This window comes from Mycolicibacterium lutetiense (genome assembly GCF_017876775.1).
GTDB lineage: Bacteria > Actinomycetota > Actinomycetes > Mycobacteriales > Mycobacteriaceae > Mycobacterium > Mycobacterium lutetiense.
Genome location: NZ_JAGIOP010000002.1, coordinates 4,169,282 through 4,225,026 on the forward strand (window position 1 = coordinate 4,169,282; position 55,745 = coordinate 4,225,026).

The window sequence follows — 55,745 nt, forward strand, 5'->3', positions numbered from 1 at the left end:
GTGGCCCGTCTGGTGTCCAACGCCGCCTTCACGCAGTACCCGCAGCATGTCGACGTGCCCATCGAGCGGCCGATCTTCGTCACCGGCCTGCCGCGCACCGGGACCACGGTGATCCACCGGTTGCTCACCGCCGACCCGACACATCAGGGTTTGGAGATGTGGCTGGCGGAGTTCCCGCAGCCGCGGCCGCCGCGCGAAACCTGGCCGGACAACCCGGTTTTCAGTGCGCTCGACGCCCGGTTCAAACAGGCGCACGAGGAGAACCCGGATTACACCGGGCTGCACTTCATGACCGCCGACGAGGTCGAGGAATGCTGGCAGTTGCTGCGCCAGTCGTTGCACTCGGTGTCCTACGAGACGCTGGCCCATGTACCGACCTACTCGCAGTGGCTGGCCCGTCAGGACTGGTCCAAGTCTTACCGACGGCACCGGAAGAATCTGCAGCTGATCGGCCTCAACGAGCCCGAGAAGCGTTGGGTACTCAAGAACCCCAGCCATCTGTTCGCCCTCGATGCGCTGTTCGAGGCGTACCCGGATGCGCTCGTCGTCCAGTGCCACCGCCCGGCGGAGACCATCATGGCTTCGATGTGCTCGCTGGCGCAGCAGACCACCGACGGCTGGTCCAACACGTTCACCGGGAACGTGATCGGCGAAGATGCCATGGAAACCTGGTCGCGTGGCCTGGAGCTGTTCAATACCGAGCGGGCCAAGCACGATCCGGCCCAGTTCTGCGATGTGGACTACTTCGATTTCGTCAAGGATCCGGTGGGCGCTGTCGAAGGTATCTACCGCACCTTCGGCCTGGAGTTCACCGACGCCGCGCGGCAGGCGATGGTCGCCAGTCATACCGCCAGCCAGCAGGGACCCCGCGCACCGAAGCACACCTACTCACTGGCCGACTACGGGTTGACCCCCGAGGCAGTCAAGGAGCGGTTCAAGGGGCTGTGACTTTGTCCGCGAGCAGACGGAGAATCGCATTGCCCGGCGGGGTCTTGTGCGATTCTGTGTCTGCTCGCGGGGGAGAATCCTCGATATGAAGGTCTATGTGGCGTTGGACCCGGGCAGGCCGCTGACCGCAACCGCGGATTACGCGCGGCGGGTCGAACGGATGGGCTGCGACGGGCTGCACGTCGCCGAGACCGTGCACGACTCCCTGGCGGTCGCGCTGCTGGCCCTTGAGCACACGTCGCGCATCACCGTCCGCACCGCGGTCACGCTGGCGTTCGTACGGAGCCCCACGCTGACGGCGTACACGGCCTGGGACCTGTCGGTGCTCTCCGGTGGGCGGTTCGAACTGGGCCTGGGCACGCAGATCAAGCAGAACATCGAGGACCGCTACGGCATGCCGTGGAGCGATCCGATTGCCCGGATCCGGGATTACGTCGGCGCGTTGGGTGCCTTGTTCGATGCCTTCCGCACCGGGGACGCCGTGTGTTTCGAGAGTGACAACTACCGGCTCACCCGGATGCAGCCGTACTTCAATCCCGGTCCGAGCGATGCGGTCCGCCCCCCGATCTGGCTGGGGGCGGTGAACCGCGGAATGTGCGAGCTCGCAGGCCAACTCGCTCACGGAATCGTCACGCATTCGACCAACTCCGACCCGGACTACCTGCGCGACGTGGTCCGCCCGGCGATGACACGTGGCGCCGAAGCGACGGGCCGGGCCGACATCCCGCTCCTCATCGCCTCGACGGCGATCGCGACCGGCCGCACCGATGAGGCCATCGCCGTAGAACGCGAACGGCAACGCCGAATGTTGGCATTTCTGTATTCGACGCCTGCGTACGCGGCGGGTCTGACCCGCCGCGGCCTCGCTGACCTGCCGGAGCGGCTCCGGTCGCTGGTGCGCACCGAGTTGTGGGACGAATTACCTTCGGTGCTGCCCGATTCCATTCTGGATGAGCTGGTGGTGTGCGGGCGCCATGATGAGCTACCCGGCAAGCTGGCGGCCAAATTCGGCGATCTCGCCGACGGCATCGTCCTACCGCCTCTGGGCGACGGAGACGATGACGCGTCGCTGGCCGCCTGCGTGGCCGAATTGCGAACCGCGGACTAGCCGGGGGATCGAACCGCCGCCGCGGGGACCGGGTCGACGTGCGGGATCGCGAGTCGCGGGTTTGCGCCGGCGGCGACCACGCGCATCACGAATCCAGCGGCTTCTTCTGCTTGTCGGGCGGCGTCGATGCCTCCCACGGTCACGGGTCGCGCCCCGAGGTCGGCGATCAGCGCTTCAGCGTGGTGCAGTGCGCCGGGGTCGTCGCCGCAGACCGCGACCACCGGTGCGGTGGCGGGACTGCCGGTGAATGGCCATGATGCGCCGGCGAAGAGGTGCAGGGCCTTCACCACCCCGGCGCCGACCGCGAGGCTCGCGACGTACTCGGCGGCGGATCCGGTTGCGGGGATCAGGCGCCCGGTCGTGAAGTCGACCGGGTTGGTGCAGTCGATCACGGCCTTGCCCGACAGTGCGCCGCTCGGACCGCCGACCAGATTCAACGCGTGATCCAGTCCGTCCCATGGGATGGCGACCACCACGACGTCCACCGCGTCTGCGAACTCGCTCGGGTCGATCGGCGCTGCGGCGGAACCGATCTGCTGTGCAGCGGTCCGGGCATGGGCGGGGTTGCGGCCCGTCACCACGACGGAATGACCGGCACCGGCCCAGGCCTTGCCGAGCATCACCGCGAGATTGCCGGTCCCGAGTAGTCCGATCTTCACCTTTGGTCTCCTTCGTCGAGTGCGAGCTGCCAGGACGACGTTAGGAGGCGCGTTCCTACCGATCGGAAGGAATGGCATTGGACAATGTAGAAGTGAATGAAGCGGGATGTGAGACCTTCGTCTCGGACTGCCGTATCCGCGCCGCGGCCGAACTGATCAGGCACACCTGGGACCCGGTCGTCCTCTCGGCGCTACGCATCGGGCCGACCCGGCGCAGCGTTCTGCTGGATCGCATCGCCGGGGTCAGCGACAAGGTACTGACCGGTGCCCTGAGCCGCCTGGTGCTGCGCGGTCTCGTCAGGAAGGTGAAGGACGACCTGCGACGTGATGCCGCCGTCTACGAACTCACCGAGTTGGGTACGTCATTCGCCGAAGGTCCGCTGCTCGAACTCGGCCGATGGGCGGCAGACAATCAGGCCGACCTGTCGGCGACGTGCTGACCGGCGATGTCTAGCCGTCGCCGGGGGAGGGCGCAGAGGACACTTCCTCCAGGCACCCTTCGGCGACCGCATGCCTGATGCTGTCGGTCAGCCGCGGGCAGGACCGGGCCCGGGCCGGATCCCCTCCGGTGGAACGGATCTCGTCAAACGTGGCACAGCGCTGCACCGCGTCGGTCGTCCACTGCACGGAGGTGTGTTCGGTGCTGAGCTTCTTCACCTGTACCGACACATGGCAGAACCGGCAGTCCACCGACACCAGGCCCGAAGTCAGATAACGCTCGCGGTCGCGCGCGCTGGCCTCTCGGACCGCGGCGGCCCGTTGCGGGTCGGACGCGAAATCTGGTGCCTTGGACCATGAACCGGAGGGCGTGCCCGCCCCGGCGCCGCTGCCGTGATGATGATCGTCGTCGTCGTGTGCACCGTGCAGGAGCAGCATCGAGCGGGCCAGGTCGTCAACATCTGGCGCCTGGCTCCGCTCGTTGCTTGTCGTCATCAGTTGGACTGCAGTGATTCCGTCTGGGCCGACTTCTCGGCCGCCTTGCTCTCCTGCGACCGCAGATTTTCCTGAACTTCGACGGTCCACTTCTCGTTGGCGGCGGTGGTGTCGATTTCCATCTCGAAACGGTCGGTCATGTCGGGGGTGATGTCCGCGACGTCGACGTAGAACTGCTGGTACCAGCGGCGCATCTGGTAGACGGCACCGTCCTCTTCGACCAGCAAGGGGTTGTCGATACGGGTCTTGTGCTTCCAGATCTCGACATCCTGCATGAAGCCCTTGCTGACGCCGTCGGTCATCGCGTCGGCGAGCTTCTGGGTGGTCTTCTCGTCCATGCCCTTGGGCTTTTCGACGATGACGCCCCACTGCAGCATGAAGGCGTCCTGGCTGACCGGGTAGTGGCAGTTGATCAGGATCGACTCGGCCTTGTAACCGGCATAGTTGTTGTGCAGCCAGTTGATCATGAACGACGGTCCGAAGTAGGAGGCTTCGGAATCCAGGTGCGACTCGCCGTACTGGGTGCCCATGCCGCCGATGTCCTGACGGCCCACGTTGTGCAGGTACTGCGAGGCGATGTGGCCCTCGAAGACGTTCTTGAAGTACGTCGGCAGCCCGTAGTGGATGTAGAAGAAGTGCGCCATGTCGGTGACGTTGTCGATGATCTCGCGGCAGTTGCTGCCCTCGATCAACAGCGAGTTCCACTGCCACTCGGTCCAGTCGTCGCTGGCGGCTTCCGGGATCTCGGGGATCTGGACCTCGGGCTGCGGGTCATTGCCCTCATGGTCGTGCCAGACGAACAGCAGGCCGCCGCGCACGTCGGTGTGCCAGGCCCGGGTGCGGGCCAACCGCGGGGTGCGCTTGGCGTAGGGGACGAGCTTGCACTTGCCGTCGCCGCCCCAACGCCAGTCGTGGAACGGGCACGCCACGGTGTCGCCCTTGATGGTTCCCTGCGACAGGTCGCCGCCCATGTGTCGGCAGTAGCCGTCAAGGACCTTGAGGGCCCCTTCCGAGTCCGCAAACACGACCAGCTTGGTGCCGAATGCCTCGACGGAGTGGGGCTGTCCGTCGCGGAAATTCGAGACCGGTCCAAGGCAGTGCCAACCCCGCGCGTAGCGGTCAGGCAGGGCGCCGGTGTCGATCTCTCTGATGCCGGCATGTTCGGTAGTCACGGTGGGCCTCCCGTATAGGTGCTCTTAACTAGAACACGTTACAGTTTTTTGCGCCCTTGTGGCAAGAATTGAGGCATGACCTGGGGAATACCCAGCTTGAACGGCTGTTACTCACGCTCCGGAAGACCGATTCGCAGAGCAATCTGTTGCATTCGTCCCACGCTGGCCACCGTTTCCGGTGACACCGGGTCATCCGTGGTGCTGCCGAACTCCAGGCGAACCAGTGCGCGCCCCTGGGTGAACATGAGCAGCGTCACGGCTTTCGAGCCATCGGGTGCGGTCCCCGAGATGACGGTGCCGTTCGAGCCCACGGGCACCGGTTGCGGTTGCCCGCCGGTCACCATCGTGCTGACGGCCGCCGACGCCTGCTTGAGCGTCGCCGACGCGGTCGCGGCATTGGGGTAGATCAGGATCGTGTCGGCGATCGCCCTGGTGTCGTCGGCGTTGACGAACAACGCGCTGGCTCCTGGCTGACCGTCGGGATTTACGTTGCTCGACCGAGAGGTGAACGTGTCTGGCGGAATGCTGACGTCCTCGGCCTGCACCATCAGGTGGCTGTAGTCGGATGCCTCCGATGTCGGTGTCTTCGACGCGGCCGTCGACGATGCGGAGGGCGGCTGGGCAACCCAGGGGGTAGCCCCCGAATCGTCGGGCGGGGAGCACGCTGCGGCCGTGCCGATGACGGCCGTGGCCAGACCGATGGTGAGCAAGGACTTCGGGAAATTGGTTGTCGTGAGCGACATAGTTACTGTTCAGGGTACGCGTCGCCGCGCTGACGCCCGTTTCCTGCGGTATATGTGAACGATGCCGCTGTATTCGTTCGAGGGCCGCGTGCCCGTGGTCGACCCAGGTGCGTTCGTGGCCCCGACGGCGACGTTGATCGGCAACGTGACCGTCCAGGCGGGGGCCTCGGTGTGGTTCAACACCGTGCTGCGAGGCGACTTCGCCCCGATCGTCATTCGTTCGGGCGCCAACGTCCAGGACGGGTCGGTGCTGCACGCGCCACCGGGAATCCCCGTCGATATCGGGCCCGGCGCGACCGTCGCCCACATGTGCGTGGTGCACGGCGCGCACGTGGGCGAGGAGGCGCTGATCGCCAACCACTGCACTGTCCTCGACGGGGCGGTGATCGGCCGGCGGAGCCTGATCGCGGCACATTCCCTGGTCGTCGGTGGCACCAAGATTCCCGATGAGGTGTTGGTCACCGGTGCGCCCGCGAAGATCCGAGGACCCATCGCGGGCACCGGCGCACACATGTGGGTGCAGAGCAACCCGGCGGCCTACCAGGAATTGGCCCAGCGCTACCTGGCCGGGCTTGCCGAGCTCTAGCCGTCGATCTTCTCGGCGCTCGCGCGGTCCACTTCCCAGAAGGCCCGCAGTGCGACCATCTGGCCTTCGTCGTTCACGCGGTAGGTGAACACACCGGGGGTGGTGATCCGGTGCCCGCCCATGGTGGTGACGATGCTGCCGACGTTGGCTTCCTCGTTGCCGCACTGGAACGTGTCGACGAACCTGAACTCCAGGTTGTCGGTCGGGGCGATGGCCTTGTCCCAGAACGCCGCGATGGCTTCCTTACCCTGGTGGCCCAAGCCTGCGGGATCGAAGAACGACGGCCCGATGGGATCCTGCACGATCGCGTCGTCGGCGAAATTGTCCAGCCAGGTTTGCTTGTCCCGGGCGGCAACCGCATCCCGGGAGCGCTTGCCCGCCAGATGGGCGGGGTGTTCGGGGTTGGTGACGGCCATGTCAGTCCTGCCAGCCGGAGTGGATGTAGGTGTCGGCGAACCGCTTGAGCGAATCCTGTTTCTTTTCCAGCGGGGCGTCGAAGCCGAGTCCCTCCAGCATCCAGGGGATGACGATGTTGTCGGTGATGCCGGCCGCGGCGAGCTCACGGTGCCCGTCGAGATCGAACTTGTCGATGCACACCGCCTGGAACTCGAAAGGCTGTTCTTCCCGGCCGTATTCGGCCCGCAGCTGGTTGATCGCCGTCACGGTCTCGCCGAGCTGTGCGCACGTCATCATCGCGCTGGTCCAGCCGTCACCGACCCGGGCCGCCCGCTTGAGCGCCACCGAGGTGTGCCCGCCGACGTAGAACGGCACCGGCTCCGAAGGGGCCGGGCTCATCTGCAGGCGCTCGAAATCGTAGAACTGGCCGTGGAACTCGACCATGCCGCCGCCGAGAACCAGCTTGAGCACCTCGATCATCTCGTCGACGCGCGCGCCCCGCTTGGCGAACGGTACCCCGCACCATTCGAATTCTTCTGGTGCCCAACCGATTCCGACGCCGAAACCGAACCGGTTGTTGGTCAGGTTGGCAACTGAACCGACCTGGCGCGCCAGTAGCAGCGGGTTGCGTGAGCCGAGCTTCATGACGTTGGTGTAGAACCGCAGCGTCGAGGTCGCCGCACCCATCGAGGCTGCGGCGATCAGCGGGTCCACCCACGGGGTCTCGGCATTCCACATCCGCGACCCGTCGGGGGTGTACGGATAGTCTGCGGCCTGCTTCTCCATGTAGAACAGCGAGTCGGGCAGCGCGATCGAATCGAACCCGACTTCCTCTGCGGTGCGGGCCAATCCGGTCAGATGCTCGAGCGGCCCCATGGCCACACTCAGGGTGTACTTCATGGTTATGCCGTGGCCGCAGGTTTGTCGCTGGAAACCACCCACATCGAGTAGTACTGCGCCCCACCGCCGTAGGCGTGGCCCAGTGCCTTACGCGCACCCTCGACCTGGTGGTCGCCGGCCTTGCCCATGACCTGGATGGCCGATTCGGCGAAGCGGATCATGCCGGATGCACCGATCGGGTTCGAGCTGAGCACACCGCCGGAGGCGTTGAACGGGATCTTGCCGCCGATCGCGGTCTCGCCGGCCTCGGTGAGCTTCCAGCCCTCGCCCTCCGCGGCAAAACCGAGGTTCTCCAACCACATCGGTTCGAACCAGGAGAACGGTACGTACACCTCGGCCACGTCGATCTCGTCGATCGGGCTGGTGATACCGGCATCGCGCCACAGAGCCGCCGCGGCATCACGACCGGCCTGCGGGTTGACCTGATCGCGACCTGAGTAGGCCAGCGGCTCGGTGCGCAGTGCGGTGGCGTGGATCCAGGCCACCGGATGTCCCTCCGCGACCCGGGCGTCGGCCGCGGCCTCGTCGCCGATCACCATGGCGGCCGCACCGTCGGAGGACGGGCAGGTCTCATCGAATCGGATCGGGTCCCACAGCATCTGCGAGGCCATCACCTTCTCCAAGGTGATGTCGGGCTGGTGCAGGTGAGCCAAGGGATTCTTGGCACCGTTGAGCCGGTCCTTGACGGCGACCATGGCGCCGATGTGATCGGGGGCGCCGGAGCGGCGGATGTAGGCGCGCACGTGCGGGGCGAAGTAGCCGCCCGCACCCGCACCGACCGGCTTGGTGAAGGGCACCGGAATGCTCAACGCCCACATGGCATTCGATTCCGACTGCTTCTCCCACGACATGGTCAGCACCCGGCGGTATTTACCCGACTTCACCAGGCTGGACGCCACGATCGCGGTGGATCCGCCCACCGAGCCCGCGGTGTGCACCCGGATCAGTGGCTTGTTGGTCGCACCGGTGGCGTCGGCCATGAACAGCTCCGGCATCATCACGCCCTCGAAGAAGTCGGGCGCCTTGCCGACCACTACGGCGTCGATGTCGGCCATCGTCGAACCGGAATCGACCAGGGCCCGGTCGATGGCCTCGCGGACCAGCCCGTTCATCGACACGTCGTGGCGCTTGGCCACGTACTTGGTCTGCCCGGTGCCCAGGACCGCGGCGAGATTCTTAGCCATTATTTGCCCTCCAGGACCGCGACCAGATTCTGTTGCAACGCAGCACCACTGGTGGCGTGCGCGAGCACGCGCCCGGCCGAGCCGTCGAAGATGTGCTGCGCGGCGAAGCCGATGCGCTCCAGGCCGGCCGAGAACATCGGGTTGGCGGCCAGCGCGCCGCCGGACGGGTTGACCTTCGTGTTCTCGCCCAGCCCGATCGCCTCGGAGAGGATCAGCTGCTGGTGAGTAAATGGGGCGTAGATCTCGGCCACCTCGATCGAGCTGACGTCGCCGACGGTGGCGGCCTGAGCCGATGCGGCGGTGGATGTCGAGACGGTCAGATCGCGGGCGCCCAGAACGGGGGTCTCGATCCGATGCTCGAATCCGGTGATCCAGGCTGGGTTTTCGCGCAGCTCGCGGGCGCGGTCGCCGGCGGCCAAGATGATCACCGAGGCACCGTCGGTGATGGGTGCGATGTCGTGACGGCGCAGTGGATCGGCGAAGAACGGGCGGTCCAGCAGCTCGGCGACGGTGGAAGCGGATTCCACCGAGTCGACCCGGTCGGTCGCGGCGAACGAATCCAGGGCCACCTGGGCCATCTGCTCGGCAGTCCACTTGCCCGAATCCAGGCCGAACCGGGCCTGAAGGCCGGCCATCGACACTGCATCCGGCCACAGCGGCGCGACGGTGTACGGGTCGGTCTGCAGGGACAGCACCCGGCGCAGGACGCCGGCGCTGGACTTGCCGAAGCCGTACGCCAGCGCGGTGTCCACCTCGCCGGTGAGGATCTTGATGTAGGCCTCGTAGAGCGCCCAGGCAGCATCCATCTCGACGTGCGACTCGTTGATCGGCGGCACCGCGCCGATCGAGTCGATCGCGGAGATGAACGAGAATGCCCGGCCGGCAAGGTAATCGGAGGAACCCGAGCACCAGAAACCGATATCGGTCTGCTGCAGCCCGAGCTCTTCGTAGAGGCTTGCGAAACACGGCATCAGCATTTCGACGCCGTTGGTGGTGCCGTCAGTGCGGCGCACATGCGGGGCATGTGCGAAACCGACGACGGCTACGTCACGGAATGTCATCAGTTCCCTTTACAGGTGGTGCTTGTAGCTGTCGTATTCGGCGTCGGGCTCACCCGTCGGCCGGAAATGCGAGATGTTGTCGATGCCGAGGCCCCATTCCTCCTGCGGCTTCCATACGGCTTCGACCCGCATGCCCATCCGGACTTCGGAAGCGTCGATGTCGGTCACCAGATGAAGGAACGGGATGTCAGCACCGTCGAGCAGCACGTAGCCCGCGACATACGGCGGCTTGATGCGCTGGCCGGCGAACGGGATGTTGATGATCGCGAACGTGGTGACGGTGCCCTTGTCGACCAGCTCCACGAACTCGGTGAGTTCCTGGCCGGTGGCCGGGTCGGCCTCCTTCGGCGGGAAGTACACCTTGCCTTTCTCGCCGTTCGCACCGGACGTGCGCGCGCCGAGCAGCTTGCCGTCGCGCAGACCGCGCAGGTAGGTGCTCTCCGGCCGAGAAGCGGTGTGCTGGATCTCGATGTTCGACGGGGCCACCTGCATGGTGACCGGATCGCGTTCGTCGGCCGGCACCGCCGGGACGTCTTCGGGGGTCTCGCCGGGAACGAAGTAGGCGATGTCGGTGATCGCGCCCACCGGTTCGTCGACCCAGTGCACGTGGACCCGGTCACCGCTGGCCAGCTCGCCCTCCTTGGCGTCCACGGCATGCAGCAGCGGGGTGTCGGCGCCGTCGAGCTTGATCAACGCCCAGGCGAACGGACGGTCCAGCGGCTGGCCTTCGAGCGGCGCGGGCTGCCAGGTCCAGGACACCACGGTCCCGACGCTGGACACCGGCACGACCTCGGTCAGGGCCTCGTAGGTGACGGGGTCATACTCAGCAGGTGGCACGTGCACGCGTCCGTCAGAACCGCGCACGCCGACGATCCGGCGCTCACGCAGGGCAGTGAAGAACTGGCTGAGCAGTGGGCCCACTGAACGGGTGTAGTCAAAAGACAGTTTCAGTGGCGCGGAAAGTGGCGGCTCACGGTGATCTGTCGAGGCCGGGCGGCTTTGGCTGGCTGTCACCCATCGAGTAGAACAGGTTCTAACAATCGTGGCAAGGACACGTGGGAAGGCAATCTAAATGAAGCTGGGTCTGCAACTCGGATACTGGGGCGCGCAGCCGCCGACCAACCATGCCGAACTCGTCGAGGCCGCGGAGGCGGAAGGCTTCGACACCGTGTTCACCGCGGAGGCGTGGGGGTCGGACGCCTACACGCCGCTGGCCTGGTGGGGCCGCGAAACCACCCGTATGCGGCTGGGCACCTCGGTCATCCAGATGTCGGCCCGTACCCCGACCGCGTGCGCGATGGCCGCGCTGACACTGGATCACCTGTCCGGTGGCCGCCACATCCTCGGCCTGGGCGTGTCCGGGCCGCAGGTGGTGGAGGGGTGGTACGGCGCGAAGTTCCCGAAGCCGCTGGCCCGCACCCGCGAGTACGTCGACATCCTGCGGCAGGTCTGGGCGCGGGAGTCCCCGGTGCGCAGCGACGGCCCGCACTACCCCCTGCCGCTGACGGGGGAGGGCACCACCGGCCTGGGCAAGAACCTCAAGCCGATCACCCACCCGTTGCGCGCCGACATCCCGGTGATGCTGGGCGCCGAGGGGCCCAAGAACATTGCGATGGCCGCCGAGATCGCCGACGGCTGGCTGCCGATCTTCTACTCGCCGCGCATCGCCGGCATGTACAACGAGTGGCTCGATGAGGGATTCGACCGGCCCGGCGCCCGGCAGACCCGCGAGACTTTCGAGATTTGTGCGACGGCGCAGGTCGTGGTCACCGACGACCGACCGGCGATCATGGAGCTGATGAAGCCGCATCTGGCGCTGTACATGGGTGGAATGGGCTCTGAGGACACCAACTTCCACGCCGAGGTCTACCGCCGGATGGGGTACGCGGAGGTCGTCGACGACGTCACTCGCCTTTTCCGCAGCGACCGCAAGGACGAAGCGGCCAAGATTATTCCCGACGAATTGGTCGACGACTCCGCGATCGTCGGTAACCGCGACTACGTCAAGGAGCAGATCAAGGCCTGGGAGGCCTCCGGCGTCACGATGATGGTGGTGGCTCCCCGCTCGGTCGGGGAGATCAAGGACCTCGTGGCTCTGGCTCAGGCCTGAGGCGGCACTTTCGTGCGGCCTGTCTAGCCGAAGTCCAGCCGGGTCGTCACCGGTAGGGCCGAACTCAGCAACGGAAGCCGCTGCGCCGTCCGCATCAACCCGTTGAGGATGCGCCCCCGGCCCTCGGACATCGGCAGGTTGTGCACCGCCTTGACGCCCGGCACGGAGTTGACGAGATCGGCTGCCTGCGACGGGGTCATGCTGAAGGGCATCGGCGGCATCCGATAGTCCCGTGAGGTCCGCAGGCCCTTGCGCGCCCAGCCGGCGAGCCAGGCCGGCGGCAGGTCGAACAGCATCTGCCCGCCGGCGAAACGTTGTGCGCACGCGCGAATCAGCCCCATGGCTTCTTCGGGCTGCAGGTACATCAGCAGTCCCTCGGCGGTGATGAATACGCCGTCGGCCGGGTCTACCTCGTCCATCCAGCTGAAGTCCAGCGCCGAGCAGGCGGACACCGCCACCCGGTCCGAGGCCGGCAGCAGCTTGTGGCGTGCCTCGATCACCGGCGGCAGGTCGACTGTCAGCCAGCGGAAGTCATGGCCGACGCCGGCAGCGTCGAGCCGATGGAAGCTGGTCTGTAAACCCTCCGCCAGTGCCACCACGGTGGCCTTCGGGTGGTCGCCCAGATAGGCGCTGGTGGACTTGTCGAAGCGCAGCGAGCGCAGCGCCACATCCTGGCGCCGGCCGGATCCGAACTTGGCGAAATCGAAATCGATCGAGTCGAACAGTCGCACCGCCATGGGATCGTCGATGATGCCGTCCCGACGGCGTGCCTCATACGCACGCATCTGCAGCGTCAGCAGCGCGGTCTCCGACACGCCAGACAGGTCAACTGTGGTGCGTGGGGCTGATGACGGGTTCTGGGTCACCGGCGAGAATCTACCTCAACGGGAGATCCATGACCTCGCCGTTCTGGCCTCGCGTAGACACTTCTTGAAATCTGTCTACAAGGGGGTCTAGATTCAACGGTGTGAGTGACGCCACATCCGCCTCGCGGCACAATGTGCTCGGCACCGTCATGACGATGCCGGTGCAGATCCGAACTGCCGAACAGCATATGGCGGTGTTCTCTGTGGACGCCGATGCCGCGCAGCGCATGATCGACTACAGCGGTTTGCGCGCGTACCGGTACCGGCCGCACCGCGCGCTCGTGGTGTTGATGTTGATGCACTACATCGACGGTGACCTGGGTCGGTACTTGGAGTACGGCACCAACGTCATGGTGAACCGGCCCGGATCGGAGACGTCGGGCCTGCGCGGCCTGGGCTCGGCGGGCGCCTTCATCCATCACCTCCCGGTTGACGGCGAGTTCACGCTGCAAGCCGGCCGACAGATCTGGGGCTACCCGAAAGTCCTGGCGGACTTTACGGTTCACGACGGCAGTCCGTTCGGGTTCGAGGTCAGTATCGACGGCCAACTGGCGGTGGGGATGGACTTCAAACCCGGGATCCCGGTTCCGTCGGCGTTCACCGCTAAGCCTCAGGTGCAGTTCTCCTACTCCCACCTCGACGGCGTGCTGCGCGAAACCGAAGGCCAGATCGGCCTTTCCGGTGCGCGCTACCGCCCGGGCGGGGCCCGGATCCGGCTCGGTGACCACCCGTACGCCGAAGAACTCGCGGCCCTGGGTCTGCCCAAACGGGCGTTGTTGTCCAGTTCGGCCCGCAATGTACAGATGACGTTCGCTGACGCCAAGGAGATTTCGTGACCCAAATCCTGACCAAACCCGATGTCGACTTCACCAACGGCAATTTCTATGCCGACGGCGGGGCCCGTGAGGCGTACCGCTGGATGCGGGCCCACGAGCCGGTGTTCCGCGACCGCAACGGGCTGGCCGCGGCGACCACCTACGCGGCTGTGCTCGACGCCGAACGCAACCCCGAGCTGTTCTCGAACACCGGTGGTATCCGCCCGGACCAGCCGGGCATGCCCTACATGATCGACATGGACGATCCGGCACATGTGTTGCGGCGCAAGCTGGTCAACTCCGGCTTCACGCGCAAGCGCGTCATGGACAAGGTGCCCTCGATCGTGAACCTGTGCGACACCCTGATCGACGCGGTATGCGAACGCGGGGAATGCGACTTCGTCCGGGACATCGCCGCGCCGCTGCCGATGGCGGTGATCGGCGACATGCTCGGAGTGCTGCCCACCGAACGCGACATGCTGCTGAAGTGGTCGGACGATCTGGTCTGCGGATTGAGCTCACACCTGGACGAGACGGCCATCGCCAATCTGATGGAGACGTTCGCGTCCTACACCGCCTTCACCATGGAGGTGATCGCCAAGCGACGCGCAGAGCCGACCGACGACCTGTTCTCGATTCTGGTCAACGCCGAGGTCGACGGCCAGCGCATGGCCGACGACGAGATCGTCATGGAGACGCTGTTGATCCTGATCGGCGGCGACGAGACCACCCGGCACACGCTGTCGGGCGGGACCGAGCAACTGCTGCGCAACCACGACCAGTGGGAATCCCTGGTGGCGGATCAGTCCCTGTTGCCCGGCGCCATCGAGGAGACGCTGCGCTGGACCTCGCCGGTGAAGAACATGTGCCGCACCCTGACCGCCGACACCACCTTCCACGGAACCGAGCTGAAGGCCGGCGAGAAGATCATGCTGATGTTCGAGTCGGCCAACTTCGACGAAGCGGTTTTCGAGAATCCCGACGACTTCCGCATCGATCGAAACCCGAACAGCCACTTGGCTTTCGGCTTCGGCACGCACTTCTGCCTGGGGAATCAGCTGGCCCGGTTGGAGCTGCGGCTGATGCTCGAGAGGTTGCTCACCCGGCTGCCCGACCTGCGCCTGGCCGACGACAGCCCGCTGCCGTTGCGTCCGGCCAACTTCGTCAGCGGCCCGGAATCGATGCCGGTGGTGTTCACCCCGACCGCGCAGGTGGGCGCCTAGCCACCCGGGGCGTCGGACCTGCACTTTGCCGGTACCGAAATCGACACCGTGGTTCCGGGTGTGCCCGTGACCGCGAATGTTCCGCCGGCGGCCAGCACCTTGGCGCAAATCGAGGCGAACCCGATGTGGCCGTCCTCGACACTTTGCGCCAGGCGCTCCGGTGCAATGCCGACACCGTCGTCTGCAATGCACAGTGCCGCCAGAACGCCGTTGTACTCCACGGTGAACCGTAGATTCTGGGCCTGGGCGTGCTTGATCGCATTCGTCGAGAATTCCCGGGCTGCACTGTAGATCAGGTGGTCGGCGTCGGTGCGCGCGTCATCGGGCCAGCTGCCGGCATCCAACTGGACCGCGAGGTTGGTGCGCGTCGCGATACCGTCGGCAAGCGAGGTCATCGCCGCCTTGAGGCCGGCTCGGGCCAACACCTCGGGATGCAGTTCACGGACCACGTCACGCAGCAGCCGGGAGGACTCCGCCAAGGCGAAGTCGACGCGGTCGATCCCGTCGACCGACCCGTCCCGGACCTCCTCCATGTCGCGCCGGGCCACCAGAACGTACTGGAGCGCACCGTCATGCAGGCGTTCGGAAAGTGACTGGCGTTCGCGCTTCTCCAGACTGATCACCTCTTCGAGCAGGCGGGTCCGTTCCAGGGCCAGGCCGGTGATGGTCCTGGTCCTGGACTGCTGAATCCGCGACAGCGCGACCGACCCGGCAGCCAAGCCGAACAGCACGGCGGTCCGCGACAGGATCGACCCCCAGGGCTCGTTGCCGTTGGCGGCCTTGTCGACCCAGCTCACCACGAAAAAAGTGACCACCGTAGGAACCGCGATCGTCGCACTGACGACAGGGTCGAGCTGGGCTGCCGCGATCAGCGGGATCAGGAACAGTCCGTGCTGCACTACGTCGGAAGTCCAGGTCTCTGCCGAACTGATCCCGGTCTCCGTTGAAATGATCGCTACCGCAAGGAGATCCACGCACAGCATGAGCAGTGCCACCGATCGCTGGGTTCCCCCGCCGAGGTGGCCGGCCGAGCGCAGCGCCCGCCAGCTCCACACCGCGACCGCCGCGAGGTAGCCGGCGAAGACCGCCCAGTGCAACCACACGTTGGCGTGCGGAGGCTGCGACAGCAGGGCGGCGCCGATGAACGTCGCCATGAGCGTCCGCAGGGCGAGCTGCAGTAGGAGGCCATGGCGTACCGAGGTGTCGGCGGTCGGCGCAGACGCCCCATCGCGTTCAGGCATGCCCGGCTCCCGTCCCGGCAAAGTTGGCACGAGTATAGGGCTGCTCGGTGCCACGACGAGGACAGTTGGCGGGGTGGAATCGCTACAACGGTGTCGACGCCGGGCGCCGCACCGCGAATCAGCGCATCTGGAACTTGGGCGCGCGCTTCTCCTTGAAAGCCAGCGGGCCTTCCTTGGCGTCGGCGGACAGGAACACCGGGATGCCGTTGGCGGTGTCGGGCTTGAACGCCTCGTTCTCGTGCATGCCTTCGGTCTCGCGGATGGTCTTGAGGATTGCCTGCACGGCCAGTGGGCCGTTGTTGTTGATCACCTCGGCGATCTCCAGGGCCTTCTCCAGCGCGGTGCCGTCGGGCACCACGTGACCGATGAGGCCGTACTCCAGGGCCTGGGCGGCGGTGATGTGACGTCCGGTCAGCAGCATGTCGCAGGCGATGGTGTAAGGAATCTGGCGAACCAGGCGCACCGCAGAGCCGCCCATCGGGTACAGGCTCCACTTGGCCTCGGAGATGCCGAACTTGGCGCTCTCGCCGGCGACGCGGATGTCGGTGCCCTGCAGGATCTCGGTGCCGCCGGCGATGGCCGGTCCCTCGACCGCAGCGATCAGTGGCTTGGTGAGCCGGCGGCCCTTGAGCAGGCCGTCGATCCGTGACGGGTCGTAGCTACCGTCCTTGAACGAATCGCCCGGCGGCTTCTTGGTGGCACCCTTGAGGTCCATGCCCGCGCAGAAGTAGCCGCCGGCGCCGGTGAGGATGCAGGTGCGGATCTCGGGATCGCTGTCGACGCGGTCCCAGGCGTCGACCATGATCGAGAGCATCTCGGTGGAAAGCGCGTTCCGTGCCTCGGGCCGGTTCAGCGTCAGGATCAGCGTGTGTCCGCGCTGCTCAATGAGGGCGTCGGGCCCTCTTTCGGTCTCGCTCACGAGTGCCAACTCCTCTGCATTTTCCACCCAGACTTGTCTCGAAATGTAACACGTTCTAGTTTAGGTTCTGTGGCTCTGAATATTGCGGATCTTGCCGAGCACGCCATCGATGCTGTGCCTGACCGTGTCGCCCTGATTTGTGGCGACGAACAGCTGACCTATGCGCAGCTGGAGGAGAAGGCCAACCGTCTGGCCCACTACCTGATCGCCCAAGGCGTCAAGAAGGACGACAAGGTCGGCCTTTACTGTCGCAACCGCATCGAGATCGTGATCGGGATGCTGGGCATCGTGAAGGCCGGCGCGATCCTGGTCAACGTCAACTTCCGCTATGTCGAGGGCGAGCTGAAGTACCTGTTCGAGAACTCGGACATGGTCGCGCTGATCCATGAGCGCCGCTACGCCGACCGGGTGGACAACGTCCTGCCGGAGACCCCGAAGGTGAAGACCGTCCTGGTGGTCGAAGACGGGTCGGACGACGACTTCCAGCGCTACGGGGGTGTCGCATTCGAGGATGCCCTGGCGCAGGGTTCACCCGAACGTGACTTCGGCCCGCGCAGCGAGGACGACATCTACCTGCTCTACACCGGCGGCACCACCGGATTCCCCAAGGGCGTCATGTGGCGTCACGAGGACATCTACCGGGTGTTGTTCGGCGGCACCGACTTCGCCACCGGCGAGCCCATCGCCGACGAATACGACCTGTCCAAGCAGGCCGTCGCCAACCCGCCGATGATCCGGCTGCCTATCCCGCCGATGATCCACGGCGCGACCCAGTCGGCCACCTGGATGGCGTTGTTCACCGGCCACACCGTGGTGCTGATGCCGGAATTCGACGCCGATGCAGCCTGGCGGATGATCCACGAGCACAAGGTCAACCTGCTGTTCTTCACTGGTGACGCGATGGCCCGGCCGCTGCTGGACGCGCTGCTGGCGCACCAGGAGGACGGGAACGAATACGACCTGTCGAGCTTGTTCCTGCTGGCCAGCACCGCGGCCCTGTTCTCCACCAGCCTCAAGGAGAAATTCCTCGAGCTGCTGCCCAACCGGATCATCACCGACTCGATCGGCTCCTCGGAGACCGGCTTCGGTGGCACGTCCATCGTGGCCAAGGGACAGAGCCACACCGGCGGTCCGCGCGTGACCATCGACAAGAACACCAAGGTGCTCGACGAGGACGGCAACGAGGTGGTTCCGGGCTCGGGCGTGCGCGGCATCATCGCCAAGTGCGGTCACATCCCGGTCGGTTACTTCAAGGACGAGAAGAAGACCGCAGAGACCTTCCGGACCTTCCACGGCGTCCGCTACGCCATCCCGGGCGACTACGCCGAGGTCGAGGCCGACGGCAGCGTGACCATGCTGGGTCGCGGCTCGGTGTCGATCAACTCCGGTGGCGAGAAGATCTATCCCGAAGAGGTCGAGGCCGCGCTGAAGGGCCACCCGGACGTGTTCGACGCGCTCGTGGTCGGGGTGCCCGACGAGCGTTTCGGTCAGCACGTCGCCGCCGTCGTGCAGCCGCGTGCAGGTGCGCGCCCGACGCTGGCCGATCTCGATGCGTTCGTGCGCAACGAGATCGCCGGCTACAAGGTGCCACGCAGCCTGTGGCTGGTCGACGAGGTCAAGCGCTCGCCGGCGGGTAAGCCCGACTACCGCTGGGCCAAGGACACCACCGAGGAGCGGGCCGCCGACGAGGTGCACGCAAATCACGTGGGAGCGAAATCGTGAAAACCGAATTGAGCGAACGGTTCGGGGTCGAATACCCGATCTTCGTCTTCACCCCGTCGGAGAAGGTGGCCGCGGCGGTCACCCGGGCCGGCGGTCTGGGTGTGCTGGGCTGCGTGCGGTTCAACGATCCCGACGAGTTGGACAACGTGCTGTCCTGGATGGACGCCAACACCGACGGTAAGCCGTACGGCGTCGACGTGGTGATGCCCAACAAGATCCCCACCGAGGGCAGCGCCGTCGACATCGACAAGCTGATTCCGCAGGCTCACCGGGACTTCGTCGCGAAAACCCTTGCTGATCTTGGCGTTCCGCCGCTCCCAGAGGAGGGTGAGCACAACACCGGTGTGCTGGGCTGGCTGCACTCGGTGGCGCGAAGCCATGTCGAGGTGGCGTTGCGCCATCCGATCAAACTGATCGCCAACGCGCTGGGTTCTCCGCCCAATGACGTCATCGAGCAGGTTCACGAGGCCGGTGTCCCGGTGGCTGCGCTGGCCGGTAGCGCGAAGCATGCGCTCAGCCATGTCGCCAACGGGGTGGACATCGTCATCGCCCAGGGGCACGAAGCCGGCGGGCACACCGGTGAGATCGGTTCGGTGGTGTTGTGGCCGGAAATCGTCGATGCCGTCGACGGTAAGGCCGCGGTGCTCGCTGCCGGCGGGATCGGCAGCGGCAGGCAGCTGGCTGCCGCCCTGGCGCTCGGTGCCCAGGGTGTGTGGATGGGTTCGGCGTTCCTCACGGCAGCCGAATACGACCTGGGGGAGCGTCGCGAGTCGGGCGCCTCGGTGATCCAGGAGGCATTGCTGAAAGCCACCTCCGCCGATACGGTCCGCCGAAAGATCTACTCCGGCAAGCCCGCCCGGATCCTGAAGAGCCGCTGGACCGACGCCTGGGACGCACCGGGCGCACCCGAAGCATTGCCGATGCCGCTGCAGAACATCCTGGTCGGCGAGGCGCATCAGCGGATGAGCCTGTCCGACGACCCGACCGCGGTCGCCATGCCGGTAGGCCAGATCGTGGGCCGGATGAACGAGATCCGGCCAGCCGCCGACATCATCGCCGAGCTGGTGAGCGGTTTCGAGGCTGCCACCAAGCGCCTGGACGGTATCGCCGGAAGCTGAGTCTGCGCGTAGCGCGTCGAGCCTGCGTTCAGATCGCGATTTCTCACGGCAGATTCATACGGTCAATGCAACATCCGTCAATGTGGGGGTTGCAATGCCGACTGGTTATCGGGCGCCGTGGTGGTTGAAGCGGCAGTTTTTTGATCTGGTGTGTGCCGGGATGTCGGTGCTGGAGGCCGAACGTCAACTCGGTGTGTCACGCAATGTCGGGCGGGCGTGGTGGCGTAAGGCTGGCGGTATGAGGCTGCGAATTGGCAAAGGTGATCTCGGGTTGGCCGAACCTGGTGACCTCACCCGTGCCGGCGGACGTGGTCACCGGCTGAGCTACGACGAACGCGTCCTGATCATGCGGGGGCTCGATCAACGACACCCACAGGCTGAGATTGCCCGCCAGCTCGATCGCGATCCCAGCGTCATCTCACGCGAGATCCGGCGCAATCGCACTGCGGCCGGGGACTATCACGCAGGGTTGGCTCATGCCAGAGCTAGTCAGAAAGCCAAGCGGCCCAAAGAGTTCAAGCTCAACGACACCCGGGTGTGCGCCGCCATCGAAACCTGGATGGATGACGGGTGGAGCCCGAAACTGATCGCCGAGATGTTGGCTCGTGACCATCCCGATGACAGGCTGACACGGGTGAGCCACGAAACCATCTACAAGTGCCTCTACGTGCAAGGCCGCGGCCAGCTACGCGCCGATCTGAACAAGTGCTTGTCGACTAAACGCGCCGCTCGCAAGCCCCGGGGCAGTACCGAGCGACGCGGGAAGTTCAGCGATGTGATCACCATCAGCCAGCGGCCCGCCGTGGTGGATGACCGTGCCGTGCCCGGGCATTGGGAAGGTGACCTGATCCTGGGCGCCGCAGGTGGCAGCGCAATCGGGACCCTGGTCGAGCGCAGCACCCGATTCACCATCTTGCTGCACCTACCGCACGATCACACCGCCGATTCGGTGGCCACCGCGATGATCGAGGCGATGAACGAGCTGCCTGCTCACCTACGTCGCACGATCACCTGGGATCGCGGCAGCGAGATGGCCCGCTGGCACGACATCAGCCTGGCACTGCAAGCGCCGGTCTACTTCTGCGATCCTCATTCACCCTGGCAGCGGGGCAGTAACGAGAACACCAACCGGCTGCTGCGGTTCTGGTTCGAAAAGGGCACCGACCTGTCCGGCTACACCAAAGCCGACCTCAAAGGAGTCCAAGACAAACTCAACACCCGACCCCGACCCACCCTGGACTTCGACACCCCAGCCCAACGTTTGGCCACTCTCCTCGATCAAGCTGCCTAACCGCGTTGCACTAACCACTTGACTTCGAGCACGATTTCGCGCTCTGGACGCAGGCTCGATGTCGTTCGGGTGGGTATGGTCGGCGGCGTGGCTATTGATCAGCAGGAAGCGGACGCCCTGGCGGCGAACCGTGCCAACTGGGATGACCGGGCCGAGGTCCATGTCCGGTCCCAGATGTACGACGTGGCAGGGTTTCTGGCTGATCCCACCGACATCTCGCAGGTGGTGCGCAACGACCTCGAGGTGCTCGCACCGCATCTGCCGGCCGCCGGGGTCAGGGACCGATCGCTGCTGCACCTGCAGTGCCACATCGGTACCGACACCGTCTCCTGGGCGAGGCTGGGAGCACGTGACGTGCACGGCGTCGACCTGTCGCCGAACTCGTTGCGGCACGCGGCCCGGATCGCCGCGGCCGACGGGAGTGAGATCACCTGGGTCGAGGGCGACGCGCGGTTCGCGTCGAGCTTGATCCCGCGGCGTTTCGATACCGTGGTGACCAGTGCCGGGACCATCGTCTGGTTGCCGGAACTCGCCAACTGGGCCCGGTCGATCCACGACCTGCTTGAGCCGGGTGGGGTGTTCCTGATCCGCGACGACCATCCGCTGCTGGGTGCGATGGACTTCGAACCGTGGGACATCACCGATGACTACCTCAGCGGCGGCGGTACCCGAACTTACGACGACTCAGGGACGTACACAGAGGATTCGGCGGGTCAGATCGCCAATACGCGCAACCACGAGTGGCGCCACGACCTGTCCGAAGTCGTGAACTCGCTGCGGCAGGCCGGGCTGGTCATCGAGGCATTGGCCGAACTGCCCTACATGGACTGGCCGGCGTTTCCGGCCTTGGTGCCCTGCCCTCAAGGGTGGGCACTACCGCCCGGGGCGCCGCGCATCCCGCTGAACTTCGCGGTGGTTGCACGGCGTCCCGGATAGCCCGGGTCTAACGACCCGGCAGTTTCTGCAGCGCCCGGATCATCGGGGTGAGTGCCTTCTGCCAGACCGTCTGCGAGATCCCCAGCGGCGGGTCGAGATTGATCACCCGCGCGGTGGAGACCGTCTGGGATTCGGTGTACTTGAGGATGCCGTCGGCGCCGTGGCGGCGTCCGACCCCGGAGGCCTTCATGCCGCCCATCGGGGCCGCGGTACTGCCGAACGCCAGGGCATAACCTTCGTCGACGTTGACGGTGCCGGAGCTGATCCGGGCGGCGATCTTCTCGCCTTCGGACTTCGAACCCGCCCACACGCTCGCGTTGAGGCCGTACTCGGTGTCGTTGGCCTTCTCGACGGCCTCGGCGACGGAATCGACCGGGTAGATCGACACCAGCGGGCCGAAGGTCTCGTTGCGCGCGCATTCCATCTCGTCGGTGACGCCGGTCAGCACGGTCGGCTCGTAGAACAGCGGGCCGAGGTCGGGGCGCGCATTGCCACCGGCAACCACCTTGGCGCCCTTGGCTTTCGCGTCGTCGACGTGACCGGACACGGTCTTGATCTGATCTTCTGAGATCAGACTGCCCATATCGGCGGTGAAGTCGTAGGCCGCCGACAGGTTCATGTTGCGCACCTGCTCGGCGAACTTGGCGGTGAACTCGTCGGCGACCGCCCGCTCGACGTAGATCCGCTCGATCGAGATGCACAGCTGACCGGCATTGGAGAAGCAGGCGCGGGTGGCGGCCTTGGCGGCCACCTTCAGGTTGGCGCCCTTGGTGACGATCATCGGGTTCTTGCCGCCGAGTTCGGCGGAGAAGCCGATCAGCCGCCGGCCGCACTGCTCGGCCAGTGCCCGCCCGGTGGCCGTCGAACCGGTGAACATCATGTAGTCGCAGTTCTGCACGATCGCGGTGCCGACCACCGAGCCCGGCCCGGTTACCACCGCGAACAGTTCGCGCGGCAGCCCGGCCTGATACAGCAGTTCGGCGTTGGCCAGCGTGCAGTACGGCGTCTGGCTGTCCGGCTTGACCACCACGGCATTGCCGGCCAGCAGGGCCGGGATGGAATCCGAGATCGACAGGGTCATGGGGTAATTCCACGGCGAGATGACGCCGATGACTCCCTTGGGATGGTGATTGACCACGGTCTTGACGAACCCCGGGAGCAGACCCTGCACCCGCTTCGTCGAGAGCAGTCGGGCGGCTTCGCGGGCGTAGTAGTTCGCGTTCAAGATCATGTCGACGATCTCTTCCTGCGCGGCTGAGCGGGCCTTGCCGGTTTCAGCCTGGGCCACATCCATCAGGAAGTCGCGATTCTTGGCCAGCAGTGCGCCGAAACGCTTGATGACGGCGGCGCGTTCCTTGACCGGCCGCTTGGCCCATTGTGCCTGCGCGGCACGTGCTTTGGCGAAGGCGGCGGTCACGTCCTCGGCGGTGCCGACCGGGATGGTGGTCAGCTCTTTGCCGGTGAAGACCTCGTCGATGGTTTTCGTCGGGCGCGCACTGACTTCAGCGTCGTCGATCGCGACGAGCGCACGCAGACGAGCGAAATCCGCAGTGGACGGAGCAGGCATCACGGCCTCCCTACTGGCAAGTAACTTGTGGGTTATCGGCAAACCTACCTGCCCGAGCAGCCGTCGTCACGCTCGCGGTCGTGGCCCGCGGCGAAACGGCGTTGGGGTGTTGCCTAGCGCAACATGGCAGTCGTTTGTGCCGCCGCATCGGCGACGAGCGGCACCAGCCCTTCGATCTGCACCGAGTCGGCCGCACCGCAGACACAGATTGCCGCTACCGGTCGACCGTCGGCGTCCCGGACCGCAGCCGCCACGCTGGGCAACGCGATGCCCACGAACGTGCGCGTTTGATCTCCCCGATCGATCGAGACACCGTGCTCTCGCCTGATTCGGGCCAACTCCCGATGGAGACTTGTGAGATCCCAACCTGCGGTGCCCGACGAGCGGGCCAGTCGCTTGCCGAACAGTGAATCGACGTCCTCAGGCGGCAGCCACGCGAGCATCGCGCGGCCACCGGTCGTCTGGTATGCCACATGCCTGCTGCCCACCTTCGACGGAAGGGTGGCCGCAAAGGGGCCGCCCACCTTGTCGAGGAAAATCTCGTCGGCCCCCTGGAGTACCGCCAGATGCACGACCAGACCGGTCCGCAGGTGTAGTCGATGGAGATGGTCGGCAGCCGCTTGCCGGACCTGGCTGTGCAGCCCGTCCTGACCGCCCAGTCGAAGTGCTCGCCGTCCCAGGCTGTACTGCGTCCCGGTGTACTCAAGCCATTGCAGCCCGACCAGCTGTCCGAGGATCCGGTGTGTGGTCGATCGCGGCAGGTGCGCGCGAGTGGCGATCTGATCGAGATTCAGGCGCGACGTCGGACGCTGCTCGAATGCATCCAGGATGAGAGTGACACGCTCGACCATCGATGGTCCGGTGAGCTCAGGACCCTGCGTGCTGACGGCCATCGCCACGCCACCTCCACCAAAATGAACTCTTCGTTCGAATCTAGCAGCGGTGTCCCGACTGGGCCCTCAGCAGTCAGATATGTAGTGCGTTGCCCGGCGTCACCGCGAAGCTGGGGAGATCGGACAGCGACACGGTGGCCTCGTAGGTGCGTTGGTACCCCGTGGCGCTGATCTTCCAGCCGTCGCTGGTGCGGCGATACCGGTCCTGGTAGAACGCGGCGCCGATCAGCATCAAGCTGTGCTCGGGCACGATGACGCGATCCTGCAGATACCAAATTCCCGACGCGGAATCCGGGCCGGTCATCGTGATCTCGGGATGGGTGACCCGGTGTTCGCTGATGACACCGGCGGACAACGACGACCGCATGTAGTCCACCAGTGACGCGCGATCGGTAAAGCGGTGATCCTCGCCGAGCGACGCGCCGTAGTCCGCGACGATGTCCTCGGCCAGCGTGGTGGCGAACTCGTCCCAATTCTTTGTGTCCAATGCCCGCAAGTAGCGGTACTTGACCTGTTTGATCGCCTCGACGGACTCGAAATCACTCATCCGCCCATTGCAGCACCGGCCGCGCAGGCCCGCCGTCTGCATTCCGGTGAGCGAGATGCTGCCGCCGCCGGAGCCGCGTGTGGGCGACGATGGCTGGACGGATCTCCTGACATGCGGACCGTGGGCGGTGATCGCCGGTGGGTCTGAAGGAGTGCGCGCCGCGTTCGCCCGCCGGCTCGCCTCGCAGGTATCGACAGGAAGGATCGATGATGAGGTTGGCAGGCAAGATTGCGATCGTCACCGGCGGTGCCGGCGGGATCGGGCGCGGCATCACCCGGGCGTTCGTCAAGGAAGGCGCCAAGGTCCTGGTCGTCGACATCAACGACGAGGCAGGCAAGGCTGTCGAAGCAGAGCTCGGTTCGGCCGTCCGCTATCTCGGCGCCGATATTTCCGAGAAGGAGAGCGCAGCACAGATCTGCGCGGCTGCCGTCGAGGCATTCGGATCGGTCAGCGTGCTGGTCAACAATGCGCACGCATCGCGCCAAGCTCCACTGCTGGACACCACCCAGGAGATGCTGGACCTGTCCTTCGGCACCGGCTTCTACCCGACCTGGTGGCTGATGCAGGCCTGCCACGCCCAACTCAAGGCCAACGCCGGGTCGGTGATCAACTTCGCCTCCGGTGCCGGCATCGAGGGCCAGGTGAACCAGGCCTCCTACGCGGCGGCCAAGGAGGCGATCCGGGCGATCAGCCGGGTGGCGGCCAACGAATGGGCGGCCGACGGAATCAACGTCAACCTGATCTCCCCGCTGGCGTTGACCGAGGGCGTCGAGGCCTACCTCGCGGCCAATCCGGGCATCGAAGACAAGCTGCTGGCCGGCACCCCGATGCACCGGTTCGGCGATCCCGAGGCCGACATCGGCCGGGTAGCAGCCTTTCTCGCCAGTGACGACGCCCGTTACATGACCGGGCAGACTCTGATGGTCGACGGCGGCACCATCAAGCTGCGCTGATATCCGACCCGTGCACGACCGGACCATCTCGCTGACCGGTATGAGCGATTGACGGCCCGCGCAGCCCGAAACACACTGCCAGGATGGCCAGCACTGACACATCAAATCGGCCGGAGCAGGCGCGACCCGATCCGTTTCAACCGGTTGCCCTGGGGCCGGTGCAATTACGCAACAGGGTCATCAAGGCCGCCACGTCGGAAGGACGGTCGCCCAAGGGTGGCGTCACCGACGAACTGATCGACTTCCATCGGCGCTTCGCCGACGGGGGAGTGGGCATGACGACCCTGGCGTACTGCTGCGTTTCCCGCGAGGGAGCGAGCGCACCCGGGCAGATCCTCATGGACCGCAAGGCAGTTCCCGGGTTGAAGAAGTTGACGGACACCATGCATGACGCCGGCGCCGCGGTGTCGGCTCAACTCGGGCACGCCGGCGTGGTGGCGTCGAAGAAGATCACCGGAGTGCGGGCGGTGGCGCCCAGCAGGTTCTTCAACCCGTCGTCGCTCGAGTACTGCCGGGAGATCAGGCGCACCGAGATCGCGCGGGTGATCGACCAGTTCGGTGCGGCGGCAGAGGTCGCGCTCGAGTCCGGATTCGATGCGGTGGAACTGCATTTCGGCCACCTCTATCTCCCGAGTTCGTTCCTCAGCCCCCTGCTCAACCGCCGCAAGGACGACTACGGCGGCACCATCGACAACCGCACCCGGTTCGTCCGCGAAATCGCGCAACGGGTACGTGAAGTCGTCGGCAATCGGATCGCGGTCATCGCCAAGATCAGCATGGATGACGGCATCCGGGGCAGCATCTGGCTCGACGAGTCGCTGCGTACCGCGCAACTGCTGGACCGGGATGGAAACCTCGACGCCATCGAGCTGACCCAGGGCTCATCAGTGTCGAAGCAGATGTACCTGTTCCGCGGCGACGTCCCGGTCGACGAGTTCGCCGCGGTGATGCGTGAGCCGATGAAAACGGGCGTCCGTGTGATCGGCAAGAAGATGATGGGCGAGTACCCTTACCGTGATCTGTACATGCTCGAATCGGCTCGCCAGTTCGTCCCCGTCATGAAGAACACCCAGCTGGTGCTGTTGGGTGGGATTACCAACCGCGAGCACATGATCACCGGTCTTCGTGAGGGTTTCGACTTCCTCGCGATGGGCCGGGCACTGCTGCGGGAGCCGGATCTCATTCGCCGGATGGCCGACGATCCGTCGGTGCGAAGCCGATGCAATCACAACAACAAGTGCATGGTGACGGTGTTCGGCCGTACTCACTGTGTGCTCGATCCGGATCAGCGGTATCCGAGTCGATCTAAAGATGAAGGGCAACAATGATACTGGATAGATTTCGAATCGACGGTCAGGTCGCGGTCATCACGGGCGCCGGCCGCGGGTTGGGCGCGGCCATTGCGCTCGCCTTCGCCGAGGCAGGTGCCGACGTTGTCATCGCATCGCGCACCCGGACCGAATTGGAGGCCGTCGCCGAGCGGGTGCGCGGCGTGGGCCGCCGCGCGCACGTGGTCGCCGCCGACCTCGCCCACCCTGCAGCGACCGCGGAACTGGCCGGCCAAGCCGTCGAGGCGTTCGGGCGGCTGGACATCGTCGTCAACAATGTCGGCGGCACCATGCCGAACGCCCTGTTGAACACCTCGACGCAGGACCTCACCGACGCGTTCACCTTCAACGTCGGGACCGCGCATGCACTGATCACCGCAGCAGTACCGCTGATGCTGGAGCACTCCGGGGGTGGCAACGTCATCAACATCAGCTCGGCGGTCGGGCGGTTGGCCGGCCGAGGTTTCGGCGCCTACGGCACCGCCAAGGCGGCACTCGCTCACTACACGCGGCTGGCCGCGGCAGACCTGTGCCCTCGGGTCAGGGTCAATGCGATAGCGCCGGGGGCAATCCTGACTTCGTCGCTGGCCGTGGTGGCAGCCAATGACGAGTTACGTACGCCGATGGAGAAGGTGACCCCGATGCGGCGGTTGGGCGATCCCGAGGACATCGCCGCCGCCGCACTGTATCTGGCATCTCCGGCCGGTGGGTATCTGACCGGGAAGATGTTGGAAGTCGACGGCGGACTCACCTTCCCCAACTTCGAATTGCCCATCCCGGACCTGTGACAGCGGTCTCCGGCTGCCGCGCAACGCCGCTCGCCGTCCGCTGTCCGATTCGTTCAAGACTCGCGCTGCGGGTGGCTCTAACCTGCTGATATGCCCATCAACCCGATTTCGGCGGTCATCGAGATCGTCGCCAAAGACGTGCCCGCATCCCTGGATTTCTACCGGCTGCTCGGCCTGGAGGTTCCCCAACCGGACGGGCCGCACGCCGAGGTGGCGCTGCCCGGCGGAAACCGTCTCGCGTTCGACACCGAGGAGGTGATCGCGGGTATGCATCCCGGCTGGACGCCCCCGGCCGGGCCTGGGCGGGTCGCCCTGGCCTTCGGGCTGGACTCGCCCGCCGACGTCGACGCGCTGTATGCCCGCCTCACCGATGCCGGATACCCGGGGGCACTCAAACCGTTCGACGCGCCCTGGGGGCAGCGCTATGCGACGGTCGAAGATCCCGACGGCACCTCGGTGGACCTGTTCGCCGCGTTGGCGGGTTGACGCAGCCGGCGTATTCCTACCCCGGCCAGCGCGCGGATCTCGCGGTGTAGGTGGGGCTGATCGGCATAGCCCGCCCGGGCCGCGACCGTACTGGAACCCATGCCGGTGCCGATCAGCCCGACCGCGCGACGGAATCGCAGAATGCGGCGCAGCGTCGCCGGACCGTATCCGTAGACCGCCGTGCACTGCCGCTGCATGGTCCGGTTGGACCAGCCGACGAGGCGCGCCGTCGCGCTCACTGATTGGCCGGTCGCCAATGCGCGCGTGACGTCACCAAGCATCGGCAGGGACCACGGGGCCGTCTCGGTACGAGGTGACTGCGAGGCCAGCGCGGCGGTGAGTTCTTCGAGGGAGCTGCCCCGGGTGGCCGGGCGCAGCTCATCCAGCTCGACCCGGGTGTCGCATAGCTCGGACGCCGGAACGCCCAGTAGGCGGGGAAGGACGCCGGGGCGAAACCGTAACCCCCGCACCGGATCCCGGCCGCCGGAAGCGATGTGCGCCGTGGTGTCGGGGCCGGCGACGATGATCGTGCCGTCGATCTGGATCAAGTCCATGCAGCCGTCGGGCAGAATCCGGCCGGGTTCAGCCGGGCCGGTGCGGTCCCACCGGCATTCCACCAGTTCGCGCAGGTGCGGCGGCGGATCCTGTTCGCGGTAGCCCACGTCCTCGACGCTACCCGTGCCTCCATACGGTTGAATCGGGGAATGGCCGGGCGACCACGTGATGCGTCGATCGACGAGCGGGTGCTCGCGGTCACCAGGGAATTGCTGGTCGAAGTGGGCTGGGACGATCTGAGCGTACGGCTGGTTGCGGTGCGTTCCGGGGTGGGCCGGTCCAGTCTGAACCGGCGCTGGTCGTCGAAAGCGGAACTCGTGCTGCACGCGATACTCGGCGAAGCGCCCGATATGTCACCGTTTTCCGGTACCGACCTGGCCGGGTGGATCGATTGGGTGGTCCGCGGCAGCAATCAGTTGTTCAGCCGCGCCGATGTCAGCGAGGCGGTGCCGGGCCTGCTACTGGCGCTCCGCGAGAACGGCGCGTTGCGTAAGGCGCTGTGGGACGGGTTCAGCGGGCCGGCGATCGAGATGTTCGCCGTCCGGGGTTACGGCACCGAGGCGGACGCGAAGGCTGTGCTGTCCATGGCGGCCGGCGCCGCACTGTTCACCACCACGGTTGCGGCCGACGACGATTCACCCGAGCTGCAGCAGCGGCAGGTGCGGCTGCTCAGCCGGGCGCTGGGTGTGTCACCGGCCGAATGACGCCCGGATCGCGTCCTGCGGCGAGCGCCAGGCGTCGATGCCAAGGTCGTTCAGCGTGCTCTTGTCGTCGGTGGGGGTGGCCGCGGTGAGCAGCAACGCCGCCTCGTGGCTGATCCCGTCCCCGAGCGGCAGTATCCCGCCGAGTAGATCCGAGCACCAGCCGATGCCGCGGAAAAGGCTTGCCGACACCGGGATTCGGCGGATCTTGCGCCCGGCGCCCTGTTCGAGGGTATCGATCATCTCGTTGAACGACACCATCACGCCGCCGCAGACATACCGTTTGGGGCCGCGTCCGGGTGCCATGAGCCGCTCGTGCACCAGCGCGACATCGCGCACATCGATCATCTGCATGCCGCCCGGCATGCGCGGCGCCAGACCGGCCTTGACGATCGGTGCCCAGCCGCGCTCGGTGACGCCGGCGGCGGTGAAGTAGGCCGGGCCGACCACGCTCGACGGGTAGGTGACCACGACCGGTGCTCCGGCGTCCTGCAACCGCCGGGCCACCCGATCGGCGTAGGCCTTGGTCTGGGCGTAGGGGCTGCGCCCCGGCGCAGGCGGGGTGTCGGCGGAGATCACCCCGTTCGGCGGCGGGAACAACGAGCTGTAGCTGCTGACCGAGACGATGGGATCGAGCCCGGCCTCGACGGCTCGGTTGAGTACGGCCTCGGTCGCGTGTGCGTTGATCTCCCACATCAGCTTTTCGCGCCGGCGATCAGTGCCGACGATGCCCGCGGCGTGGATCAGGGCGTCGCAGCCCGACAGCAGGTTCCCGACGGTGCCACTGTCGCGGATATCGCCCTCGAGCACGGTCATCTCACCGAGCGCTGCCAGGCGGCCGATCACCTCGTCGCCGCCGCAACCCGGGGCGACCAGCAGGCGGATGCGATGCCCCGCGGCCAGCAGGCCCCGAACGGTGTGGGCGCCCAGATAACCGGTGCCGCCGGTGACTGCGATTTGCATGGTCCGCCTCTCGCCGATCTGCCGCATTTCGAATCCAATGGTATCGAAACCGTTCACGCCGATGCGCTTGGGCCTATCGCCGAATCTCGAACACCGGGTCAGTGCACGCGGTGGCCTCCGCGGAGAGTTGCCGCTTGATCACCTTGAATGTCTCGGTGCGCGGCAACTCGGCGCCGATCCGCACGTATGACGGCCACTGCTTGGGGCCCAGATCGGGCTGCTCGGCCAGGAAAGCCCGGAAACTGCCCGGGTCGAATGTCGCGTCGGTGGTCATCACCAGTGCGGCCATCACTCGATCGCCCACATCGGGGTCAGGGACCGGATACACCGCGACCTCGGTGATGTCGGGGTAGCGCAACAGGATTCGCTCGATCGGTGCGGTACCGAGGTTCTCGCCGTCCACCCGCATCCAGTCGCCGAGCCGCCCGGCGAAGTGCGCGTAGCCGTCCTCGTCGACATATGCCAGATCGCCGGTGTGGTACATGCCGCCGGCCATCCGCTCCGCCTCGGCGTCGGGATCGTTGTAGTAGCCGCGGAACCACCCGGCGCCGGTCGGGTTCACCAACTCGCCGACCACCCCGGGCGGGCAGGGCTCACCCGTATCCACATCCACGATCGCCACCTGATCGCTGAGCGGGCCGAGGGCGCCTTCGGGGGTGTCGGGGGTGCGCGCGATCGCCACACCGCCCTCGCTGGAACCGAATCCGTCGACCACGGTCACGCCGAACCGTTCGGCGAACCGGCCCAGATCCCGCGCTGAGCCCTCATTGCCGTACAGGATTCGCAACGGGTTGTCGGCGTCATCGGTCGCCGGCTCGGTGGCCAGGATGTAGGACAACGGCTTGCCGACGTAGTTGGCGTAGGTGGCGCCGAAGCGGCGGATGTCCGGCATGAAGCCGGATGCGGAGAACTTGCGCCGCAACGCAATCGATGCACCGGCCGCGGCCGCGACGGCCCACCCGGCCATGATCGCGTTGGAGTGGAACAGCGGCATCGACAGGTACACGGTGTCCGCCGGGCCGAGCCCGAAGCGGTCGGCCAGCATCCGTCCGGGGAACGCCACCTTGTCATGGGTGACCCGCACCGCCTTGGGATCACCACTGGTCCCGGAGGTGAAGATCAGCATGAACAGGTCATCGGCCGACAGCTCGGCGTACGTCACCGGAGTGTCGCGGTACGACCCGAGTTCGGTTGCCCACTCGGCGGATTCGACATCGATGAAATCCACCCCGGATGGGACGGCGTCGGGGTTGTCGGTCAGAACCAGCTGGCAGTCGGCCTGCACGATATCGCGGGCCAGCGCCTCGCCGCGGCGGGTCTGGTTGAGCCCGACCGGCACCAGCCCGCTCAGGCCCGCAGCCACCAGCAGGCTGGAGAAGAATGTGGTGTTGCCCAGCAGCGCCCCGACATGCGGGGGCCTGCGGGAGTCCAACCGTGCCCGCAACGCCGCGGCCAGTTGCGCACCGGCGGCGATGTGGTCAGCCCAGCTGACGAACGAATCCTCTTGGTAGAGGCCACGGTCGGTGACCTCGGCCAGCGGAACCAGCAGCTCGGTGACCGTCGGCGTCTCGGTTGGACCCCCCATCCCTAGACCGGAGTGTCGGCGAGTTCGCGGCCGATGCGCAGCAGCTGCCCGGTCGCCCCGCCGAGGCCGAACTCGGTCTGCTTGGCGGCCAGGAAGTACCGGTGCACCGGGTGGTCCATGTCGATACCGACGCCACCGTGCACGTGCACCGCAGTATGCGCGACGCGGTGTCCGGCCTCGGCGGCCCAGAACGCCGCACTGGCGACATCGATATCGGCGGGCAGATCCTCGGACAGCCGCCAGGCCGCCTGAGTCAGCGTCAGGCGCAGGCCCTTGACGTCGATGTAGCCGTCGGCGAGCCGTGAAGACACGGCCTGGAAGCTGCCGATCGGCCGGTCGAACTGTTCACGTTCGCGGGCGTACTCCGACGTCAGCTCCAGCGCGCGTTCCAGCACGCCGAGCTGGAAGGCGGTGCGGCCCAACGCCGCATGCGTGGTCAGCCAGTCCAGGACCTCGGCATCGCCGACGACGCGGGTGGCGTCCACCGTGGTGCCCTCGAGCTCCAACAGGGCCATGCTTCCCTTGCCGGTGGTGCTCAGCACGCTGACCGTCACGCCGGGATCATCGCCGGAAACCAGGAAAACGACCGTGCCAGAATCTGTTTCGGCCGGCACCAGGAATGCGTCGGCCACCGGTCCGTAGTTCACCTGGGTGCGGGTGCCGGTGAGCTTGTAGCCCGAGCCGTCAGCTTGGGCCTGCGCCGGGCCCTGACCCATCTCCCCGTCGAGGGCGATCGCCAGGATCTTGTCGCCGGCCACGGCGGGCTGACCCCACTGGGTGCGCAGCTCCTCGGACCCGAACGCGGCCAGTGCACCCGCGCCCAGAACCACCGAATCCAGGTAGGGCACGGCAGCCAGCTGGCGGCCCAGCGCGGTCAGCACGGCGGTCTGCTCGAGCACGCCCAGTCCGCCGCCGCCCACCGACTCCGGGGCCGCGGCCGACAGCACGTCGGCCTCGACCAGCTTGGCCCACAGGTTGGCGTCGAACCGCTGCTCGAGCCCGTCGAGCTCACGCTGACGTTCGGGCGTGCACACCGACTCGGTGATCGTGCGCACCAGGCCGCCGAGATCGGTGGCCTCTTCTGTCGTCTTGAAATCCATTGGTGTGCCGTCCTTACCGGTTGACCCTGGGCAGGCCCAAAGCGACCATGCCGATGATGTCACGCTGAATTTCGTTGGTGCCGCCGCCGAAGGTCAGGATCAGCGCCGACCGGTGGAACCGCTCGATGCGGCCACGCAGCAGCGCGCCCTTGCTGTCCGGGCGCAGCGTCGCTGCGGTGCCCAGCACCTCCATCAGCAGGCGGTAGGCCTCGGTGGCCAGCTCGGTGCCGTACACCTTGGCCGCCGACGCATCCGCCGGCGAGGGGGCGCCGTCCTCGGCGGAGGCGAGCTCCCAGTTGATCAGCTTGAGAACCTCGGCCTTGGCGTGCACCCGGGCCAGGTTGAGCTGCACCCACTCCGAGTCGATGACCCGCTTGCCGTGCACGTCCTTGGTGTTCTGGGCCCACTCGCGGACCCCGTCGAGCGCAACGTAGATCGGCTGCGAAGAAACCAGAGCCACCCGCTCATGATTGAGCTGGTTGGTCACCAGTTTCCAGCCGGCGTTCTCCTCGCCGACCAGGTTGGTGACCGGGATGCGGACATCCTGGTAGTAGGTGGCGCTGGTGTCCACACCGGACATGGTGTGCACCGGCGTCCAGGAGAAACCTTCGGCGGTCGTCGGCATGATCAGCATCGAGATGCCGCGGTGCTTCTTGGCCTCGGGGTTGGTGCGCACGGCCAGCCAGACGTAGTCGGCGTAGGCGATCAGTGAGGTCCACATCTTCTGGCCGTTGACGACGTAGTCGTCACCGTCGCGTACAGCCGTGGTGCGCAACGCCGCCAGGTCGGTGCCCGCGCCGGGCTCGGAGTAGCCGATCGCGAAGTGCAGCTCGCCCGCGGCGATCTTGGGCAGGAAGAACTTCTTCTGCTCCTCGGTGCCGTAGTGCATGATCGTCGGCGCGACGCTGTTGATCGTCAGGAACGGAACCGGCGCGCCTGCGATCGCGGCCTCGTCGGTGAAGATCAGCGACTCCATGGGGGTACGCGCCTGACCGCCGTACTCCTCGGGCCAGTTCAGCGTCAGCCAGCCGTCTTTGCCCATCTGCGCGACGGTGTCGCGGTAGACGGTGCCTCGTCCCATCTCGCCTTCGGACGAGCTGAGTGCCTCGACCCGTTCGGGCGTCATCAACTTGGCGAAGTAGGCGCGCAACTCGCGGCGCAGCTCCTCCTGCTCGGGGGTGTAACCGATCCGCATTGCGCTGCATCCTCACTGCTTGTTAGACCTGAGTTCTCACCTGGTTGTAACACGTTCTAGTCTTAGGATCCAGGCCGGTGAAGGACTGGTATCCATCAGGTGTGGCCGTATTCTGTGGCTGCACGCACGCAGCCCCGTGCGTACACACGTTGTGAGGAGGTCGCCATGCGAGTTGAAGTTGACCGTGATCGCTGCGAAGGCAATGCGGTTTGCGTGGGTATTGCCCCTGATCTGTTCGATCTTGACGACGACGACTATGCCGTGGTCAAGTCCGATCCGGTGCCTGCCGACCAGGAGGATCTGGCCGAGCAGTCCATCGCCGAATGCCCCCGGGCAGCCCTGATCCGAAAAGACTAGAGGTATTCATAAAATGACCGACGACGCTCAGATCGACCTGTCCGGAAAGGTGGCCGTTGTCACCGGCGCGGCTGCAGGCTTGGGCCGTGCCGAGGCGATCGGACTGGCCAAGGCCGGGGCCACCGTGGTGGTCAACGACATGGCGGGGGCTCTTGAAGCCTCCGACGTCCTCGACGAGATCGCGGCCGCCGGCTCCAAGGGCGTGGCCGTGGCCGGCGACATCAGTGCGCGCACGACCGCCGATGAGCTCGTCGCGACGGCCGACGGTTTGGGCGGCCTGGGCATCGTCGTCAACAACGCGGGCATCACCCGCGACCGGATCCTGTTCAACATGAGCGACGAGGAGTGGGACGCGGTCATCGCGGTGCATCTGCGCGGCCACTTCCTGCTGACCCGCAACGCCGCCGTCTACTGGCGCAACAAGGCCAAGGCCGGGGACGGCACGGTGTACGGCCGGATCATCAACACCTCGTCGGAGGCCGGCCTGTCGGGTCCGGTCGGTCAGCCCAACTACGGAGCCGCCAAGGCGGGCATCACCGCGCTGACGGTGTCGGCAGCCCGGGCCCTGGAGCGTTTCGGTGTGCGGGCCAACGCGATCGCACCGCGCGCCCGCACGGCCATGACCGCAGGTGTCTTCGGTGACGCTCCCGACGCGGCCGACGGGCAGGTCGATCCGCTGTCGACCGACCATGTCGTCACTCTTGTGCGATTCCTTGCTGCGCCCGCGTCCGAAGCGGTCAACGGTCAGCTGTTCATCGTCTATGGTCCAACTGTCACGCTGGTTGCGCCGCCCACCGCGGAGAAGCAGTTCACTGCTGACTCTGCTGCGTGGAACCCGGCCGACCTCAGCGGGGCACTGCACGAGTACTTTGCTGACCGCGACCTGGGGCGTGGATTTTCGGCCACCGAGCTGATGGATTCACGAGACTGACAGTCTCGTTTAGGGTCGGTCGGCAGCATTGGAACATGTTCCAATCGGGTGCCGCTCTTACCTATCCTGAGCTGGAAAAACCGCTGTTGAACCTAATATTTTGAATTCTTTGACAGCGCGAACATGTTCTAGTTAATATGATCCGGCTCACTAAGAGTGCAATAAGACCAAGGGGTGGGAGGACAGCCACTAAACGTGGCCGTCAATTTTTCGCTGATGTGATTTTCGGCGAATTTCTCCCCATCCCAGTACCCGGAGAACGGAGTCGAGGTTGATCGAACAGCTTGCGGTTCCGGCCCGGGCCGTAGGCGGCTTCGTCGAGATGTCCTTGGACACCTTCGCCAAGATGTTCCGTCGACCGTTCCAGTTCAAAGAGTTCCTGGATCAGACGTGGATGATCGCGCGGGTCTCGTTGGTTCCGACGCTGCTGGTCGCCATCCCGTTCACGGTTCTGGTCGCCTTCACGCTCAACATCCTCCTTCGCGAGATCGGTGCCGCCGACCTCTCCGGCGCGGGTACCGCCTTCGGCACTGTCACGCAGCTCGGACCGGTGGTGACGGTGCTGGTCGTGGCCGGCGCGGGTGCCACCGCGATCTGTGCTGATCTCGGCGCCCGCACCATCCGTGAAGAGATCGACGCCATGCGGGTGCTGGGTATCGACCCGATCCAGCGCCTGGTCGTGCCCCGCGTACTGGCCTCGACCTTCGTCGCACTGCTGCTCAACGGGTTCGTCTGCGCCATCGGTATCGCCGGCGGATACGTCTTCTCGGTCTTCCTGCAGGGCGTGAACCCGGGCGCGTTCATCAACGGGCTGACCGTGCTGACCGGGCTCGGTGAGCTGGTCCTGGCCGAGATCAAGGCACTGCTGTTCGGCGTGGTGGCCGGACTGGTCGGGTGCTACCGCGGGTTGACCGTCAAAGGAGGCCCGAAGGGTGTCGGTAACGCAGTGAATGAAACGGTCGTCTACGCCTTCATCTGTCTGTTCGTCATCAACGTCATCATGACCGCGATCGGGGTTCGGGTGTTGGTCCGATGAGTTATGACGCCACCCTCCGCTTCCGGCGGCTGTTCCGCAGTGTGCCCAAGACCGTCGACAATGTCGGTGAGCAGGCACTGTTCTACGGCGAGACGATTCGGTACATCCCCAACGCGCTCACCCGCTACCGCAAGGAGACCATTCGATTGGTCGCGGAGATGACCCTGGGTACGGGTGCGCTGGTGATGATCGGTGGCACGGTCGGCGTTGCGGCATTTCTGACGCTGGCCTCGGGTGGTGTCATTGCGGTGCAGGGTTATTCGTCACTGGGCAATATCGGCATCGAGGCGCTCACCGGCTTCCTGTCGGCCTTCCTCAATGTGCGCATCATCGCGCCGGTGATCGCAGGTATCGCCCTGGCCGCCACGATCGGGGCGGGCGCCACCGCCCAGCTCGGGGCCATGCGGGTGGCCGAAGAGATCGACGCCGTTGAAGCGATGGCTGTGCACGCCGTCTCGTACCTGGTGTCCACCCGGTTGATCGCCGGGCTGATCGCGATCGTGCCGCTGTACTCACTGTCGGTGTTGGCCGCGTTCTTCGCCGCGAGATTCACCACGGTGTTCATCAACGGCCAGTCGGCGGGCCTGTACGACCACTACTTCAATACCTTCCTGATACCGACTGACCTGCTGTGGTCGTTCCTTCAGGCGATCGTGATGGCGATCGCGGTGATGCTGGTGCACACCTACTACGGCTACAACGCCTCTGGTGGACCGGTCGGCGTGGGGATCGCGGTCGGTCAGGCCGTGCGCACCTCGCTGATCGTCGTGGTCACCATCACCCTGTTCATCTCCCTGGCCGTCTACGGCGCGTCCGGCAACTTCAACCTTTCCGGGTAGGCGGCGATGTCAGACGCAATCCCCAAGCACCGGCGGCATGTGAGGATCGCTGCGGCGATCCTGGCAGCGATCGTGGCCGCCGCGGTGATCTTCACTTACCTGTCCTACACCGCCGCGTTCACGCCGACCGACACCGTCAGCCTGACCGCGCCGCGTGCCGGCCTGGTGATGGAGCGCGACGCCAAGGTGAAGTATCGCGGCATCCAGATCGGCAAGGTCACCGATATCGAGTACGCCGGCAGCGAGGCGAAGTTGACGCTGTCGATCAAGCACGGCGAGATTCGCTACATACCCTCCAATGCCACCGTCCGGATCGCAGGCAACACGATCTTCGGCGCCAAGTCGGTCGAGTTCCAGCCGCCCGATCAGCCCGAGCCCACGTCGTTGAAGCCGGGCAGCACCGTCGCTGCCAAGGATGTGCAGCTCGAGGTCAACACCCTGTTCCAGACGTTGTCGGACGTGCTCAACAAGATCGATCCGGTCAGCCTCAACGCCACGTTGAGCGCCCTCGGTGAGGGCTTGCGTGGCCATGGCGACGATGCGGGCGCGGCCTTGTCGGGCTTGAATTCCTATCTGCAGCAACTGAACCCGAAGCTGCCGACGCTGCAGGAGGACTTCGCCAAAGCCGCCGTGGTCACCAACATCTACGGCGACGCCGGGCCCGACCTGGCCCGGATCATCGACAACGTGCCGGCGCTGAACAAGACGATCGTCGACGAGAAGGCCAACCTCAATGCCACGCTGCTGGCGGCGACCGGGCTGGCCAACAACGGCACCGCCACGCTGGAGCCTGCGGCTGACGACTACATCGCGGCGATCCAGCGGTTGCGTGCCCCGCTGAAGGTGGCCGGCGACTACTCGCCCGAGTTCGGCTGTCTGCTGAAAGGCGTCTCCGTCGCAACGGAGCGATTCGCCCCGATCATCGGCGGCATCCGGCCCGGCCTCTTCGTCAACTCCAACTTCCTGCCAGGGTCCCCGGGGTACACCTATCCGGAGAGCCTGCCGATGGTGAACGCCTCCGGCGGGCCGAACTGCCGCGGCCTTCCCGACATACCCACCAAGCAGTACGGCGGTACCTGGTACCGCTCCCCGTTCCTGGTCACCGACAACGCCTACGTCCCGTACCAGCCGAACACCGAGGTGCAGTTCGACGCACCCGCGACGCTGCAGTTCTTGTTCAACGGCGCATTTGCGGAAAGGGACCGATTCTGATGACGTCCGGCGCGGGTACTGATCGGACCATGCTCAAGGTCGGCATCTTTACCGTTGCGATGCTGTTGGTGGCGGCGATGCTGGTGGTGGTCTTCGGCGAGTTCCGCTTCGCCGCGGCCAACACCTACCACGCCACGTTCAGCGACGCGTCGCGGCTGAAGTCCGGGCAGGACGTCCGCATCGCCGGGGTTCCGGTGGGCAAGGTCAACGCCGTGAAGCTCAACCCCGACAACACCGTCGATGTCGCTTTCGACGTCAACAAGCGGTATCAGCTCTACAGCTCGAGCCAGGCCAAGGTGCGCTACCTGAACCTCGTCGGCGATCGCTTCCTGGAGATCGCCTCGGGCCCAGGGGAACTGCGCAAGCTGGCGCCCGGCGGGACCATCCCGGCGCAGAACACCCAGCCGGCCCTGGACCTCGATGCGCTGCTGGGCGGACTGCGCCCGGTACTCAAGGGCCTGGACGGCTCGAAGGTCAACGAGATTTCCAACGCGGTGATCGAGATGCTGCAGGGCCAGGGCGGCGCGTTGGCGAACATGTTGACCAGCACCAGCGCCTTCACCCAGAACCTGGCCGCCCGCGATCAGGTGATCGGCGACGTGATCACCAACCTCAACACCGTGCTGAGCACGGTGGACGAGAAGGGCTCCCAGTTCGACACCAGCGTCGATGAGCTGCAGAAGCTGATCACCGGTCTGTCCGAGGCCCGTGACCCGATCGCAGGTGCGATCGCACCGCTGGCCTCGGCTGAGAACGATCTGACCGACATGCTGGAGAAGTCCCGCCGCCCGCTGCAGGGGGTCATCGAGAATGCCCGGCCGCTGGCGCAGCGCCTGGACGAGCGGAAGGGCGATGTCAACAAGGTCATCGAGCCGCTGGCCGAGAACTACCTGCGGCTCAATGCGCTTGGCGCCTATGGCTCCTTCTTCAACATCTTCTACTGCTCGGTGCGGTTGAAGGTCAATGGACCGGCCGGCAGCGACATCCTGATTCCGTTCGGCGGCCCGCCGGACCCGTCCAAGGGGAGGTGTGCGCCGACCAATGACTAGTTCGCATGAGTCGAATCCCGTGCGCACCGGGATTCTCGGCATCTTCGTGGTGGCGTGCCTGGTCCTGGTGTCGTTCGGTTATACCGGCCTGCCGTTCTTCCCGCAGGGCAAGCAGTTCGAGGCCTACTTCAGCGACGCCGGTGGCATCTCGCCGGGCAACGACGTCAACATCTCGGGCATCACGGTCGGCAAGGTGACCGGGATCGCCCTGGCCGGCGACACCGCCAAGGTCAAGTTCACCGTCAACCGCAACATCGACGTCGGCGACCAGTCGCTGGTGGCAATCAAGACCGATACGGTGCTCGGCCAGAAGTCGCTTGCGGTGACCCCGAAGGGCGTCGGTACATCGACGGTTATCCCATTGGGACGCACCACGACTCCGTACACGCTGAACACTGCGCTGCAGGACCTCGGGCAGAACGCCAGCGAGTTGGACAAGCCGAAGTTCGAGCAGGCGCTGCAGACGCTGACCGACACGTTGCGCGACGCCACCCCGCAGCTGCGTGGCGCACTGGACGGCGTCACGAACCTGTCCCGCACCATCAACAAGCGGGATGAGGCACTCGAGGGGCTGTTGACCCATGCCAAGCGGGTGTCGGATCTCCTGGCCAATCGGGCCGGGCAGGTCAACCAGCTGCTGACCGATGGAAATCAGCTGTTCGCCGCGCTCGATGAGCGCCGGCAGGCGCTGAGCAACTTGATCGCCGGTATCGACGATGTGTCGCATCAGCTTTCGGGATTCGTCGCGGACAACCGCAAGGAGTTCAAGCCTGCGCTGGAGAAGCTCAATCTGGTGATGGACAACCTGCTGGAACGGCGCGAGCACATCGGCGAGGCGCTCAAACGGTTGCCCGGGTATGCCACCGCGCTCGGCGAGGTGGTGGGCTCGGGTCCGGGCTTCCAGATCAACCTGTACGGTCTGCCGCCCGCCGGGATGGCCGAGGTGCTGCTGGACACCTACTTCCAGCCGGGCAAACTGCCCGACAGCCTGTCCGACATGCTGCGCGGTTATATTTCCGAACGGGTTATCGTGAGGCCGAAATCGCCATGACACAAGACAATTCGGTATCCCGCCGGAGCCGCTGGGTGCGTATCGGGCTCGCCGCGCTGCTGCTGGTGACGCTGGCGGTGGGCGTCTACCAGGTGTGGCCGTCGCGTACCGGCCCCAAGCTCACGGCCTACTTCACCAATGCCGTCGGGATCTACCCAGGCGATGAGGTGCGGATCGTCGGCGTGCCGGTGGGCCGGATCGACTCGATCGAGCCGCGCCCGTCTGACGTCAAGATCGAGATGACCCTCGACCGCGGTATCAAGGTGCCCGCGGACGCCAAGGCATTGATCATTTCGCCGAACCTGGTGGCGGCGCGGTTCATTCAGCTGACGCCGGCCTACACCGAGGGCGACGAGATGGCTGCGGGCGCGTCCATCGGCCTTGATCGCACCGGTGTTCCGGTCGAATGGGACGAGGTCAAGGAGCAACTCACCGAGCTCAGTTCGCAACTCGGACCGCAGGCGAACTCGGTGCAGGGCCCGATCGCGGCGTTCGTCGACCAGGCCGCGACCACGTTCGACGGAAATGGCGACTCTTTCCGCAATGCGTTGCGTGAGCTGTCGCAAACGGCTGGGCGACTGGGTGATTCGCGTACCGACCTGTTCGGCACGGTGAAGAACCTGCAGATTCTCGTCGACGCGCTGTCCAACAGCAACGAACAGATCGTACAGTTCACCAATCACGTGGCGTCGGTGTCGCAGGTGCTGGCGGACAGCGCCAGTGGGCTCGACCAGACACTGGGAACGCTGAATCAGGCCCTCGGTGACGTCCGCGGTTTCCTCAACGAGAACAACGATGCGCTGATCGCCCAGGTGAGCAAGCTGGGAGAGTTCACCCAGATTCTCACCGACCACAGTGACGACATCGAACAGATCCTGCACGTCACGCCCAACGGCCTGGCCAACTTCTACAACATGTACAACCCGGCGCAGGGCACCGTTGGCGGACTCCTGACCCTGCCCAACTTCGCCAACCCGGTGCAGTTCCTGTGCGGCGGCAACTTCGACACCGGTACCAGCCCGGACAACTACAAGCGCGCCGAGATCTGCCGGCAGCGGATGGCGCCGGTGCTGCGTCGCATCACGATGAACTATCCGCCGATGATGTTCCATCCCGTCAACAGCATCACCGCCTACAAGGGGCAGATCATCTACGACACCCCCGCAACTGAAGCAAAGGCGCAGACGCCGGTGCCGTACCTGCAGTGGCAGAACGCTCCCGGCGTGACCCCGCCGCAGATCCCGGCGGACGCAACATTGAGCTCGTTGGTCCTGCCGCCTGACGCGCCCGCGTCAGCACCCGGAGCGGGCGTGGGTCCCGCACCCGGACCTGCGGGTGCTCCGGAGCCCGCGGCCGCACCTGCGCCGATGCCTGCCGAGGCTGGTGCCGGCGGATGATGAGGGGTAAAGCATTGAGGGGTAAGGCATCCCGGATCGGCGGTCGCACCCTGGCGATCGGCAGTGGCGCCATGCTGTTGGCCGGCTGCCAGTTCGGCGGTCTCAACTCGCTGAACATGCCCGGTACCGCCGGGCACGGGTCCGGCTCCTACACCGTCACGGTGCAGTTGCCCGACGTGGCGACCCTGCCGCAGAACTCGCCGGTGATGGTCTACGACGTCACCGTCGGCAGCGTGTCGGGTGTGGATGCGGTCCAGCGCCCGGACGGCACCTTCTATGCGGCGGTGCAACTGTCGCTGAATGGTGACGTGAAGCTCCCGGCGAATGCCGTTGCGCGGGTGGCCCAGACGTCACTGCTCGGGTCCCAGCACATTGCCCTGTCCGACCCGGTCGATGAGCCTCCGCAGGGGCAGCTGCGCCAGGGGTCCAACATCTCGCTGGATCAGGCCGGTCGGTACCCCACCACCGAAGAGGTGTTGTCCTCGCTGGGCATGGTGGTCAACAAGGGCAATCTCGGTGCGCTGCAGGACATCACCGATGAGGCCTACGCGGCCGTCGCCGGGCGGGCCGGCACCTTCACCGACCTGATCCCGCGGCTGGCCGAGCTGACCGCGTCACTGGACCAGCAGACCGGTGACATCATCGCGGCTGCGGACGGGCTGAACCGGTTCGCGTCGATCCTGGCCCGCAGCCAGGACAACCTGGGCCGCACGCTCGACACGCTGCCCGGCGCGCTCAAGGTGCTCAACGACAACCGGTCCAACATCGTCGACGCGTTCACCGCCCTGCGTGGCTTCGCCGAGGTCGGTTCGCGGATCCTGTCGCAGACCAAGGACGATTTCGCGGCCGATCTCAAGGATCTCTATCCGGTGATCAAGGCGCTCAACGACAACGCCGACGACTTCATCAAGGACCTGGAGTTCCTTCCGACGTTCCCGTTCCACTACAAGTATCTGCGTCAGGCGGTGCGTGGTGACTACCTGAACGTGTACGTCACTTTCGACCTGACGCTGCGCCGGTTCGGTGAGTCAATCTTCACCACGGGCGCGTTCGACCCGAACATGCAGCACCTCAGCGAGGTGATCACTCCGCCAGACTTCCTGACCGGGGCGATGGCCAACCTGTCCGGCCAGGCTGCCGATCCGTTCAAGATCCCGGCCGGAACTGCCGCCCAGCACGAGGAGAAGCCGTAGATGATCGACCGGCTCACCCGTATGCAGCTGATGATCTTCGCGGTCGTCACGGTGCTCACCGTGGGTGCCATCTCGCTGTTCTATCTGCACCTGCCCGCTGCGGTGGGTATCGGCACCTATCACGTCAAGGCCAACTTCCTGGCCGGTGGCGGGATCTACCAGAACGCCAACGTCACCTACCGTGGCGTCACGGTGGGACGGGTGGATTCGGTGGGCCTGGCCCCCGATGGCGTGGTCGCCAAGATGGCGCTCAACAGCAGTACGGCGATACCCGACAACGTCGTCGCCACGGTCAAGAGCGTTTCGGCGGTCGGTGAGCAGTACATCGATCTGGTTCCGCCGGAGTCACCGTCGACCAACAAGCTGCGCAATGGCGCCAGCATCGAACAGCGGAACACCCGGGTCGGCCAGGATATCGCGGGGATGCTGCACGAAGCCGACACCCTGGTCAGCAGCATCGGCAACAGCCGGCTGCAGGATCTGCTGCGTGAGACGTTCAAGGCGTTCAACGGGTCGGGGCCCGAGCTCGCTCGGCTGATCGAATCCTCACGTCTGCTGATCGACGAGGCCAACGCCAACTACGGCGAGACCACTCAGCTGATCGACCAGGCCGGGCCGTTCCTGGAGGCCCAGATACGCAGCGGCGACAACATCCGGTCGCTCGCCGACGGGCTGGCCCGGTTCACCGGCGAGGTGAACAAGGCCGATCCGCAGCTGCGCGCCACCCTCAAGACCGTTCCGGGCGCCACCGAGGCGGCCAACACCGCGTTCACCGGTATCCGGCCGACCTTCCCGGTGCTGGCGGCCAACCTGGCCAACTTCGGCCGCATCGGGGTGATCTACAGCAAGTCGATCGAGCAGGCGCTGGTGATCTTCCCGGCGCTGATCGCTGCGCTGAACACCGTGGCCGGCGGGGCACCTGCCGACGAGGGAGCCAAGCTGGACTTCAAGATCCACCTGCAGGACCCACCGCCGTGCAATACCGGCTTCATTCCGGCGACCCAGATCCGGTCACCGGCCGACGAGACACTGCGCGAGCTTCCTTCCGATCTGTACTGCAAGACCGCGCAGAATGACCCTGCGGTGGTGCGCGGTGCGCGCAACTACCCGTGCATGGAGTTCCCCGGAAAGCGGGCACCCACGATTCAGCTGTGCCGCGATCCCAAGGGCTATGTGCCATTGGGCAGCAACCCGTGGCGCGGCCCGCCGGTTCCGTACGGCACGCCGATCGAGGACGGGCGGAACATCCTGCCGCCCAACAAGTTCCCGAACATCCCGCCGCAGGTCGACCCGGATCCGGGCCCACCGGCCGTGCATCTACCGCCCGGGGTCGAACCCGGACCCGGCCCGGCGCCGCATGCGCCGTTCCCGCTGCCGGTGCCGCCGAACGAGCCGGGAACGCCCCCGGCGCCGTGGCCGTACTTCGCGCCGCCGGACCAGGTCGTGCCGCCGTATGGTCGGACACCTCCGCCCGCGGCAGAAGCACCTGCCCCCGCGCCGGGATCGGATGCGCCACTACCGGCCGAGGCACCACCTCTGGCCAGCCCGGCTGGGATCGGCACCTACGATCAACACAGTGGGGTCTTCGCTGGAGCTGATGGAGGCACGGGTGTGTATGCAGCCGGCGCCGACGATCTGGCTCCCGCGGAGACCTGGGTAGACCTGATGTTGGATCCAAGGCAGGCTTGATGACTGAAGAAACGGCCTCGAACCCGAGGCCGGTGCGTAGGCGCGCGTCCAGGGCGGCCGGCCCGACCGGGGCCGCTGCCGACGAGGTGACCACAACCACGGTGCTGGGCGGATCCTCGCTCGGCACGGTGTCCAGGGCATCGAAACCCACGCCGCTCAAGGCGCCGGCCCGGCGGCGGTCTCACCGCACGCTGGTGGCGCTGGTCGCGGCGGCGGTGCTGGGTGTGGCGACCGTGACGGTGGGTGCGCTGTCCTACGTGATGTTCGGTCAGCAGCGGACCGTGGACGCGGTTCAGGCCCGCGACGAGAGCTTCGTCGACACCGGCAAGCAGACCGTGATCAACATGTTCAGCTATACGCAGGACACGATCGACGAGAGCGTGAACCGCTTCATCGACGGCACCAGCGGCCCACTGCGCGACATGATGAGTCAGGGGAGCAACGCCGACAATCTCAAGGCGTTGTTCCGGGACACCAATGCCAGCTCGGAGGCTGTGATCAACGGCGCGGCGCTGGAGAAGGTCGACGAGATCGCCGGGAATGCCTCGGTACTGGTGGCGGTGCGCGTCACGGTCACCGACGTGGATGGCGTCAATTCACCGACCCGCCCGTACCGGCTGCGGGTGATCGTGCACGAGGACGACAACGGGCACATGACCGGATACGACCTCAAGTACCCCGACGGTGGAAACTAACTAATGCGCTCTAAACTCTCTGCCCTGCTGATCTGCCTGCTGGCGGTGGCTTTCGTCGCGTTCGCCGGAATCGGTGGCTCGCTGTTCTGGAACGGTGTGGTGCAACGCGGGCAGGAAGCCACCAGGAGTGCGTTGCCTGGAATGGCAGCCGAGCAGATCCCTAAGGTGTTCGCGTACGACTTTCAGACCGTCGAACGCAGCCTGATGGAGACCTACCCGCTGCTCGCCCCGGACTTCCGGAGTCAGTTCCAGCAGGATGCGGCCGCCAAGGTGATTCCCGAAGCACGCAAGCGTCAACTGGTGGTCCAGATCAGCGTCGTCGGTGTCGGCGTGATGACCGCGCAGCGCGACTCCGGATCAGTGCTGGTGTACATGAACCGCACGGTCACCGACAAATCCCGCCAGCCGCTGTATGACGGCAGCCGGCTGCAGGTCGACTACCGCAAGATCGACGGGGACTGGCTGATCAACGGGATCAACCCGATCTAGGCCTCAACTCTTCGGCAGGTTGAGCGTCGCAGACTGGGACGCCTGGGGCTTTCGACTGCCCGACATTTCTTCTACTGCCCGCTCCTGGACGCAACCTTGCGTCGTCCGGGCCCCTGAAGTTTCCAATGATTCTTCTGCATCCCTTCCCCGCGGCACGGCGTGTCCGAGGTGCCTGCGATGCTGGTGTGCACCGCTGGGCCCGCCTCGAGTACGCGCGCGTACCAAATGGTATATATTTGCGATCTGTAAAGATTGAACCGGTAACCGCAGGTCGATAGCCGACCGAGCGAGTGTTGAGTTGCGTGGCCGCCGTCGGCCCGGCGCGAGGTGCCGCGGTGCCGCGTTGTGGAAATAGGTGAGCTGAACGGCTCTGGAAAGACCGGAGCCGGTCGCTGACGTACCCCACTGCGCCACGATGTGAATCGTAATTCTGCCCACGGCTGGGCCCGGGTCAATGCCGTTCTGCACAAGGAAGGCTTATGGAGAAATCGCATGCCACACCGCGGGTCAAAGGCCTACCGGTGTTGGGAAACACCGTGCCGATGTACTACCAGCTACCCGAGTTCCTGACCCGCTGTTTTACCGAGTACGGCCCGGTGTTCCGGGTCCGCGCGCTCAACAACCGCTACGTGGTGCTGGCCGGCCCGGATGGGCGCTGTTCGTCGGCTCAGCCGAGGGCCGCGAGTGCCTGGAGTCCAAACCGTCCTGGTCGAAGATGATCGCCGAGTACGGCGCCGACAAGTCCGTGGTGAGCGACGACGGCGACCTCCACACCTGGTTTCGCGACACCATGCGGCACGGCTACTCGCGCCACGCGCTCGACGGTCGTTACGACCGATTGGTCGAGATCATCGACGATTGGCTGGCCGATGGCTGGCAGCCAGGCAGCGTCGTGCCCGCCGTGAAGTCGTTGCAGCGGATCGTCATCAGGCAGATCAGCATCGCGGTGGCCGGCCGGGTGTTCTTCGACGACGTGGACCAGTTACGCACGCTGGTGCACTGGTCGACCAATGTCTGCCTGCTCGGGCGGTGGCCCAACTTCATGCTCAAGCTTCCGCAGTACCGCTCGGCGAAGGCGCGGATGCATGCCGTCGCCCACGAACTGCTCACGGTGTTCCGGGCCCGCTCCGATGACGGCCAGATCGATGACTTCGGCCGCCGGCTGCTCGATGACCTTGTCGAGGCCAACCGAACCCATCCGGACAAGATGACCGATTACGAACTGCCGCTGAACCTTTTCGTTCCGTTCATGGCCGGGTTGGACACCGCGTCGAACACCATCTCGACGATCCTGTATCTCCTCACGCAACGGCCCGACCTCCACGCAGCGGTGACGGCAGAGGCTGACCACCTTTTCGGACTCCCCGAACTCAACGAAGAAGTGCTGTTCGAGGCCACCCCGGTCCTCAACGCAGTGATCAAGGAAACCATGCGGATGTATCCGTCGGTTCCCGTTCTGATGCGCCATGCCCGAACCGATTTCGTCTACCAGGGCCACCGGATCCGGGCCGGCGAACGTGTCATGATCGCAACCAGCGTGCCGCACTTCATGCCGTCGTTCTTTCCGGAACCTCACACCTTCGATCCGGGCCGCTACCTGGATGGCCGCAAGGAACACCTGCAGCCCGGCGCGTACTCGCCCTTCGGCCGTGGGCATCACCTGTGCATGGGAAAACGGATCGCCGAGGTGATCATCCCGCTGACTGTTGCCCGGATCGTCAATCAGCGGCAGTTCGCCGTGGCCGGCGACGGTTTCTCGCTCACCGACAACTTCGCGTACGGCGTGGACCTGGCCTTGAACCTCAACCTGGGGGTCGACGGCGTGCGCTGCGACGACCTGGTGAGTTCCGGCCGATCCAACCAATGACAACTGAGGAGTCAAAGTAGTGGACTACCAGCGCTATACAGCGGCCGGCGAAGCCACGATCGCCACGATTCGCGATCTGAACCGGCGCAAACGACCCAACATCCTGTTCGCCGGGTTGGCGATCACCATCGAGTGCGCGCAGGTCGGCTACCTGCTCGACGCACTGCACGGACCGCAGGCCGACCGCGTCACGTACTTCGGGAACTCGCTCGAAGAGGCAGTGTCGGGGGCGATCCGCCTGGTGCGCCAGTCCAGCAAAGTCGATGACTTCCGCTCGCCGGACAGCTGGATCCTGGTGGTGGACCACGACGGACGTCTGCGCGACTACTTTGACCCGCTGGCGGAGGGCGGTGAGCGGGCGCTGGCGCGGCACCTGAGCTTTGTGCCCACCGCCGCCGCCGCGCTGGCGGCACTGACGGACCGTCAGTGGTCGGCGGTGCTGGTCCTGGCCGACGGTGGCGAGGACCTCGACGAACTCCTGGCGGCCGCTGCAGACCGTCGAATCATGCGGATCGTCTGCGACACTCGTCCGTTGCCGCCGGCGGGGGAGTGGCAGCCGGGTCGTACCGGCGCCGACGTGTATGTCTACGGCGAGAACCTGACCGACAACCAGGTGCCGTTCGGCTGCTACGTCATGACGCCCGACGCGTATCGAGTCTGGAACAACCCCGTCGATGCCATGGCGCAGACTTCCACCTTTGCCGCCAGCGCCACCGCGCTGACGTTGGTGGTGAACACCTTGCGCGACAAGGGAAGCGTCACCGCGCATCAGGAACGGGTGCTCACCGCGATCGAGAACGACCGCAAGACCCGCAACGAATACTTCCGGCGCTATGTGAATCCGAGCGCAGCGGACATGATGGAGGCGTTCGGCCTCGACTTCGATTTCGACCGGGCGGACGGCATGGAGATCAGCCTGCGGGATGGCAGATCACTGCTGGACTGTGCCTGCGGCACCGGTGCGAACCTGCGCGGACATAATCTGCCCGATCTCGACGAGGCGCTGGCGGCCCACCAACCGGATACCGACTATGTCGGCGAACTCGCCGAGTTCCTATGCGAACGAAGCGGATTCGACGAGGTGTTCCCCGCGGTGAGTGGCGCCACGAGCGTGGAGAACGCCCTCGTGCTGGCGCGCCTTGCCTTGCCCGACCGGCCCAGAATCGTCACCTTTTCGGGCAACTTCTCGGGTAAGACGATCACCACCCTGAACGTCAGCCGATACGGGCCACAACGCTCGGCCAGCATCCCGGGGGCCTTCGAGCCGTACTACTCGGACGTGGTGTTCGTCGACCCGTTCTCACCCACCGCTGCCCGTGACTTGCGCAGCGCGCTGGACGATCCGCAGGCCGGCTTGTTCTGGGCCGAACTGATTCAGGGCACCACCTGCGAGATCATCCCGCCCGAACTGTTGCGCATCGTTGCCGAGGTCAAGGCCGCCCGGGGCTTCATCGTCGGTGTCGACGAGGTACTCACCGGTGTGTGGCGAAGCGCCGACACCTTTCTGTACCACGAAGGTGTGCTGCCCGGCGTAGTTGACATCGTGACACTGGCGAAGCCGCTGTCGGACATGATCATTCCCGTGGCGGCCACGCTCGCACGTGCCGACGTGGTCGCCGATGCCGAGGTGACGAACACCGCGGCGGTGCAGCGGCTGCGCAGCCGTTACCGCAACAACCTGGGCGCACACATCGCCGTGAACGCCCTGCGGGCGGTCGACAATCCTGCATCGCATGAGCAGCGGCGAACCGAACGGGAGACCCTCCTGCGCGGCCTGCAGGCGCTGACTGCCACGTCTCCGCTGATCCGGTCGGTAGAGGGGGCCGGCGCACACGTACGCATCGACATCGACCGGCGGTACTTCCCGTTCCGCGAGAACACGGTGCTGTCCGAGATGATCGATCAGTCGATCGAGGACCTCATCCTCCGCCGTTGCGGCGTCATCCTCGGCCGGGGGCGATTCTTCCCGCCCATCTTCCCCCCGGCAGGCGCCATGGCGGACGTGGTGGAGCGCCTGCAACGGGGATTCGATGGGTTCACGGTGGCGACTGTCTACGCCAACCTACTTCGCAACATAGCTGCTTTCGCTTCCTTCGGAATCCGCCGCCAGGTCGGCGCGCTTGTCGAGCGCTTCGCGCAACTCGGCAAAGGCGGCGAGGTATCCGTCGGCGATTCCGTCGAGGTCCGGAACGATCTCCGGGCACGCGATCAGGCCGATGTTCAGCTGATCCTCGATGCTCGCGACACCGACAAAGATCGCGCCACCGTCGAACAGTGAGCCGAAGGGATAGAAGTCGATCACCCGCGCACCGGCGAAACGCAGATCACGGTGCCGGCCACCCATGTTCGACACCACGACGTTCTGCATCACGGCGTGACGATCGGCCAGGCGGAGCCGGGAGTACCAGCGCAGGAAGGTGCCCCAGTATCGGGCCGCCAACTCGAACCAATCGTGGAACAGGCTGGGGCCCAGGGCTGCTGCGTGCTCCTTGGCTGCGTTGGTGCTCGCGGCGATCGCCATCGCGCGATCGACCGGGTCAGCCATCCTGGTCTCCAGGCTGGTCAACAGCCCGGTGGTCTGGTTGCGTCCGTGTTGACCGGGCATGTCATGTACCGAGACGGGGACGAAAGCCTGAAGTGATGTGTCGGGCAGTTCGTTTCGGCCCAGCAGGTAGTTGCGCAAGGCGGTCGAGGTGAGCGCCAGAATCACATCGTTGAGGGTGACACCGAGTTCGCGCTTGACCTGCTTCATCTCGGCCATCGGGAAGGTGGCCCAGGCGACGTTGCGGTTCTGGGTCAGGGTGGTGTTGAACGAGGTTCGCGGAGCCGAAAGGGATGGGGGGACGCCTTCGGGCAACGGCGGCGTCTTCTTGGTTACCGTGTCGACGAGCGATTTGCCAAGGAGGCGTGCGAGTTTCACGGGCTTGGCGGCGAACTCCTTGAGGCCGGAGCGGGCGATCGCGGCCGGCTGTGCGGGCCCGGCATTGCGGACGATCGAGTACTCGGTGGCGGCATTCCCACACAACTGGCCCAGCTGCGAATTTCCGCTCACGCCATCGAGACTCGCGTTGTGCCGCTTGAGGATCACAGCGACGTTGCCGTCTTCCAGCCCATCGATGATCGTCATCTCCCACAGCGGCAACGTGGGGTCCAGCGGCTTTCCACAGATCTCACCGATGTGCTGCGCCAGCTGTTCCCGGGTTCCGGGCGACGGCAGAGTCCGGTGGTGCAGGTGGCGGTCCAGGTCGAATGATTCGTCGGCCGCCCACACCGGATGGCCCAGGTTATACCATGGGTCATAAGCCTTTTCGGCATAGATCGGGATGCCGGCCATCCGCTCGGCGAGCCATTTCCGGACGGTGTCGAAGCTGTATCCGCCAGGCATCGGCGAGGGGTCGAGGAGAATGAGGCCAACGCTTTGGTGGTAATGCGTGGGTGTTTCGAGGTAGATGAAGCTGGCATCATGGCCGGTCAGACGTTCCATAGATCGACCCTACCCGGCATGCTGCCGTCGATGGAACACCACCGTACCAACCTGACCGAAAATGAGTGAGGGAAGTGTCGGGCCGCGCCTACGGAAGGTGCTGTCGAGCGCGGCCGTCATGAGTTCGGTTGGGGGATAGCATCTATGGCCCCGACCGGGGTCGTTCACAGAAGAGGGGCACGCACATTTCACATCACAACGAATGGACGGAAGCCGATGGTGCCCGCGCGGGCGCGATCGGCGTCGTTCGCGACCGCGTCCGGGCAATCGGCCACAGCGAGCGCGCCTGGCCGGTCCGCCGGATCACGGTCGCGTCCGATCGGCTGCTCTACCGTCTTACCCGGGGGCGTTGGACCACCACGTCGGTATCACGTATCCCGTCGCTCACCCTGCTCGTCACGCGTAGCAATGGAGACCGGGCTGTGGTGCCCCTGCAGTATGTCTCGATCGACAGCAGTATCTACGTGCTCGGCACGAACTGGGGCCAGCCGAAACACCCGCTGTGGACCGGTTGGCTGCTGCGGAACAGCGACTGTGCGATCAATGTCAACGGTCGCGAGCGCAACTGCGCCGCAGTGCATATCGAGGACGCGGCGCGCGAGGAGATCTGGCAACGGGTCTTGCACATCTCGCCCTACTACGGGCAATGCCAGGACCGCGCGCACCGCGAACTGAGGATCTTTCGGCTCGACCCCCGAGACTAGCGGCGCGTACCGGCGACCTCGACCGAGAACCTCTGCGAGGGGGTGGTCGAGGCCAACCGCTTCTTGAGCTGGTAGCCCGGGTTCATTCGCAGGTCCAGCCGATACAGCAGGCGTGCCAACGAGATCTGCATGAGGGCCTCGGCCAGTCCCTTGCCGATGCACATGTGGGGCCCGCGCCCGAACGGCGAGTAGGCACCTGCGACACGATGTTCGGCGTTGCGGCCGTGGTACCGGTCCACATCGAACGTCGTCGGATCGGTGAAGCAGTCCTCGAGGAAATGAGGCACCGAGGTCGCAACGAAAACCTTCTCACCCGCGCGGATTTGGTGGCCGTTGAACTCGAAATCCTTGACCGCCACCCGCACCATCGTCGCGGCGACCGGATGCAACCGCATCGCCTCCATGATCGCGCCGTTCAAGGTGGGTGTGGTGGCGAACAGCCGGTCATGGGTGACCTCACCAGAGAAAAGCTCATCGACTTCGGATCGGATGCGCTCCAGGACATCTGGATGTTTGAGAATGAGGTACAGCGCATAGGTCGCGGTCGCCGATGTCGTCTCGACGCCGGCGAAGTACGGCAGTACGGCGTTGAAGACCATATTGTTCCGCTTGACCGGATCGGGATTGTCGGCGTGCGAGGACACAATGTCTTCGATGAGGGTCGATTTGGCGGGGCAGCCCTCGGAGCCGGCCGAATTACGCGTGTGATCGATCGCGTGTTTGGCGATCTCTACCACCCGGTTGCGCGCCGTAAGGAAATTGCGTCGGCGCAACAGCGTCTTCGGGATCTGTTGCACCGGGGCGATTTTCAGTACCTGGCTGGCGACGAATCCGACATCGGCCACGTACGCGTCGTTGGGTTGCACGCCCGCGGCGAATACCCCCACCTGCGAGATCGAGAGGGCCTGCATCGACGACAGGACCCGCACGCGTGACCCCGGTGCCCAGTCCTTGGCGAGCGCTTTGTCCACCAGGTCCACCGCTTCGGAATAGCGGCCCATGATGGCATCCCGCGAGTAGCCTCGCTGGAGCATTCCGCGCAACTCCTTGTGCTCCTTGCCATCCACGGTGACCAGCGATTGGCTTGCGTCGAACTGCTCTTCGACGAACCTCCACGAATCGCCGACGCTGAGGCACTCGCGTCCCTCGCGGCTGCTCATGAACGCCGATGCTTCGACGCCGGCGAGCACGGTGTAGGCCTGATACAGCGTGTTCAGCTGCGATACCGGGCCATGCTGCCGGTACTTGTCGACCAGGTAGTGCGTCGGGTCGAACATCATGCCCAGCGTGTCGCCGACCCGTGGGATCACAGTCATCTTGCGCGCCAGACGGATTCGTTTCGGGGTCACGTAGGAAGCCACGCCGACAGCCTACCCAGGCGGTCCGAGCCCCGAAGACACGAATTCCTCACGCGGGCAAGAAAAGCAATGCCGTGGCAGACCGGTTCGTCGGTGCCGCTTACGAGTTGTTCGTGGGGGTGTGATCGGTTGTCTTGGTCGTAGCCAGTGCATCGAGGAAGGCGCGCGCCCAGCGGTCGACGTCGTGCGCCAGCACCTGGCGACGCAGTGCACGCATCCGGCGCTTGCCCTCCTCGGGGCTCTGCTCCAGCGCCGCCTCGATCGCGTCCTTGACGCCCTCGAGATGGTGCGGGTTGGTCAGGTAGGCCGTCCGGAGTTCGGCGGCTGCCCCGGTGAACTCGGACAGCACCAGTGCCCCACCGAGGTCGCTGCGGCAGGCCACGTACTCCTTGGCGACGAGGTTCATCCCGTCGCGTAGCGGGGTGACCAGCATGACGTCGGCCGCCACGAAGAACGCGATCAGCTCATCACGCGGCACTGGGCGGTGTAGGTAGTGCACGACGGGATGCCCGACCTCGCCGTACTCGCCGTTGATATGGCCGACCTGACGCTCGATGTCCTCGCGCATCACCTTGTAGCTTTCGACGCGCTCGCGGCTGGGGGTGGCCAGCTGGACCATGACGGTGTCGTCGCGTTTGACCCGGTGCTCTGCGAGCAGCTCGGAGAACGCGCGCAGCCGCACGTCGATGCCCTTGGTGTAGTCAAGCCGGTCGACGCCGAGCAGGATCTTGCGTGGATTGCCGAGCTCGGCGCGGATCTGGCGGGCGCGCTGGCGGACCGTCCGGTTGCGGGCCTTGGCGTCCAGATCTGCCGAGTCGATGGAGATGGGGAACGCGCCGACCTTGATGGTCCGGAATCCGTAGGAGATCTCGCCGAAGCGTGACCGGACGCCGATCGAGGCGCGTGAGGTGTTGGCGCCGACCAGGCGACGGGCCAGGACCAGGAAGTTCTGGGCACCTCCGGCCAGGTGGAACCCGACCAGGTCGGCGCCCAGCAGGCCCTCGATGATCTCGGTCCGCCACGGCATCTGCATGAACAGTTCGATCGGGGGAAAGGGGATGTGCAGGAAGAAGCCGATGGTGAGGTCGGGGCGGAGCATGCGCAGCATCTTGGGTACGAGTTGCAGCTGATAGTCCTGGATCCAGACCGTGGCCCCAGGCGCGGCGGCCCGGGCGGTGGCTTCGGCGAAACGCCGGTTCACCTCGACGTAGCTGTCCCACCACTTCCGGTGGTACTCGGGCTTGACGATGAGGTCGTGGTAGAGCGGCCACAGGGTGGCGTTCGAGAACCCCTCGTAGTAGTCCGCGACGTCCTGGGCGGACAGCTGCACCGGGAAGAGCTGGACATCGTCCTCGACGATGGGCTCCTCGCCGCCGTCGGGGATGCCGGCCCAGCCGATCCACGCGCCGCGTCGCTTGCGCAGCAGCGGCTCCAACGCCGTGACCAGGCCGCCGGGGCTGCGTTTGAAGGTTGTGCTGCCATCCGGCAACCGCTCCATGTCGATGGGCAGCCGATTGGCCACCACGACGAAGTCGGAGCTACCGGAGGCGGCCCTGGGGCCGCCCTCCGGGCTCATTTACGCCTCGGTTTTCGAGGGCCCAATGCCGAGCATCGAAAGGAACATCCGGCATTCGTCGGCGTCGGTGGCGTAGGTGGCCACGACGCGACGGGCCTGGCGGGCGGTGGTGTCGGCGAGTGGCTCGACGTCGTCCAGGTCGGCACTATCAGTTTTCGCAGGCATGACACAACTGTAGGCGACCGGGAGAAGCCCGGTCGCCGCACGCTGTCAGCCGATGGAACCG

Annotated in this window: 56 protein-coding genes and 2 pseudogenes (2 of these 58 running past the window's edge); 33 read left to right on the forward strand and 25 right to left on the reverse strand. The window is 65.7% G+C overall.

Annotation, left to right across the window (positions count from 1 at the left end; genetic code table 11):
- Together JOF57_RS29170 and JOF57_RS29175 are read left to right on the forward strand one after the other, a co-directional pair.
- Nucleotides 1-948, forward strand: partial view of a sulfotransferase family protein gene (locus JOF57_RS29170; RefSeq protein WP_209922883.1) — the 3' portion only. Its footprint begins 195 nt before the window's first position; only the last 948 of its 1,143 coding nucleotides appear in the window; its start codon lies beyond the left edge, outside the window; the stop codon is at nt 946-948.
- Nucleotides 949-1,033: 85 nt separating this feature from the next.
- A complete protein-coding gene (locus tag JOF57_RS29175) occupies nt 1,034-2,056 on the forward strand; it encodes a TIGR03617 family F420-dependent LLM class oxidoreductase (RefSeq protein ID WP_209922885.1) in 1,023 nt (340 codons plus the stop codon).
- Here the strand turns inward: JOF57_RS29175 and JOF57_RS29180 are convergent.
- The gene (locus JOF57_RS29180; RefSeq protein WP_209922887.1) at nt 2,053-2,715 is read right to left on the reverse strand and encodes an NADPH-dependent F420 reductase; all 663 of its coding nucleotides are present in this window, start codon (nt 2,713-2,715) and stop codon (nt 2,053-2,055) included. The two genes, JOF57_RS29175 and JOF57_RS29180, sit on opposite strands and share 4 nt — an antisense overlap.
- A 92-nt stretch (nt 2,716-2,807) precedes the next feature.
- Here JOF57_RS29180 and JOF57_RS29185 point away from each other — a divergent pair, with 92 nt between their 5' ends.
- The gene (locus tag JOF57_RS29185; protein ID WP_209922888.1) at nt 2,808-3,155 is read left to right on the forward strand and encodes a winged helix-turn-helix transcriptional regulator; all 348 of its coding nucleotides are present in this window, start codon (nt 2,808-2,810) and stop codon (nt 3,153-3,155) included.
- Between the two features lie 10 nt (nt 3,156-3,165).
- Here JOF57_RS29185 and JOF57_RS29190 read toward each other — a convergent pair whose 3' ends face one another.
- The 3 genes from JOF57_RS29190 to JOF57_RS29200 all read right to left on the reverse strand — a co-directional run bounded on the left by JOF57_RS29190 (nt 3,166) and on the right by JOF57_RS29200 (nt 5,563).
- Nucleotides 3,166-3,648, reverse strand: a complete 483-nt coding sequence (locus tag JOF57_RS29190) for a hypothetical protein (RefSeq protein WP_209922890.1) — start codon at nt 3,646-3,648, stop codon at nt 3,166-3,168.
- Entirely contained in the window at nt 3,648-4,820 is a 1,173-nt protein-coding gene (locus tag JOF57_RS29195; RefSeq protein ID WP_209922892.1) for a 3-ketosteroid-9-alpha-monooxygenase, oxygenase component, read from the reverse strand. The genes JOF57_RS29190 and JOF57_RS29195 overlap by 1 nt, the downstream gene beginning before the upstream one ends.
- A 107-nt stretch (nt 4,821-4,927) precedes the next feature.
- Complete coding sequence (locus tag JOF57_RS29200) at nt 4,928-5,563, reverse strand: hypothetical protein (protein WP_209922893.1); 636 nt, start codon at nt 5,561-5,563, stop codon at nt 4,928-4,930.
- A gap of 61 nt (nt 5,564-5,624) precedes the next feature.
- On the opposite strand from JOF57_RS29200, the gene JOF57_RS29205 reads away from it, so the two are divergent.
- Nucleotides 5,625-6,149, forward strand: a complete 525-nt coding sequence (locus tag JOF57_RS29205; protein WP_209922895.1) for a gamma carbonic anhydrase family protein — start codon at nt 5,625-5,627, stop codon at nt 6,147-6,149.
- Here JOF57_RS29205 and JOF57_RS29210 read toward each other — a convergent pair.
- The 5 genes from JOF57_RS29210 to JOF57_RS29230 are packed head-to-tail and all read right to left on the reverse strand — an operon-like array spanning nt 6,146 to nt 10,704.
- A complete protein-coding gene (locus tag JOF57_RS29210) occupies nt 6,146-6,565 on the reverse strand; it encodes a nuclear transport factor 2 family protein (RefSeq protein WP_209922897.1) in 420 nt (139 codons plus the stop codon). The two genes, JOF57_RS29205 and JOF57_RS29210, sit on opposite strands and share 4 nt — an antisense overlap.
- A 1-nt stretch (nt 6,566) precedes the next feature.
- The gene (locus JOF57_RS29215; RefSeq protein WP_209922899.1) at nt 6,567-7,445 is read right to left on the reverse strand and encodes a TIGR03619 family F420-dependent LLM class oxidoreductase; all 879 of its coding nucleotides are present in this window, start codon (nt 7,443-7,445) and stop codon (nt 6,567-6,569) included.
- Nucleotides 7,446-7,447: 2 nt separating this feature from the next.
- Nucleotides 7,448-8,629, reverse strand: coding sequence for a thiolase family protein (locus JOF57_RS29220; RefSeq protein WP_209922901.1), 1,182 nt, complete (start codon nt 8,627-8,629; stop codon nt 7,448-7,450).
- Nucleotides 8,629-9,690: a thiolase family protein gene (locus JOF57_RS29225; protein ID WP_209922903.1), complete on the reverse strand. Its 1,062-nt coding sequence runs from the start codon at nt 9,688-9,690 to the stop codon at nt 8,629-8,631. Before JOF57_RS29225 ends, JOF57_RS29220 begins: the two co-directional genes overlap by 1 nt.
- A gap of 9 nt (nt 9,691-9,699) precedes the next feature.
- Nucleotides 9,700-10,704 carry a Zn-ribbon domain-containing OB-fold protein gene (locus JOF57_RS29230; RefSeq protein ID WP_209922905.1) on the reverse strand — a complete coding sequence of 335 codons (1,005 nt, stop codon included), beginning with the start codon at nt 10,702-10,704 and terminating at the stop codon, nt 9,700-9,702.
- A 58-nt stretch (nt 10,705-10,762) separates the two neighbouring features.
- Here JOF57_RS29230 and JOF57_RS29235 point away from each other — a divergent pair, with 58 nt between their 5' ends.
- The gene (locus JOF57_RS29235; RefSeq protein ID WP_209922907.1) at nt 10,763-11,800 is read left to right on the forward strand and encodes an LLM class F420-dependent oxidoreductase; all 1,038 of its coding nucleotides are present in this window, start codon (nt 10,763-10,765) and stop codon (nt 11,798-11,800) included.
- A gap of 23 nt (nt 11,801-11,823) precedes the next feature.
- Here the strand turns inward: JOF57_RS29235 and JOF57_RS29240 are convergent, their stop codons facing one another.
- The gene (locus JOF57_RS29240) at nt 11,824-12,666 is read right to left on the reverse strand and encodes a class I SAM-dependent methyltransferase (RefSeq protein ID WP_307870120.1); all 843 of its coding nucleotides are present in this window, start codon (nt 12,664-12,666) and stop codon (nt 11,824-11,826) included.
- A 149-nt stretch (nt 12,667-12,815) separates the two neighbouring features.
- Here JOF57_RS29240 and JOF57_RS29245 point away from each other — a divergent pair, with 149 nt between their 5' ends.
- Together JOF57_RS29245 and JOF57_RS29250 are read left to right on the forward strand one after the other, a co-directional pair.
- The gene (locus JOF57_RS29245; RefSeq protein ID WP_209923821.1) at nt 12,816-13,502 is read left to right on the forward strand and encodes an acetoacetate decarboxylase family protein; all 687 of its coding nucleotides are present in this window, start codon (nt 12,816-12,818) and stop codon (nt 13,500-13,502) included.
- Complete coding sequence (locus JOF57_RS29250; protein WP_209922909.1) at nt 13,499-14,704, forward strand: cytochrome P450; 1,206 nt, start codon at nt 13,499-13,501, stop codon at nt 14,702-14,704. Before JOF57_RS29245 ends, JOF57_RS29250 begins: the two co-directional genes overlap by 4 nt.
- On the opposite strand, the gene JOF57_RS29255 is transcribed toward JOF57_RS29250, so the two are convergent.
- Nucleotides 14,701-15,945, reverse strand: a complete 1,245-nt coding sequence (locus tag JOF57_RS29255; RefSeq protein WP_209922911.1) for a sensor histidine kinase — start codon at nt 15,943-15,945, stop codon at nt 14,701-14,703. The genes JOF57_RS29250 and JOF57_RS29255 overlap by 4 nt on opposite strands.
- 118 nt (nt 15,946-16,063) lie before the next feature.
- Nucleotides 16,064-16,864, reverse strand: coding sequence for a crotonase/enoyl-CoA hydratase family protein (locus JOF57_RS29260; RefSeq protein WP_209922913.1), 801 nt, complete (start codon nt 16,862-16,864; stop codon nt 16,064-16,066).
- A 69-nt stretch (nt 16,865-16,933) separates the two neighbouring features.
- On the opposite strand from JOF57_RS29260, the gene JOF57_RS29265 reads away from it, so the two are divergent.
- The 4 genes from JOF57_RS29265 to JOF57_RS29280 all read left to right on the forward strand — a co-directional run bounded on the left by JOF57_RS29265 (nt 16,934) and on the right by JOF57_RS29280 (nt 21,931).
- Nucleotides 16,934-18,586 (forward strand): medium/long-chain-fatty-acid--CoA/3-oxocholest-4-en-26-oate--CoA ligase, encoded by a 1,653-nt coding sequence (locus JOF57_RS29265; RefSeq protein WP_209922915.1) that lies wholly within the window; start codon nt 16,934-16,936, stop codon nt 18,584-18,586.
- Nucleotides 18,583-19,704 (forward strand): NAD(P)H-dependent flavin oxidoreductase, encoded by a 1,122-nt coding sequence (locus JOF57_RS29270; RefSeq protein ID WP_209922916.1) that lies wholly within the window; start codon nt 18,583-18,585, stop codon nt 19,702-19,704. The genes JOF57_RS29265 and JOF57_RS29270 overlap by 4 nt, the downstream gene beginning before the upstream one ends.
- A gap of 94 nt (nt 19,705-19,798) precedes the next feature.
- Nucleotides 19,799-20,995: an IS30 family transposase gene (locus tag JOF57_RS29275; protein ID WP_209914822.1), complete on the forward strand. Its 1,197-nt coding sequence runs from the start codon at nt 19,799-19,801 to the stop codon at nt 20,993-20,995.
- An 87-nt stretch (nt 20,996-21,082) separates the two neighbouring features.
- Nucleotides 21,083-21,931 (forward strand): class I SAM-dependent methyltransferase, encoded by an 849-nt coding sequence (locus JOF57_RS29280; RefSeq protein WP_407666624.1) that lies wholly within the window; start codon nt 21,083-21,085, stop codon nt 21,929-21,931.
- A gap of 7 nt (nt 21,932-21,938) precedes the next feature.
- Here the strand turns inward: JOF57_RS29280 and JOF57_RS29285 are convergent, their stop codons facing one another.
- The 3 genes from JOF57_RS29285 to JOF57_RS29295 form a co-directional block, all read right to left on the reverse strand.
- Nucleotides 21,939-23,498 (reverse strand): succinic semialdehyde dehydrogenase, encoded by a 1,560-nt coding sequence (locus JOF57_RS29285; RefSeq protein WP_209922918.1) that lies wholly within the window; start codon nt 23,496-23,498, stop codon nt 21,939-21,941.
- Nucleotides 23,499-23,611: 113 nt separating this feature from the next.
- The gene (locus JOF57_RS29290; RefSeq protein ID WP_209922920.1) at nt 23,612-24,391 is read right to left on the reverse strand and encodes an IclR family transcriptional regulator; all 780 of its coding nucleotides are present in this window, start codon (nt 24,389-24,391) and stop codon (nt 23,612-23,614) included.
- A gap of 73 nt (nt 24,392-24,464) precedes the next feature.
- Nucleotides 24,465-24,938: a nuclear transport factor 2 family protein gene (locus tag JOF57_RS29295; RefSeq protein ID WP_209922921.1), complete on the reverse strand. Its 474-nt coding sequence runs from the start codon at nt 24,936-24,938 to the stop codon at nt 24,465-24,467.
- A 55-nt stretch (nt 24,939-24,993) separates the two neighbouring features.
- Between JOF57_RS29295 and JOF57_RS31110 the strand changes: the two are divergent.
- From JOF57_RS31110 to JOF57_RS29315, 5 genes and pseudogenes are all read left to right on the forward strand, one after another.
- Nucleotides 24,994-25,119, forward strand: a pseudogene (locus JOF57_RS31110) (SDR family NAD(P)-dependent oxidoreductase); the annotation flags it as partial.
- A 28-nt stretch (nt 25,120-25,147) separates the two neighbouring features.
- Complete coding sequence (locus JOF57_RS29300; RefSeq protein WP_209923823.1) at nt 25,148-25,891, forward strand: SDR family NAD(P)-dependent oxidoreductase; 744 nt, start codon at nt 25,148-25,150, stop codon at nt 25,889-25,891.
- Nucleotides 25,892-25,974: 83 nt separating this feature from the next.
- Nucleotides 25,975-27,219: an NADH:flavin oxidoreductase gene (locus JOF57_RS29305; protein ID WP_209922923.1), complete on the forward strand. Its 1,245-nt coding sequence runs from the start codon at nt 25,975-25,977 to the stop codon at nt 27,217-27,219.
- Nucleotides 27,216-28,007 (forward strand): SDR family oxidoreductase, encoded by a 792-nt coding sequence (locus JOF57_RS29310; RefSeq protein WP_209922925.1) that lies wholly within the window; start codon nt 27,216-27,218, stop codon nt 28,005-28,007. The genes JOF57_RS29305 and JOF57_RS29310 overlap by 4 nt, the downstream gene beginning before the upstream one ends.
- A 90-nt stretch (nt 28,008-28,097) precedes the next feature.
- Nucleotides 28,098-28,493 (forward strand): VOC family protein, encoded by a 396-nt coding sequence (locus tag JOF57_RS29315; protein ID WP_209922927.1) that lies wholly within the window; start codon nt 28,098-28,100, stop codon nt 28,491-28,493.
- Here the strand turns inward: JOF57_RS29315 and JOF57_RS29320 are convergent.
- Nucleotides 28,430-29,155, reverse strand: a complete 726-nt coding sequence (locus JOF57_RS29320) for a helix-turn-helix domain-containing protein (RefSeq protein WP_209922929.1) — start codon at nt 29,153-29,155, stop codon at nt 28,430-28,432. The genes JOF57_RS29315 and JOF57_RS29320 overlap by 64 nt on opposite strands.
- Before the next feature lie 42 nt (nt 29,156-29,197).
- Between JOF57_RS29320 and JOF57_RS29325 the strand changes: the two genes are divergently transcribed.
- On the forward strand, nt 29,198-29,752 hold the full coding sequence (locus JOF57_RS29325) for a TetR/AcrR family transcriptional regulator (RefSeq protein ID WP_209922931.1): 555 nt from the start codon (nt 29,198-29,200) through the stop codon (nt 29,750-29,752).
- On the opposite strand, the gene JOF57_RS29330 is transcribed toward JOF57_RS29325, so the two are convergent.
- From JOF57_RS29330 to JOF57_RS29345, 4 genes are all read right to left on the reverse strand, one after another.
- Nucleotides 29,738-30,712, reverse strand: a complete 975-nt coding sequence (locus tag JOF57_RS29330) for an NAD-dependent epimerase/dehydratase family protein (protein WP_209922932.1) — start codon at nt 30,710-30,712, stop codon at nt 29,738-29,740. The genes JOF57_RS29325 and JOF57_RS29330 overlap by 15 nt on opposite strands.
- Nucleotides 30,713-30,785: 73 nt before the next feature.
- Entirely contained in the window at nt 30,786-32,297 is a 1,512-nt protein-coding gene (gene fadD17 / locus JOF57_RS29335; RefSeq protein WP_209922934.1) for a long-chain-fatty-acid--CoA ligase FadD17, read from the reverse strand.
- A 2-nt stretch (nt 32,298-32,299) separates the two neighbouring features.
- Entirely contained in the window at nt 32,300-33,397 is a 1,098-nt protein-coding gene (locus JOF57_RS29340; protein WP_209922935.1) for an acyl-CoA dehydrogenase family protein, read from the reverse strand.
- A gap of 13 nt (nt 33,398-33,410) precedes the next feature.
- A complete protein-coding gene (locus JOF57_RS29345; protein WP_209922937.1) occupies nt 33,411-34,592 on the reverse strand; it encodes an acyl-CoA dehydrogenase family protein in 1,182 nt (393 codons plus the stop codon).
- Nucleotides 34,593-34,757: 165 nt separating this feature from the next.
- On the opposite strand from JOF57_RS29345, the gene JOF57_RS29350 reads away from it, so the two are divergent.
- From JOF57_RS29350 to JOF57_RS31375, 15 genes and pseudogenes are all read left to right on the forward strand, one after another.
- Nucleotides 34,758-34,949, forward strand: a complete 192-nt coding sequence (locus JOF57_RS29350) for a ferredoxin (RefSeq protein ID WP_036391771.1) — start codon at nt 34,758-34,760, stop codon at nt 34,947-34,949.
- A 13-nt stretch (nt 34,950-34,962) separates the two neighbouring features.
- Nucleotides 34,963-35,880 carry a 3-oxoacyl-ACP reductase gene (locus JOF57_RS29355; RefSeq protein ID WP_209922939.1) on the forward strand — a complete coding sequence of 306 codons (918 nt, stop codon included), beginning with the start codon at nt 34,963-34,965 and terminating at the stop codon, nt 35,878-35,880.
- A gap of 271 nt (nt 35,881-36,151) precedes the next feature.
- On the forward strand, nt 36,152-36,916 hold the full coding sequence (locus JOF57_RS29360) for an MlaE family ABC transporter permease (RefSeq protein WP_209922941.1): 765 nt from the start codon (nt 36,152-36,154) through the stop codon (nt 36,914-36,916).
- Nucleotides 36,913-37,755, forward strand: coding sequence for an MlaE family ABC transporter permease (locus tag JOF57_RS29365; protein ID WP_209922942.1), 843 nt, complete (start codon nt 36,913-36,915; stop codon nt 37,753-37,755). The genes JOF57_RS29360 and JOF57_RS29365 overlap by 4 nt, the downstream gene beginning before the upstream one ends.
- A 6-nt stretch (nt 37,756-37,761) precedes the next feature.
- Entirely contained in the window at nt 37,762-38,967 is a 1,206-nt protein-coding gene (locus JOF57_RS29370) for an MCE family protein (protein WP_209922945.1), read from the forward strand.
- Nucleotides 38,967-40,016 (forward strand): MCE family protein, encoded by a 1,050-nt coding sequence (locus JOF57_RS29375; protein ID WP_209922946.1) that lies wholly within the window; start codon nt 38,967-38,969, stop codon nt 40,014-40,016. The genes JOF57_RS29370 and JOF57_RS29375 overlap by 1 nt, the downstream gene beginning before the upstream one ends.
- Nucleotides 40,009-41,067, forward strand: coding sequence for an MCE family protein (locus tag JOF57_RS29380; RefSeq protein ID WP_209922948.1), 1,059 nt, complete (start codon nt 40,009-40,011; stop codon nt 41,065-41,067). The genes JOF57_RS29375 and JOF57_RS29380 overlap by 8 nt, the downstream gene beginning before the upstream one ends.
- Complete coding sequence (locus JOF57_RS29385; RefSeq protein ID WP_209922950.1) at nt 41,064-42,464, forward strand: MCE family protein; 1,401 nt, start codon at nt 41,064-41,066, stop codon at nt 42,462-42,464. The genes JOF57_RS29380 and JOF57_RS29385 overlap by 4 nt, the downstream gene beginning before the upstream one ends.
- Nucleotides 42,461-43,657: an MCE family protein gene (locus JOF57_RS29390; RefSeq protein WP_273544764.1), complete on the forward strand. Its 1,197-nt coding sequence runs from the start codon at nt 42,461-42,463 to the stop codon at nt 43,655-43,657. Before JOF57_RS29385 ends, JOF57_RS29390 begins: the two co-directional genes overlap by 4 nt.
- Nucleotides 43,658-45,346 carry an MCE family protein gene (locus JOF57_RS29395; protein WP_209922952.1) on the forward strand — a complete coding sequence of 563 codons (1,689 nt, stop codon included), beginning with the start codon at nt 43,658-43,660 and terminating at the stop codon, nt 45,344-45,346. It begins immediately after the preceding gene.
- A complete protein-coding gene (locus tag JOF57_RS29400; protein WP_163667339.1) occupies nt 45,346-46,041 on the forward strand; it encodes an Rv1363c family protein in 696 nt (231 codons plus the stop codon). The genes JOF57_RS29395 and JOF57_RS29400 overlap by 1 nt, the downstream gene beginning before the upstream one ends.
- Before the next feature lie 3 nt (nt 46,042-46,044).
- Nucleotides 46,045-46,530, forward strand: coding sequence for a mammalian cell entry protein (locus JOF57_RS29405; RefSeq protein WP_209922953.1), 486 nt, complete (start codon nt 46,045-46,047; stop codon nt 46,528-46,530).
- Nucleotides 46,531-47,009: 479 nt separating this feature from the next.
- The gene (locus tag JOF57_RS29410; RefSeq protein ID WP_209922955.1) at nt 47,010-47,249 is read left to right on the forward strand and encodes a hypothetical protein; all 240 of its coding nucleotides are present in this window, start codon (nt 47,010-47,012) and stop codon (nt 47,247-47,249) included.
- A complete protein-coding gene (locus JOF57_RS29415; RefSeq protein ID WP_209922957.1) occupies nt 47,246-48,397 on the forward strand; it encodes a cytochrome P450 in 1,152 nt (383 codons plus the stop codon). The genes JOF57_RS29410 and JOF57_RS29415 overlap by 4 nt, the downstream gene beginning before the upstream one ends.
- 19 nt (nt 48,398-48,416) lie before the next feature.
- Nucleotides 48,417-50,555 (forward strand): annotated as a pseudogene (locus JOF57_RS31375) (aminotransferase class III-fold pyridoxal phosphate-dependent enzyme); the annotation flags it as partial.
- Here JOF57_RS31375 and JOF57_RS29425 read toward each other — a convergent pair.
- Nucleotides 50,460-51,881, reverse strand: a complete 1,422-nt coding sequence (locus tag JOF57_RS29425) for a wax ester/triacylglycerol synthase family O-acyltransferase (protein WP_209922959.1) — start codon at nt 51,879-51,881, stop codon at nt 50,460-50,462. The pseudogene JOF57_RS31375 and the gene JOF57_RS29425 overlap by 96 nt on opposite strands.
- Before the next feature lie 128 nt (nt 51,882-52,009).
- On the opposite strand from JOF57_RS29425, the gene JOF57_RS29430 reads away from it, so the two are divergent.
- The gene (locus JOF57_RS29430) at nt 52,010-52,585 is read left to right on the forward strand and encodes a nitroreductase family deazaflavin-dependent oxidoreductase (RefSeq protein ID WP_234938282.1); all 576 of its coding nucleotides are present in this window, start codon (nt 52,010-52,012) and stop codon (nt 52,583-52,585) included.
- Here JOF57_RS29430 and JOF57_RS29435 read toward each other — a convergent pair.
- The 4 genes from JOF57_RS29435 to JOF57_RS29450 all read right to left on the reverse strand — a co-directional run.
- Nucleotides 52,582-53,901, reverse strand: a complete 1,320-nt coding sequence (locus tag JOF57_RS29435; protein ID WP_234939090.1) for a cytochrome P450 — start codon at nt 53,899-53,901, stop codon at nt 52,582-52,584. The two genes, JOF57_RS29430 and JOF57_RS29435, sit on opposite strands and share 4 nt — an antisense overlap.
- A 142-nt stretch (nt 53,902-54,043) precedes the next feature.
- Nucleotides 54,044-55,519 (reverse strand): alpha,alpha-trehalose-phosphate synthase (UDP-forming), encoded by a 1,476-nt coding sequence (locus JOF57_RS29440; protein ID WP_209922961.1) that lies wholly within the window; start codon nt 55,517-55,519, stop codon nt 54,044-54,046.
- Nucleotides 55,520-55,684, reverse strand: a complete 165-nt coding sequence (locus JOF57_RS29445; RefSeq protein WP_209922964.1) for a hypothetical protein — start codon at nt 55,682-55,684, stop codon at nt 55,520-55,522.
- A gap of 45 nt (nt 55,685-55,729) precedes the next feature.
- Nucleotides 55,730-55,745 carry the end of an intersectin-EH binding protein Ibp1 gene (locus JOF57_RS29450; RefSeq protein ID WP_209923827.1) on the reverse strand. The gene runs 374 nt beyond the window's last position, so the window shows 16 of its 390 coding nt (coding positions 375-390); its start codon lies beyond the right edge, outside the window — the gene reads right to left on this strand; it ends in the stop codon at nt 55,730-55,732.

Bases quoted from the DNA above. Each gene is read 5' to 3' on its own strand.
- JOF57_RS29175 (WP_209922885.1), top strand. From the start codon at position 1,034: ATGAAGGTCTATGTGGCGTTGGACCCGGGCAGGCCGCTGACCGCAACC.
- JOF57_RS29190 (WP_209922890.1), bottom strand. From the start codon at position 3,648: ATGACGACAAGCAACGAGCGGAGCCAGGCGCCAGATGTTGACGACCTG.
- JOF57_RS29200 (WP_209922893.1), bottom strand. From the start codon at position 5,563: ATGTCGCTCACGACAACCAATTTCCCGAAGTCCTTGCTCACCATCGGT.
- JOF57_RS29205 (WP_209922895.1), top strand. From the start codon at position 5,625: ATGCCGCTGTATTCGTTCGAGGGCCGCGTGCCCGTGGTCGACCCAGGT.
- JOF57_RS29210 (WP_209922897.1), bottom strand. From the start codon at position 6,565: ATGGCCGTCACCAACCCCGAACACCCCGCCCATCTGGCGGGCAAGCGC.
- JOF57_RS29215 (WP_209922899.1), bottom strand. From the start codon at position 7,445: ATGAAGTACACCCTGAGTGTGGCCATGGGGCCGCTCGAGCATCTGACC.
- JOF57_RS29220 (WP_209922901.1), bottom strand. From the start codon at position 8,629: ATGGCTAAGAATCTCGCCGCGGTCCTGGGCACCGGGCAGACCAAGTAC.
- JOF57_RS29225 (WP_209922903.1), bottom strand. From the start codon at position 9,690: ATGACATTCCGTGACGTAGCCGTCGTCGGTTTCGCACATGCCCCGCAT.
- JOF57_RS29235 (WP_209922907.1), top strand. From the start codon at position 10,763: ATGAAGCTGGGTCTGCAACTCGGATACTGGGGCGCGCAGCCGCCGACC.
- JOF57_RS29245 (WP_209923821.1), top strand. From the start codon at position 12,816: ATGACGATGCCGGTGCAGATCCGAACTGCCGAACAGCATATGGCGGTG.
- JOF57_RS29255 (WP_209922911.1), bottom strand. From the start codon at position 15,945: ATGCCTGAACGCGATGGGGCGTCTGCGCCGACCGCCGACACCTCGGTA.
- JOF57_RS29275 (WP_209914822.1), top strand. From the start codon at position 19,799: ATGCCGACTGGTTATCGGGCGCCGTGGTGGTTGAAGCGGCAGTTTTTT.
- JOF57_RS29285 (WP_209922918.1), bottom strand. From the start codon at position 23,498: ATGCCTGCTCCGTCCACTGCGGATTTCGCTCGTCTGCGTGCGCTCGTC.
- JOF57_RS29290 (WP_209922920.1), bottom strand. From the start codon at position 24,391: ATGGCCGTCAGCACGCAGGGTCCTGAGCTCACCGGACCATCGATGGTC.
- JOF57_RS29295 (WP_209922921.1), bottom strand. From the start codon at position 24,938: ATGAGTGATTTCGAGTCCGTCGAGGCGATCAAACAGGTCAAGTACCGC.
- JOF57_RS29300 (WP_209923823.1), top strand. From the start codon at position 25,148: ATGAGGTTGGCAGGCAAGATTGCGATCGTCACCGGCGGTGCCGGCGGG.
- JOF57_RS29305 (WP_209922923.1), top strand. From the start codon at position 25,975: ATGGCCAGCACTGACACATCAAATCGGCCGGAGCAGGCGCGACCCGAT.
- JOF57_RS29310 (WP_209922925.1), top strand. From the start codon at position 27,216: ATGATACTGGATAGATTTCGAATCGACGGTCAGGTCGCGGTCATCACG.
- JOF57_RS29315 (WP_209922927.1), top strand. From the start codon at position 28,098: ATGCCCATCAACCCGATTTCGGCGGTCATCGAGATCGTCGCCAAAGAC.
- JOF57_RS29325 (WP_209922931.1), top strand. From the start codon at position 29,198: ATGGCCGGGCGACCACGTGATGCGTCGATCGACGAGCGGGTGCTCGCG.
- JOF57_RS29330 (WP_209922932.1), bottom strand. From the start codon at position 30,712: ATGCAAATCGCAGTCACCGGCGGCACCGGTTATCTGGGCGCCCACACC.
- fadD17 (WP_209922934.1), bottom strand. From the start codon at position 32,297: ATGGGGGGTCCAACCGAGACGCCGACGGTCACCGAGCTGCTGGTTCCG.
- JOF57_RS29340 (WP_209922935.1), bottom strand. From the start codon at position 33,397: ATGGATTTCAAGACGACAGAAGAGGCCACCGATCTCGGCGGCCTGGTG.
- JOF57_RS29345 (WP_209922937.1), bottom strand. From the start codon at position 34,592: ATGCGGATCGGTTACACCCCCGAGCAGGAGGAGCTGCGCCGCGAGTTG.
- JOF57_RS29350 (WP_036391771.1), top strand. From the start codon at position 34,758: ATGCGAGTTGAAGTTGACCGTGATCGCTGCGAAGGCAATGCGGTTTGC.
- JOF57_RS29355 (WP_209922939.1), top strand. From the start codon at position 34,963: ATGACCGACGACGCTCAGATCGACCTGTCCGGAAAGGTGGCCGTTGTC.
- JOF57_RS29365 (WP_209922942.1), top strand. From the start codon at position 36,913: ATGAGTTATGACGCCACCCTCCGCTTCCGGCGGCTGTTCCGCAGTGTG.
- JOF57_RS29370 (WP_209922945.1), top strand. From the start codon at position 37,762: ATGTCAGACGCAATCCCCAAGCACCGGCGGCATGTGAGGATCGCTGCG.
- JOF57_RS29375 (WP_209922946.1), top strand. From the start codon at position 38,967: ATGACGTCCGGCGCGGGTACTGATCGGACCATGCTCAAGGTCGGCATC.
- JOF57_RS29380 (WP_209922948.1), top strand. From the start codon at position 40,009: ATGACTAGTTCGCATGAGTCGAATCCCGTGCGCACCGGGATTCTCGGC.
- JOF57_RS29385 (WP_209922950.1), top strand. From the start codon at position 41,064: ATGACACAAGACAATTCGGTATCCCGCCGGAGCCGCTGGGTGCGTATC.
- JOF57_RS29390 (WP_273544764.1), top strand. From the start codon at position 42,461: ATGATGAGGGGTAAAGCATTGAGGGGTAAGGCATCCCGGATCGGCGGT.
- JOF57_RS29395 (WP_209922952.1), top strand. From the start codon at position 43,658: ATGATCGACCGGCTCACCCGTATGCAGCTGATGATCTTCGCGGTCGTC.
- JOF57_RS29400 (WP_163667339.1), top strand. From the start codon at position 45,346: ATGACTGAAGAAACGGCCTCGAACCCGAGGCCGGTGCGTAGGCGCGCG.
- JOF57_RS29405 (WP_209922953.1), top strand. From the start codon at position 46,045: ATGCGCTCTAAACTCTCTGCCCTGCTGATCTGCCTGCTGGCGGTGGCT.
- JOF57_RS29410 (WP_209922955.1), top strand. From the start codon at position 47,010: ATGGAGAAATCGCATGCCACACCGCGGGTCAAAGGCCTACCGGTGTTG.
- JOF57_RS29415 (WP_209922957.1), top strand. From the start codon at position 47,246: ATGATCGCCGAGTACGGCGCCGACAAGTCCGTGGTGAGCGACGACGGC.
- JOF57_RS29425 (WP_209922959.1), bottom strand. From the start codon at position 51,881: ATGGAACGTCTGACCGGCCATGATGCCAGCTTCATCTACCTCGAAACA.
- JOF57_RS29435 (WP_234939090.1), bottom strand. From the start codon at position 53,901: ATGACTGTGATCCCACGGGTCGGCGACACGCTGGGCATGATGTTCGAC.
- JOF57_RS29440 (WP_209922961.1), bottom strand. From the start codon at position 55,519: ATGAGCCCGGAGGGCGGCCCCAGGGCCGCCTCCGGTAGCTCCGACTTC.
- JOF57_RS29445 (WP_209922964.1), bottom strand. From the start codon at position 55,684: ATGCCTGCGAAAACTGATAGTGCCGACCTGGACGACGTCGAGCCACTC.